The sequence below is a fragment of the Amycolatopsis sp. NPDC051371 genome (assembly GCF_040682155.1).
GTDB lineage: Bacteria > Actinomycetota > Actinomycetes > Mycobacteriales > Pseudonocardiaceae > Amycolatopsis.
In genome coordinates, this window is sequence record NZ_JBFBAG010000001.1 from 172,141 (window position 1) to 227,141 (window position 55,001).

Sequence of the window (55,001 nt, forward strand, 5' to 3'; positions counted from 1 at the left end):
TCGCCGGTCACGAACGCGACCTTCAGGTCCAGCCCCTGCGCGGTGACTTCGGCGCGGATCGCCTCGGCGAGACCCGCCGGGTGGTAGATCCCGGCGTTGGTGACGACCTTGATCCCCTTCTCGGCGATCGCGGGCAGCTGGGGACGCAGCTGGCGCAGGAAGAACTCCGAGAAGAACCGGCGACGGCCGTCGGGGTTGCCGTGGAAGCCGGCGACGACCATCGACATGGTGATCTCGGCCATCGAGTCGCCGATCACGACGTCCACCGGATCGCCTCGCACGGCTTCTTCGAACGCGGAGAACCGGTCGCCCATCGCGCCGGAGAAGTTCGCGATCCGGACCGGACGCGCCATACCGACCACTCCTCGTTTCGTTGACATCTGTCGCCGAAATCGACGCTACTGCTATCGTGGACAGGTGTCAACGAACGAGGCTTTGCGGGCGCCGGCCCGCACCGACAGCGCCGACCCCCGCGCCGCGCGGGTGCGCGACCAGCTGCGGCGAGCCGCGTTCGACCTGATCGAGGAACGGCGGGTCGAGCGGATCTCGGTCAGCGACATCACCCAGCGCGCCGGTGTCAGCCGTCAGGTGTTCTACCAGCACTTCCGCGACCGCGACGACGCCGTCGCCCAGGCCGTGGCGGCCTTCTTCCGGGAGCTGGTCCCCGATGACGACGAGGCGGAAGACCCGCGTGCGGTGATCCACCGGCTGTGCGACTTCGCCGCCCGGCACGCCGCGCTCTACCGCAACCTCTACCCCAGCGCGGCGTCCCAGCAGACGGCGAACGCCTACCGCGACCTGCTGCACCCGGCGTGCTTCCGGCTCGTCGAGCACCTGCCGGAGCCGGCGACGCTGGCCGACTTCGTCCTGGGCGGCATCATCGAAGTGCTCCGGCTGCCGGCCGAAGCGTCCGGCGTTCCGGTCACCGCCGAGTCCTTGCGCCGCCGCGTCGACGCCTGCTTGGACGTCATCAGCAGGCCGTGATCGCTCGTCGAGGCCGGCTTCAGCGGAGCCGGACGTCGCGTCGGTGGCACTGCCGGCCGGGCGGCGGAGCCTGGCGCGCGGCCGCCGCGAGCCAGACCTCCTGCACCACTTGCCGGCCGTGGGCCAGCACCGTCGAAGCGGCCGGGCGGTGCCGGGTCGCCGCGGTGATCAGGACGTACGAGCCGGCACGCGGAGCTTCCAGCGCGAAACCGCCGTCGGGCGCCGACGTCGCCCGTGCGGTCTGCCTGCCGTCCGCGTCGACCAAGGTCAGGGTGGCGCCGGGGAGGACCGAGCCGGTCGCGTCGTGGACCCGGCCGCGGATCGGCGTGACGCACGGCGCGGCCGGTCCGGCGAGCTGACCCGGCTCGTCGCCGGTCGCGATCTCGTGCAGCAACTGCCGCAGGTGGATCAGGTCGAGCAGGACGGACTCGTCCGCCCGGGAGCAGTTCCGGGTGAGGGTGGCTTCGGCCAGGCCGAGCGCGGAGATCACGTCCGGTTCGCTGGGCTCGGCCACGGCTGCCGCGACGGCGGCCAGTGCCCGGGCCGGCGCGGCCAGGGATCGGTCCGTGCCGCGGCGCAGGTGGGCGACCAGCCGGTGGGTGTGCTGCACCAGCGTCGCGGTCAGCGTCAGCCGGTGGCGGGTGGTGCGGGACCCGCCGCCCCACGGCACGGCGGCCACGAGCGGCGCGGCCACGAGCCGCAGCTGGCGCAGGTCGTTGTCCAGTACCCGGACCTGGGCGTCCGGGTCGGGGACGCCGGCGTGCCCCTCGATCCGGTGCGCCGCGGCGCCGAGCAGCTCGGCCAGCGTGCGCGCGAGGGCGCGCTCGGCGCTGCGGACGGTGTCGCGGGTGCTCAGCGGCGTCAGCACCAGACCGACCCCGACGCCGATGGCCGCGCCGATCGCCGTCTCCTCCAGCCGCAGCACGAGCAGGCCGGCGGAGAACTCGTTGAGCACGCTGTAGAGCTGGCTCACCATGATCGTGACGAAGAAGATCATGTACGCGTAGGACAGCCGTTGCAGGTAGAAGCCGCAGAACATGCTGCCCACGATCACCGCGAGCACCGCCGAGGTGTGCCCGGCGGTCAGGTGGGCGAGCGCGATGCCGGCGCCCAGCCCGACGAGGGTGCCCAGGACGCGGTTGACCGACTTGAGGAACACCTCCGACCGGGTCGCGGTGCCGGTGAACGCGACGAACGCGGCGATCACCGCCCAGTAGTAGCGCTGCTCGGACAGCAGCCGCCCGAGCACGATCGCCAGGCCGCCCGCCACGGCGACCTGCACTGCCTGACGGGTCGTGAAATCCAAGCGCCGCAAGGGGTTCCACGCGCGGCCGCGGGGTTCGACGTCGCCGGCCGCGGCGGCCGAGCCCGGCAGCGCGCCCAGCGCGATCGTCACCGCCGGCTCGAAGTCGCCGGTGCCGCCGAGACCGTCCCGGTCGGCGCGGCGGACGACGCCGAGGTAGTCGGTGACCGCCACGGCCACCAGCCGGGCGGGGGAGGTACCCGCGCGCGCCAGGAGCGCTTCGGCAGCTTGCCCGGCGGCGGCGTAGTCGTTGCGGGCGAACAGGTCGAGCACGCGCGCCGCGCGGGCGACGAGGTCCCGGTCCGGCTCGGCGCTCAGCTGCGTGCAGGCGGTGACGAGCAGGTCGATCGCGAGCTGCGCGTCGATGGTCGTGCGCCGGATCGCCGCCGCCGGGATGGCATCCGGCAGCACGGGCACCTCGGCCGACCACGCCTCGATCATCAGCGCGGACTCGGCGAGCCGGGCCTGCGCCGCGTGGATCCGCCGCGAGGACTGGCCGTCTGCCAGCAGGGTGGCGCACCGCCGGACGACCGTACGAGCCCGGGCGCCGAACGCGCGGCGCGTGCGGGCGAGGGTGCGGGCCGGGTTGCCGCGCAACACGGTCAGCGAAAGCAGCAGCACCCAGACGCTCGCGATGACGACGGCGACGAGCATGGCGGGCAGGCCGTCGAGGGTGGCGTGCAGGAACGCGGCGAAGAAGTAGCCCATCCAGACCATGAAGCCGTAGAAGAAGAACGGGACGCCGAACCGCCGGACGAACACGGCGGCGAACATCACGACGACGAACACCGCGAGCATCAGGTCGGTGTGCGGTGAGACCAGGACGCCGAGCACCATCCCGAGCCCCATCGCCACCGGGAACAGCGCGGCGGTGCGCACCTTCGGCCACACCCCGGTGCCGGACAGCGCCATCGACCCCATCATCGCGGTGATGGCGCCGAGCAGGACCGCGATCAGGGTGGCCTGCGGCCCGGCCCCGGTCAGCGTCGCGTAGCCGTACTCGACGGCCAGCCCGGTGGTCATGGCGACGGCGGCCGAGACCGCGCTCCACAGCCTGGTCAGGCCCGGATCGGAGCCCATCGCCTTGTCCCTGATCCGGTGAACCGTCGCCGCCGCGTGTCCCATCCGAGTGACTTCGCCTTCCCCTCGCCGAAGATGTCGGTATCATGCCGACATTTATCGGTATGATACCGATATCACCTGCGGCCGGGCAATCGGCCGGAAGGTAGGTTCACGGGATGGACGCGCTCGACCTCATCGAGGCCCACACCGCGGTCATGGTGCGCAACTTCGAGCTGCTCAGCCGCCGCACCGACGTCTACGACGAGGTCGACCGCGCGGGTTACCTCCTGCTGCGCACGCTGGAGGTGACCGGGCCGGCGGACATCACCACGCTGGCGGCCAAGCTCGGCCTGGACCCGTCCACGGCCGGCCGCCAGGTGTCGGCGATGACGTCGGCCGGCCTGGTCGAACGGACGCCGGCCGCGGACGACCGCCGCCGGAGCATCGTCGTGGCCACCGAGGAGGGCCGGGCGCGGGCCCGCCGGGTCCACGAACGCCGCCGCGCCAACCTGGCCGCGATGTTCACCGGCGTCCCCGAGGACGAGCTGCGGGTGATCGGGGAGTCGTTCGCCCGCTACAACCGGGCTGTCGCCCGCGAATACGACGTGAGTCTCCTGCCCGAGTGAGTCGCGCGGGTCGGTGACGAGCTTGCGGGCTTCGCCTCGCCGAGGTCATCGACCGGCTCAGCCTCGGGAGCTGACGTGCGGAGTGATCCACCGCGCGCCGGCGGTGTCCACGACGAAGACTTCGTGGTCCTCCAGTCCTTGGGCCCAGTCGAAGGCGCGGTGTCCCATCGCGACCGCGGCGGTGGCGTAGGCGTCGGCGCGGATGAGGGAGGGGCCGGTGACCGTGACCGCCGCCAGGTCGCGGGCCGGGGTGGCGGTCAGCGGGTCGACGATGTGCGCCCCGCGTTCGGCGGTGCCGGACGTCGCGACCGCGAGGTCGCGGCCCGTGACGACCGTGAGGATCCGGCGGCTGTCGGCCGGGTCGCTGATACCGATCCGCCACGGCCGGCCGGGTGCGGCCTCGCCCGAGAGGTGGACGTCGCCGCCGCCGTTGATCGCGTGGTTCTCGCTGCCGTGGCGGTCCAGCAGCTCGCTCGCCCGCTCGATCGCCCAGCCCTTCACCAGGCCGGTCGGGTCGGGCGTGCCGCGCCAGCGGGCGGTGAAGTAGCCGCCGGTTTCGGCCTCGAACTGTTCGCACCGGCCGAACACCTCCGCGACGAGCGGGTCGGCGTCGGCGATCGTGAGCTCACCGCGGCCGATACGGCTGATGTCGCTGTCCGGCCGGAAGGTGCTGAACAGCGCGTCGACCCGGTGCAGCCAGGCGACGACGTCGGCGATCGGCGAGCCCCAGTCGCCGGGGTCGCGGACGTCGATGCTGAAGACCGTTCCCATGCAGTGCTCGACGTGGACAGTCACGACAGGCCGGCCTTGTCGAGGGCGCTCTGCAGAGACTTCACGTAGCCGTCGGAGGTGTAGGTGGCGCCGGAGACCGTGTCGATGTCGGCGCTGGCCGCCTGTGCGGCTTCCTGGTTGAGCACCGGGACGGCGTACTCGTTGATCTCCTGGTCCCGCCGGCTTTCGGTCGGGTATTCGACCGCGGTGACCGACGCGAGCTTGCCGTTCGCGACGGTGATCCGGACCTGGACCGGGCCGAACCGGGTGTCGGCGGCGTCGCCGTCCACGGTGCCGGCCGAGGTGCTCGCCGCGGTGCCGCCGCTGCCGCTGACGGCCGCCGGTGGGGTGGCCGCCGCCGTCGTGCCCGGCTGGGTCTTGAACGACAGCAGCAGCACCAGCCCGGTGACCGTGCCGGCGAAGGCGAAGAGGACCCGTTTCATGGGGGAGGCCTTTCTCAGAACTCGAAGCTCTCGTGGTGGATCTGCCGGCGGGGCACGCGCGCGGCGCGCAGTTCGGCGTGCACGGCGTCGGCCATGCCGGGTGGCCCGCAGACGTAGACGTCGTGCCGCGCGATATCCGGGATGTGCCGCCGCAGCAGGGTCAGCGGGTCGCCGCCGTGCTCGGCGCGGGTGCCGGTGAGGATCCACAGGCGGGCGCCGCGGTCGGCGGCGAGCTGCTCGAGCTCTTCACGGAACACGACGTCGGCTTCGCGGCGGGCGCGGTAGACGAGGGTGAGGTCGCCGGGCGCTGCGGGCAGGGCCTGGAACAGCGCGCGGATCGGGGTGATTCCGGAGCCGCCGGCGACGAGCAGGACCTTGCGTTCGCGGCGGGCGGAGGGGGTCATCGCGCCGTAGGGCCCTTCGGTGACCACGCGGGTCCCCGGCTTCAGCGCGGCGAGGGCGGCGCTGTGGTCGCCGAGCGCCTTGACGGTGATCCGCAGCCGGCTGCCGGACGCGGGTGCGGAAAGGGAGTAGGGCGCGGAGACCCACCACAGGTCGCGGGTCAGGAAGCGCCAGCGGAAGAACTGCCCGGCCTCGGCGCGCAGCTCGTCGAGGTGCCGGCCGGTGACGACGACGCTGACGACGCCGGCGGCTTCCGGAGACACCGATTCGACACGCAGCCGGTGGCGGAACGCCTGCCGCACCGGCGTGACGAACCGGTACCAGAGGATCGCCGCGCCGGCCAGGACGTACAGCGTGGACCAGGCGGTGCGGGCGGTGCGGTCGTCCATGAACTGGGCGCCGGTGGCGAACTGGTGGCTGAACGCCAGCGCCATCGCGAGGTAGGTGTAGAAGTGCAGGAAGTACCAGGTTTCGTAGCGCAGCCGGCGGCGGGCGGCGCGGGCGGAGCTGATGCCGACGCCGACGAGCAGCAGCCCGGCGACGGTCGCGGCGAGCACGTCCGGGTAGGTCAGCAGCAGCGTCGCGGACTGGTCGAGGACGCCGGTGTGCGCGGAGACGGCGTAGCCCCAGGTGATGAGCAGCCCGTGCGCGACGATCAGCGAGACGACGTACCGGCCGCCCATGGCGTGCCAGCGGGCGAGCTTGTCGGCGCCGATGCCGCGTTCCAGCGGCGGGATGCGCGCCATCAGCGCGACGAGCACGACGAACCCGTACCCGGCGAGCAGGCCGGTGATCCGCCCGGCGTCGGTCAGCCAGCCCCCGAACCCGGTCACGGATGGTGTCCCGGCCCACCACAGGCCGAGGGCACCGAGTGCCCCCGCCGCGATCACGCCCAGGACGGCACCAGGGTTCACCCGGACCGGCGGGGGCGCCGCGGGCGGCGGCGCGACCTGCTGGACGGGGACGGGGTGAACGGTTGTCATGCCCTCTTTGTCCGTCACGCAGCTGTAGCGGAGGTGGGTGGTTCCTGTGAGCAGCCTTTGAAGTTCGGGCGGTTCCGGACACACCGTGAAGCGGGGTCGTGGACAACCGACAGTCCATTGTGGACGCCGATGTCGGCGCGTGGCCGAGGTGCGGCCGTAGTGCCGTGGTCAGTCACTCCAGGCGCGCGGCGCGGGTCAGGAGGTGGCGCTTCTCGGGTTCGCTGGTGGTGCGCCGGGCCGCCTCTCGGTAGCCGGCGCGCGCCGCGCCGAGGTCGCCGGCCATCTCCAGCAGGTGGGCCCGCACGGACACGAGGTGGTGGGAGGCGGAGAGGCGCTGGTCGGCCGAGAGCGCGTCGAGCAGGGCCAGCCCCGCCGCGGGTCCATGTACCTCGGCCACGGCCACCGCCCGGTTGAGCGTCACCGTCGGGTTGGGTGCCACGCGCTCCAGAACCGTGTAGAGGGCCAGGATCTGCGGCCAGTCGGTGACTTCGGCGGTGGGTGCCTCGTCGTGGACGGCGGCGATGGCGGCCTGGAGCTGGTACGGGCCGATCAGGCCCTTCGCCAGCGTGTCGGTCACGAGGGCCACGCCCTCGGCGATGGCCTCGGCATTCCACAACGTCCGGTCCTGCTCGCTCAGCGGCACCAGCGACCCGTCCGGGGCCGTCCGGGCCCGGTGGCGGGCGTCGGTCAGCAACAGCAGGCCCAGGAGCCCGGCCACCTCGCCGTCGCCGGGGACCAGCCGGTGGAGCTCGCGGGCCAGCCGGATGGCCTCGGCCGTCAGCTCGGCGCGCACCAGCTGCGCCCCCGACGTGGCCGTGTAGCCCTCGTTGAAGACGAGGTACACCACGTGGAGCACGACCGCGAGCCGTTCTGCTTGCTCAGCCGGCGGCGGCAGGGCGAAGCCGGCTCCGGCCGCCTTGATGCGTTGCTTCGCCCGGCTGATGCGCTGCGCCATGGTCGCCTCGGGCACGAGGAAGGCCCGGGCGATCTCGGCGGTCGACAGGCCGCCGACGGCGCGCAGGGTCAGCGCGATCTGGGACGGGGGCGTCAGGGCCGGGTGGCAGCACAGGAACAGCAGCGTGAGGGTGTCGTCGCCGGCGGGTCCAGGGTCCACCTCGCCGCCGGCGGGCGGAGTGCGGAGGGCGTCGGCCTCCTCCCGCCGGCGGCGAGCGACGTCGCTGCGCACCTGGTCGGCGAGGCGACGCGTCGCCACCGTCACCAACCACGCCCGGGGGTTCTCCGGCCACCCCTGCACCGGCCACTGGGCCGCGGCCGCCACCAGCGCCTCCTGGACGGCGTCCTCGCAGGCGTCGAAAAGGCCGTAGCGGCGCACCAGCGCCCCGAGCACCTCCGGGACCAGCCGCCGGACGGCCTGCCAGTCGGTCACGGCTCGACGTTGGCCTCGTGCATGAGCGGCCGGACCTCGACACCCCAGTAGCGCGCCGACGGGTTGCGGGCCGCGATCTCGAGGGCCCGTTCCAGGTTGTCGCAGTCGAGGATCGTGAAGCTGCCCAGGTACTCCTTGGCCTCGGCGTAGGGGCCGTCGGTCACCACCGGCGTCCCGTCGGCGACCCGGACCATCTTGGAGTTCATCTGGTCGGCCATCCCGTAGGCGCCGACCAGCTCACCCGACTCGAACAGCTCCTGGTTGAGGGCGTCGGTCTCCCGGATCAGCTCGGCGAGGGTCTCCGCGCCGATCGAGGTGAAGGCTTCCTCGTTGCCGTAGATCAGCAGCATGTACTTCACAGCGCGCTCCTCCGCTCCGCCTGGGCCGGTCCGACCAGGTCGCCGCCGGCTCCACGATCGTCCAGCACCAGCTTCGACCGCCCGGTGACGGTATAGCGGATGTGGGTGACCCCGGGCGACTCGACGACCCGCGTCGGGACCAGCTCGATGCCGTCGTCCGCGCCGAGGCCGAGACTGGGGTCGAACAGGCGCTGGCCGTCGCCCAGCAGCACCGGGGCGATGTGCAGCTCGAACTGGTCGAGCAGCCCGGCGGTCAGCACCTGGCGCAGGAGCTCCCCGCCGCCGGCTACGGCCACGTCCTTGCCGCCGGCGGCGTCGCGGGCCAGCTCGACGGCCCGCTCGGGTCCTTCGGTGACGAAGGTGAAGGAGGTGCCACCCCGGCGTTCGAGCACGTCCCGCGGACGGTGGGTGACGACGAACACCGGCGCGCGGAACGGCGGCTCCTCGCCCCAGGGGAACTCCCCGGCGTCGAACATGCGCCGGCCCATGACGTAGGCACCGGCCGCCGCGAAGGTCTCCTCGACGATCTCCGAGTCGATCGACTGCTCGCCGCCGGCGAAGCCCTGCCGCTCGCGCCAGGCCATGGCGTCGACGGCCCAGCGGGTGACCCGGAAGAAACCGGGCGCTTCGGGCCCCCGCATCCAGCCGCTCATGTCCGTGGGGTTCTGCGCGTCCCGCGGCCCGGTGTAGCAGCCGTCGAGGGACACCGACATCTGGGCGGTCACCTTGGTCATCGTTCGTGCTCCACTCGTGCTGACGGCCCTTTTGGCCGCCGATGACCCTCAGTCGGAGCCGACCGGCCGTTCTCGACACGCGCCGATGAGAAAAATCCGAGGAGCGCTACTGAGGGGTGAGCCGCCGCGTGAGCGGCCCACCCCGTCAGGTCAGCCGCAGGCGACCGGTCCGGCCGAGGCGCGGAACTGGTTGACGCTGCCGGTACCCAGCGAGAGGCTGCCGGACACGTAGATGCAGTGACCGTTGGTGCCGGTGACCACCACGCCGCCCGCGAAGGTGGAGAACGAGCCGGAGTCGGTCACCGGCGTGGGCATCGTCTCGGTCCGGATGCTGACCGACATGGAGTGCGACCCGGAAGCGTTGTCGTAGACCTTCGCGCAGTTGGTGCCGCCGTTCGCGCTCGAGTACCACAGGCGGAGCGTGCCCGTGGCCTCCCCGAGCTGGTTGGTCAACGACTTCGGCAACCCTTCCTTGTGGAGCTCGGTGCCCGGACAGGTCGTCACCGTCTTGGCCGCCGCGGCGCCGGCCTGCGCGGCGGGCGCCGCGACGGAGGCCATCGCCACCACCCCGGCGACGACGGCGAACTTCTTCACGAGTGACCGCATGCTGTCTCCCTCGGATCAGCGGTGCCCGGGTTTTCCGGATCACCGCCGACCTCACGCCTGGGAGGGCGGAAGCGTTTAGCCGATCTTGTCGGCGGACGGTCAGTCGACGATCGTGACGACGCCCGTGGGCGCGTCGAGGGCCTCGATCGTCAGCTCGGCCGCCCGGTCGATGTGCACCCGGGGCTCGGCGGGCTTCTCCCGCTCGTTGTACGTGCCGGGGCCGTAGAACTGGCCGTAGCTCAGCACCACGCCGCCCTCGGCCAGGACCGAGCGTTCGAGGTCCGCTACGGCCGCCGCGTCGGGGCCGTCGGGCAGCTGCCAGGCGACGCTCTGGGCGAGGATCTTCGGCGAACCGCTCCGGCGGGCGGCCTCGATCAGGTTGTGGTTGCCCTCGGTGCGGATGCGGGCGTTGCGTTCGGCGTGGTCGCCGATCTTCGTCACGTCGTCGGGCAGGTCGGTGAGCTCGTTGAGGACGACGTCCGGCTTGAAGTCGCGGACCGCCTGGACGAGTTCGTCGCGGTCGAAGACGTCGCAGAGGATCGCCACCGCCCCGAGGTGGATCAGCGGCTCCATCTTGGCGGCCGAGCGCGTCAGGGCGCCGACCTCGTGCCCGGCTTCGACCAGTCGCGGGATCAGCCGCTGCCCGAGCACGCCCGAAGCGCCGGCGAGGAACACCTTCATCACTTTCTCCTTTGTTCGGATACCAGGTCTGTCCGGTCAGGACACTCCATTGAGGACTTCATCGGTCGCCGTCCGTGCTGCGGAGATCCGGTCGACGGCCCAGACGAGCAGGGCCACCACGCTGAACCCGGCGCCGAGGACGCACACCGCGCCCCAGCCCCACGTGCTGTAGACGGTGGTCGCCGAGACCGCGCCACCACCGAACCCGACGGAGTAGTACGCCATGTTGCTGCCGATGAGCCGGCTGCTCGAGTTCGGGTCGATGCCCACGATCAGGTGCTGGTTGGTGACGTGGACGGCCTGGCCGGCGAAGTCGATGACCACGATGCCGGCCAGCAGCGGGACCAGCGAGTGCGGCAGCCACGCGATCGGCAGCCAGGACACCGCGAACAGCGCCAGCGTGATGCCGGTGACCCACTGCGCGCGGCCGCGGTCCGCCAGCGCGCCGGCCCGCGCGGCCCCGATCGCGCCCGCGGCGCCGACGAGACCGAAGAGTCCCACCGCCGACGTCGAGAGGTGCCACGGTGCCGCGCTCAGCGGCAGCGCCATCGAACCCCAGAGGGCGCCGAAACCGGCGAACATGAACAGCGTGATCAGGCTCCGGACGCGGAACACCCGCTCGTGCGCCGTCAGCGTGAACACGGACGTGATCAGCCTGCGGTAGGAGACGCGCGGCCGGTCCGGGAGCTCCGGCGGCAGCCGGAGGCCGAGGACGAGCGCGACGCCGAGCATCAGCAGGGCCGAGACGACGTAGACCGAGCGCCAGCCGAACGCGTCGGAGAGCAGGCCGGACACCGTGCGGGCCAGCAGGATGCCGATCACGACGCCGCTGGTCACGATGCCGAGGATCCGGCCACGGGAGCGGGGGTCGCTCACCACGGCCGAGTAGGCGATGATCACCTGCTGCACCACGGTCGCCAGCCCGACGACGCCGCTGGCGACGAAGAACGTCACCGGTCCCGGCGACACGGCCACGGCGACCAGCGCCACGGCGGCGATCACGGAGCCCGCCGGGATGAGGATCCGCCGGTTGAGCAGGTCGCCGAGCGGCACGATCAGGAGCAGGCCGAGGAAGTAGCCGACCTGGGTCACGGTGGTCACGAAGCCCAGGCCGGCGGGCCCGATCCCGAGGTCGCGCCCGATCTCCTCCAGCAACGGCTGGGCGTAGTAGATGTCGGCGACCGCGATCCCGCAGGCCACGGCCAGCAGGACGGCGAACCCGGTGGTGATGCCGGGTGGTCCGGGGGTTTCCCGGACGTCGAGTGAAGTCATGGTTCTCCCTCGGGGAGTGGTTGCGACGGGGGTTCGAGCGGATCGGCGCCGACGGGCTCAAGTCCCACGTTAGGCCGGAGTGGAGCAGGAGTATGGTCCATTTTCATGGTGGAAACACGGGCCAATTCCCCGGCGGAAAGGCCCTCCGCCGAAGGGCTCGGCGCCGATCTGCACCTCGATCACCTGGGCTTGCGCGGCCGTCACGGCCTGCGCACGTCGCTCACGAACGCCCTGCGCGAGGCCGTGCGGACGGGCCGGCTCCAGCCCGGGGCGCGGTTGCCGTCGTCGCGCACCCTGGCAGCCGATCTGTCGATCGCGCGCAACACCGTCGCCGACGCGTACGCCGAGCTCGTGGCGGAAGGCTGGCTCACCGCGCGGCAGGGTTCGGGCACCCGCGTCGCCCGCCGCGCCGAACCCGGCCGGGCGCCGAAGGCCGGCTCCGACCGCGTGGCGCTCCGGCGGCCGACGCCGATCCGCGCGCCCGGCGCCCGGTTCAGCCTGCTGCCCGGCAACCCGGACCTGGCGAGCTTCCCGCGGGCGCAGTGGCTCGCGGCGGCTCGGCGCGCGCTCACGGCCGCGCCGCACGAAGCACTCGGCTACGGCGACGCGCGGGGCCGCGTCGAACTCCGCACGGCCCTCGCCGGCTACCTCGCCCGCGCCCGCGGCGTGCACGCGACCCCGGACCGCATCGTGATCTGCGCCGGTTTCGTCCACGGGCTGCGCCTGATCGGCAGCGTGCTGCGCGGGCGCGGCGTGCGGACGGTCGCCGTCGAGGCCTACGGCGTGCCGCAGTACTACGACCTGCTGACCGACGCGGGCCTGCGGACTCCGGCCCTCCCGCTCGACGAAGGCGGCACGCGCACGGCGGAGCTCGGCTCCCTCGACGCGGGTGCGGTCCTGCTGACACCGGCGCACCAGTACCCGACCGGGGGCGCGCTGAGCGCGGACCGGCGAGCCGCCGCGGTCGACTGGGCGCGGGCCACCGGCGGGCTGGTGCTCGAAGACGACTACGACGGCGAATTCCGCTACGACCGTCAGCCCGTCGGCGCGCTGCAGGGCCTGGACCCCGATCGGGTCGGGTACTTCGGCACCGCGAGCAAGTCGCTCGCCCCGGGGCTGCGTCTCGGCTGGATGGTGCTGCCCCGGCCGGTGGCGCAGGAGGTGATCGCGGCCAAGGGCCACGTCGACTGGGCACCCGGCTCGTTCGACCAGCTGACCCTCGCGGAGTTCCTCACCTCCGGCGACTACGACCGGCACGTGCGCGCGATGCGGCTGCGCTACCGGCGCCGCCGTGACCAGCTGGTCGCGGCGGTGGCGGAGCACGCGCCCGGCATCCGCGTGTCGGGGATCGCGGCGGGCCTGCACGCGGTGCTCGACCTCCCGCCGGGCACCGAGCGGCCGGTGATCGCCGCGGGCGCCAAGCTCGGCCTGGCCCTCGACGGCCTCGGCGACTTCGTCCACCCGTCGGCTCGAGAGCTGCCCGCCGGGTCGCGCGGTGACGGCCTCGTCGTCGGTTACGCGACGCCGCCGGACAGTGCCTGGCCGGGAGCGCTGGCCGCGTTGTGCGAGGTGCTGCCGCGCTGAGAACGACCGGCGGATCAGGGGGAAGCGGTCAGAGCCCGCAGTTGGTCGAACGACTGGCGAATGGCGTCGCGCAGGTCGAGGTCGGCGTCGGCGTCGACCCATCGTTCGAAGGCGACCCGGTACACCGCTGAGCCGGCCTCGGCGGCCAGGCTGGCCTCGGTGTCGTCGATGCCTCGCTGTCGAAGCCCGTCGGCAAGTGCGGCCGACATGTGGGCGAGCTTGATCAGTTCACGTTCGCGGAGATCGGCGTTGGCCATGATCACCGCGTGCCGCTGCCGGGCGAGCTCACGGTCGTGTCCGATGAGGTCGGCCGCGGCGTCGAGCGCGGCCGCGACGACCTCCAACGTCGACATCGTGGCGGGCGCCGCCTCCAGCGCTGCCAAGGATTTCTCCGCCATCTCGGCCGCTCGGTCGAACAGGACCTCGCGCTTGTCGGCGAAGTAGCGGAAGAAGGTGCGGGCGGTCACGCCGGCCCGGTCGGCGATGTCGGCGACCATGGTCTGGTCGAAGCCGTGTTCGAGGTACAGGGCCAGTGCGGCCTCGCGCAGCCGGTCACCGGCTCCAGGCTCCCATCGTCCCATGGCGCGATTGTAGGTCCGGCGCGCACTGATGTCATCTGATGACATCGGCGTGCTAGAGTGATGTCAGTAGATGACATCAGGCTCGATCAACCCCCTCGAAGGGACAGATCATGTCGACGAACCCGGATCCCGCCTCGGCACAGACGTTCATGGTGGTCGCGACCCTCCGCGACGACACGGACATGGCGGAGTTCGCCGCGCTGAGAGACGACGAGCACAAGCAGCTGGAGGTGCTGCGCTCGGACCGGAAGATCGGCGCCCACTACGTTTCCCCCGCCCGGCGGGCGACGTTCATCGAGGTCATCGCGGCCGATGAGAAGCAAGTCACGGAGACGCTGGCGACGCTGCCCTTCGCTCGGTTCTTCGATGCCGACGTCTACCCGACGACGCCCCCGGACGCGGCGGAGGTCGCCCACCGCACGCGATCGTGAGCCGGGACGTCGTGAGCCGGTGACGTCAATCCGGCTGCGCCGGCTTCCGGCGCAGCCGGGCTCGGACGACGCGGTAGCCCGCGCCGCCGGCGCCGATCACCACCAGCACGCCGCCGAACGCCGTGAGGAAACGCGCGCCGTCCGTGGCCCGTTCGACGCGGTGCTCGGCCGGCCAGTACCTGACGTTCATCCGGCTGCCGACCTGGTATCGGTCTCGGGCTCCCAGCTTGATGTCCACGCGGACGACACCGTCGGGCCCGGCGAAGGCCACCTCGTATTCCGGCGCTTTCTGCGCCACCAGCACCTGGGCGGGGAACACTCCCGCCGACCGGTTCTCCACGGCGACCGCGCGGAGGCCGGCCACCAGGAACATCGCGCCGAAGATCGCCACGATCACCAGCAGCCAGGTGCCCACGTAGCCGAAGACCCGTCTGTCCGCCTCGGATTCCCCCGTCTCCATACCCCACGATATCCGCGAACCTGCTCGGCGGCAGGCCTCGCCGGTGGCGCCGTCACGGTGCGATCACCAGCTCGGCGATGCGGTCCCCGGCGAGGGTGAACCGGAATCGCAGGTCGACGACGCCGCCGGGGAAGTCGCCCTCGAGGTGGTGCACCGCCACGTAGTGCTCGTCGTCGACGCGGTGGGCCGCGACGAGCGTCGTGGTGTACGTGTACTGGCTCGCGGCGCGGGACAGCCAGTCGCGGATCTCCGGCTTGCCGCGGTGGTTGTGGCCCTCGTCGGTGACGACGGCGTCCTCGGTGTAGCAGGCCAGCGCCGCGTTCAGGTCGCGGGTCTGGTGGGCGGTCAGGTAACCGGTGATCACGGCGGGCAGTTCGCGGGTGTCGATCGCTTCACTCATGCCGACCACCGTGAAGGCTCCCGCGGGGAGAGGGTCAAGCGACGTGGGTGCACAGTGGGAGGGTGTTCCGTGGATTGACGATCGGGGAGTTCGCTCAGGTGACGCATCTGAGCGTCCGGACCCTGCGCCGCTATCACGAGTCCGGGCTGCTGGAGCCCGCCTCGGTCGACCCCGCCAGCGGCTATCGGTACTACTCCGCCGACCAGATTCCCACCGCGCAGGTCATCCACCGGTTGCGGGAGCTGGACGTGCCGCTGGCCGACGTGGGCAAGATCCTCGCCGCCGAGGGTGCGGCGGAGCGCGCGGACCTGGTCGGCGAGCACCTCCGGCGGCTGGAGGCGGAACTGGACCGCACCCGGGCCGCGGTGGTTTCGCTGCGGCGGCTGCTGCGTCCCGACGAGGGCGCGCCGCACGTCGAACTCCGCTCGGTGGCGGCGAGGACGGTCGCCGCGGTCGAGGCCGTCGTCGACCACGACGAGGTGCTGTCCTGGTACGGCGAGGCGATGGCCGAACTCGACGCCGCGGTCGTCGGCCTGCCGCCGCTCGGGGCGCCGGGTGGCCGCTACGCCAACGAGTTGTTCACCGGCGGCCGGGGCGCGGTGCTGGTTTACCGGCCCGTCGCGGACCCACCGGCCCGCGGGCGGGTGCGGCCGGTGGACCTGCCGCCCGCCGAACTCGCCGTCGTCGTCCATTCCGGACCCCACGACGACATCGACGTCACCTACGGGCGGCTCGGCGCCTGGGTGGTCGACCACGCCCTCACCGTGGACGGTCCCGTCCACGAGACCTATCTCGTCGGCCCCCGCGACGATCCGGACCCGGCGGCCTGGCGGACCGAGATCGGCTGGCCCGTGTTCCGGCTCGCGCCCGGGCGCGAGGGAACCGGGGCCGCGGACTGACCGTGCCGAGCGCGTGACACGCCGACGGCGTGTCCGCCCCGGTCTGCTCCGACCGGGTGTGCGGCCGTGTCAGACTTCCCGGCGATGCACACCCCAGCCGATCTCGCCGACCTGCTCGAATGCGAACACCGGAGCGTCCTGAACCAGGCCGCGGGCCTGCCGGGCGCACCGCGGCCCGTTCCCGATCCGGCCGCCGGCCGGCGTGGGCGCGCGGCGGCGCAGGCGATGCTCGCCCGCCTGCGCGGTGAAGGTCACGACGTCTTCGAGATCGACACCCGGGACCGCGTCGCCGCCGCCGAGACCACCGCGGCGGCGTTGTGGTCGGGCGCGGCGGTGATCCACCAGGCCGTCCTCCACGACGAGGACTTCTCCGGCGTGGCGGACTTCCTGATCCAAGACGGCGAAGGCCGCTACGAGGTCTACGACTCGGAGCCGGCCCGGCAGGCGAAGCCCGCCGCGGTGGTCCGGCTGACCGCGTTCGCGGACGCGCTGCGCCGGGCCGGCTGGCCGACCGGCCCGCACGTGCACCTGCGCCTGGGCGACGGCGGCACCCGGACGTTGCGGGTCGAGGACTTCCGGCCCCTCGTGGACCGGCTGCGAGCCCGGCTGCGCGACCGTACGCCGATGCTGCCGACGCGGCTGTGGGCCGACGAACGCCCGGCCTGCGCCGGCTGCGGGTACGCCCGCCACTGCGCGTCGGCCCGGGAAGCCGACCGCGACCTCCTGCTCGTGGCCGGGATGCGCGGCGACCAGCGCCGCAAGCTGGTCGCCGCCGGGCTGGGCTCCATCGAGGCGCTCGCGGCGGCGACGCCGGGCGACCGGCCGCGGGACCTGTCCGTCACCGCGTTCACCACCCTGCGGGCGCAGGCCGCGCTCCAGCTGCGGCAAGACACCACCGGTCAGGTCAGCTACGAGGTCGTCGACCCCGACGCGCTGGCGGCGCTGCCGGCACCCGCGCCGGGCGACGTCTTCGCCGATCTCGCGGGTGATCCGCACGCGCTGGCGGGCGAAGGGCTGGAGTTCCTCTTCGGTGCGCTCACCCCGGACGGCGACCGGCGGTTCACCCCGTTCTGGGCGCACAGCCGCGCCCAGGAGAAACGGGCCTTCGAGGAGTTCGTGGACTTCGCGGCCGCGCGGGTCGCCGAGCACCCCGGCGCGCACGTCTACCACTACGGGCCGTACGAGGTCACCGCGATCAAGCGGCTCGCCGCCGTGCACGGGACCCGCGAGGAGACCGTCGACCAGCTGCTGCGCGGGGGCGCGCTGGTGGACCTGCACACGGTGGTCCGCAAGGCTTTGCGGGTCTCGCAGCGGTCCTATGCGATCCGGCACCTCGAACCGCTGTACCGGCCCGGCACCCGCGAGGGTGACGGGAAGACCGCGCTGTCGGACGTCGAGGCGTACGAGGAGTACCTCCTGCTCGCGCGGTCCGCCGAGCCGGGCCGCGCGGACGAGGTCCTGCGCGGCATCGCCGGGGACAGCGAGGAGGACTGCGTCTCGGCGCTGCGGTTGCTCGAGTTCCTCCACCAGGTCCGGGCCGACGGGGGCATCGAGCTCGCGGCCCCGGCGGAGGAGTCCCCCGAGGACGCGCTGCTGCGCGCGGCGGAGGAGGACGTCGCCGCGGAGCGCCGGGCCGAACGCGCCGCGCGGCTGGCCGCGCTGGTCGACCCGCTGCTCGACGGGCTGCCGGACGACCCGGGCGAGTTCACCGGCGACGAGCGGGCCCGCGCGCTGGTTGCGGCGGCCGTCGGCTACCACCGCCGCGAGACGAACCCCGCGTGGTGGGAGTACTTCCGCCAGCTGGCCGCCCCGCTCGGCGACCTCGAGGTCGACACCTCGTGCACCGTGCCGGTGTCGCTGGAGGCGGGGGAGTGGGTCCCACCGGCCGGGCGGGTCCGCACCGCGAAGCGGACCCTGGTCCTGGCGTGCGACCCGGACCGGCCGCACCCGTTCGCGCCGGGCGACGAGGTGCGGCTGCGCTACGCCGGAACCACCCGCGACGCCAAGGTCGCGGCCGCGTCGGCGGTGGAGCTGACCCTGGAGGAGAGCTGCCCGCCCGACGCGACCACCGCCGACCGGCCGGTCGCGGTGCTGCCCGGCAGCCCGGTGCGGCCCTCGCCCAAGGACGAGGCGGTCGCCGACCTCGCGCAGCTGGTCGTCGACGCCCTCCCGGTGCTGCCGCGCCATCCCGGTGTCGACCTGCTCCGGCGGACCCCGCCGCGGCTGCGCGGGGGAACGCCCCTGCCGGAGCCGGGGACGGACCTGATCGCCGCGGTGATCGACGCGGTCGAAGCCCTCGACGGCTCGACGCTCGCGGTGCAGGGACCGCCGGGGGCGGGCAAGACGTTTCTGGCCGGCAAGCTGATCGCCCGCCTCGTGCGGGCCGGGCGCACCGTCGCCGTGACCTCCACCAGCCACAAGGCCGTGGAGAACGTGCTGAGCGCGGCGAAGAAGAGCGCACCGGACCTGCCGTGCGCCAAGCGCGCGAAGCGGACCCCGGACCCGGCCGCGCCGTGGGAACAGCCGAAGAGCAACCCGGCGCTGGTGAAGTGGCGGGAGGAGCACGACACCGGGCACCTGGTCGGCGGCACGGCGTGGACGTTCGCCAACGCCGCGGTCCGCGAGGAACCTTTCGACCTGCTGATCATCGACGAGGCCGGCCAGTTCGCCCTGGCCGACGCGCTGGCGGTGTCGATGTGCGCCAAGAACCTGCTGCTGCTGGGCGACCCGCAGCAGCTCCCGCAGGTGGTGCAGGGGACGCACCCGGCGGGCGCGGAGGCGTCCGCGCTGGGCCACCTGATCGGCGAGGCCGACATCATGCCGGCGGCGCTGGGCTACTTCCTCGACGAGACGCGGCGCATGCACCCCGCGGTGTGCGAGCCGGTGTCGGACCTGTCCTACGCCGGCCGCCTGCGCGCCCACCCGTCGGCCGCCGAGCGCGCCCTCGAGGACATCCCCGCCGGGCTCTACCTGGCCGAGGTCGACCACCACGGCAACACGACCCGCTCGGTCGAGGAAGCCGCGGCGGTCGTCGACATCGTGGCGGCGTTGAACGGTCGCCTGTGGACGGACCACGGCCGCACCCGCCCGCTGGCCGACACCGACATCGTCGTCGTGGCCCCGTACAACCTGCAGGCGCGGACGGTGACGCGGGCGTTGGCGGACGCCGGTTTCCCGGGCGTGCGGGTGGGCACGGTCGACCGCTTCCAGGGCCAGGAAGCCCCGGTGGTGATCACGACCATGACGTCGTCCTCGGCGCTCGACCTGCCCCGCGGCCTCGACTTCCTGTTGTCCCGCAACCGCTCGAACGTCGCGCTCTCGCGGGCCCAGGTCCTGGCGGTCCTGGTGTGCTCGGCCAAGCTGGTGGAAGCGGACATCCGCACGGTGGAGCAGATGCGGCTGGTGGCGGGCATGATCGGCTTGATGAGCGGGGCCCGGCGCTGGCCCGCCGGCCTCCCGCCCGCCGGACGGTGACCGGCGAGCGGGCGGCTGTGCTCAGCCGAGCTGTTCGTAGATCTTGACCGAGTAGAACAGCCAGTGGTCGTTGCTCGCGTTGCGCAGAGCCCAGTTGTGCCAGCCCTGAGCCTGGACGACGTCGGTGAACTCCACGTCGGCGTCGCCGCCCGCGACGGTGACCGGCGGGCGGTCGTTGAGCCGGTAGGTCGTGGTCGTGGTGACGTCGGTGGTGAGGTGGAAGACCACCTTGTAGGTGTGCGGCCCGGCATCCGGAACCGCGTACATCGGCACCGCGCTCTGGTTGACGGTCGTGCCCAGCACACGCGGATTGAAGTTCACCAGGATCGGGGTGAACGCGTAGACGCCGTAGAGCACCAGTTCGCTTCGGGGCGCCTCCACGTGGGCCGGGTCGAGCGTGGCGAGCAGCGACCACGTGACGGCCGGCGTGGTCCCTCCTTGGGTGTAACGGTTGTCGGGCGTCAGGCCACTTGGAAGACCCGCCCTTCGCTTTCCCACGTGGACCGGCTCGCCGGGTGGTCGAGATCCACGGTGTCCCCTTTGAGGAAACCGATGGGCGGCGGCGTGAAAGGCCCGTGCGACAAGACCCCCGTGTACTTCCCCTTCGTGCCGTTGTTCCACGTGATGACGATTTCGAAGTTCGGTCCCCGGACGAATCCGGTCGCCTCCAGGCTCTGCACGGAACCGCTGGAGTGCGAAGCGAACGCCTTCAGCCGGTCCTGGTCCTGGTCGATGTCCACCAGCACCCGGAACCCGTTGCGCTGCACCATTTCCCAGCGGCCACCGACTTGCAGGAACGGTCCCATGACTGCCTTCTTCCCTGGTTGGGCGAACAGGTCACCGGACGATCCGGACCTGGCCTTTCGTGCCGTCCACGGTGACGACCTGGCCGTCGTGCAGCCGCGTGGTGGCGTCGCCGGTGGCCACGACGGCCGGTACGGCGTATTCCCTCGCGATGATCGCCGGGTGGGACAGGGTTCCGCCGGCGTCGGTGACCAGCGCGCCGACGCTCGGGAACACCACCGACCAGACGGGCGAGGTCATCGGGCACACCAGGACCTCGCCGGCGCACAACCGGCCGAGCCCGGTTTCGTCGTGGATCACGCGGATCACGCCGGTGTAGCTGCCGGGTGACGCGGCGATCCCGCGCACCACCCGCTCGTCGGTGCCCTGTTCCGGCACGGGGGCGAGGATCCGGTCGAGGGTCCAGAGGAACCCTTCGTTGGCGAACCGCGCTTCCGCGGGCAGGGAGGTCATCGACGGCGGTGGTGGCGGTGGGGTGCCGTAAGCGGCGGGACCGGGGTGGGCCATGGCCCAGATCCGCTCGCCGGCCCGCCGCGCGGCCAGTGCGTGCAGGTCGTCGCCGAGCCGCAACGCTGCCAGCAGTTCGGGTGGGCGCAAGTGGAAGGCGGCCATGGGGCCGGGGAGCAGGCCGCGGCGCGTCAGCCGCCTGCCGAGCTCCAGCACCCCGCGGCGCACCAGCGCGCCCGGGGCGCTGACGGTGTGGAACTCGTTGTCCTCGCGCACCGGGTAGGCCGCGAGGGCGCGGGTCAAGGCGGTTTCGAACCGCTCCCGGTCGGCCACGTCGTGGCCGGCGAGGACGGCCCGCGCTTCGGTGGCGGCAGCGGCCCGCCGCCCGGCCAGCTCCTGGTCCCGCGCCCGGGGGTCGTAGCCGGCGGCCAGCTGGTGGCGCAGCAGCGCGAGAACCAGGTCGGGCCGCTCGTCGATGGCGGGCTCGGCGAGTTCGTAGCTCAACGTGCGGCAGCAGTACCGGCGCAGGTAGCCGGTGAACCGCGCGGCGAAGTCGGCGTCCTCGGCGAGGACGTCCGACGCCGGGTCCTCGACGAGCCGGCGCAGCCGGGGGCGGGCGGCGACGTGGGCGGCGAGCTCCGCCAGTGCGCGGGCCGGCTCGGTGGAGCGCACCGAGGTGCCGGCGACGAGCCGCAACCACGACTGGTCGTCCCAGCCGAGCAGCTCCCGGCAGGCGAGCGCGAGCTCACGGAGCACCATCGCCAGCGCCAGGTGGAGCCGGAAGTGGAGTGACAAGCCGAGGCCGAACAGCCTCAGCGCCGACTCGACGTGCCGCACGAGCGCGTCGTCGTCGAGCAGGCCGAGATCGATGTCCCGCAGGGTGGCGGCGCAGGTTTCGAGGCGCGGCCGCCACTGGCCGGTCCACAGGTCGATGTGGTGCATCGGGAGGTCGGCCCGGATCGCCGCGACGCACGTGCGCACCCGCCGCCGCAGCACCGGAACCAGCCGGAAGGCGAGCGGCACGGCCCAGTCCGGCAACCGGACCGGGTCCCGGCCGCCGAGCGGGACGACCCGCAGGTACTCCAGGCCACCGATGTCGCGCAGGTCCACCCCGTCGATGAGCAAGCCCAGCTCGGCGACCGCGGTCCGGATCGCCGTCATCCGCGGCTGGTAGGCCGCGTGGGTCAGCCTCGTCCACGGCAGTGGCGCGTGGCTGCTCTCCCGGGTCCAGTAGCCGGGCGGTACTTCGACCGGCAGCGGCACCGGGGCGACGGGCAGCGCGGTCACCGGTCGTGCCTGCAGGAGCACCACTTCGCCGTCCGCGATGGCCCACTCGACGTCCTGGGGCGAGCCGCGCAACCGTGCTGTGGTGCGGGCGAGTTCCGCGACGGCGAGCGCCGAGCCGGGATCGAGCGCGGCCTCGGCGCCCGGCTCGCGGTCGGCCCGGCCGGCGCGGACCGTCCACCGCTCCGGCGTCACCTCGCCCGAGACCATCCGCTCGGCCAGGCCGGGCACGGCGTCGATCACCACGACGTCCCGCTCGCCGGTGACCGGGTCCGCGGTGAACGCCACGCCCGCGGCGGCCGCGGGCACCATCGGCTGCACCAGCACCGCCATCGCCGGGTCTTCGCCCGCACCCCCCGAGTAGGCGACGACCCGGTCACCGAAAGCGGACGTCCAGCACCGCAGCACGGCCGCCCGCAGCGCGTCCGCGCCCCGCACGCGGAGCACCGTGGAGTACTGCCCCGCGTAGGAGGCGCCGGGCAGGTCTTCGGCGACCGCGGAGGAGCGGACGGCGAGCGCGACGTCACCCCACGGCCGGACCGCCTCGACGAGCGTGGCGAGCACGTCGCCGGGCAGTTCGAGCGGCGCGGCCGGCGGCTCACGGGCGGCGGCCACCGACCGCGCGAACACCCCGGCCGGGATCACCACGCCCGGGGGCACCGGCAACCCGTGCGCCGCCAGCGCCGCGAGCGTGGCGGCCTTGGTGCCGGCGAGGTGCCTGTCGGTGGCCTGCGCCAAGGGGAGCAGGACGGCCTGGGACGTCGTCATCGTGGACTCCTCGCGAATCGGGTGAGTCCACCGTCGCCGACTACGCCGGGAGCGCGGCATCGGCCGGACTACGTATTTCCGGGCAGCCGCTCGAGTACGTAGCGGGTGAGCGCCGTGCGGGAGCCGAAACCGAGCCGGCCGTAGATGTTCTGCAGGTGGGTGGTGACCGTCCGCTTGCTGATGAACAGCCGTCCGGCGACTTCGGCGTTGGACAGGCCCTGCGCGACGAGCCGGGCGACTTCTTCTTCGCGTTCGCTCAGCTCGCTCGGCCTGGCCCGGGTGGGGCGGGACACCGGGTGCTGCCCCAGCCGGCGCAGCAGCTGCCTCGCCCGGTCCGCCTGCGGCCGCGCGCCCAGCTCGTCGAGCACCTCGACGCACCGGGTGAGGCCGGCCGCCGGTTCGCGCCGGTCCGCTCGCAGCTCCACTCGGTCCAGCCGGGCGACCGCCTCGTCGTAGATCATCCCCGCGGTGGCGAGGCGCTCGACGGCCGCGTCGAGCGACGCCGGGTCGCGGGTGATCCGGCCCCGCAGCCACAGCGCGAGCGCGGCCGGGTACCGCACCTCGTCGCCCAGCGCCTCGAGCCGGTCCGCCGCCTTGCGCGCGGTCACGACGTCGTCGACGTCCAGCGCCGCGTGCCCGAGCATGGCCAGCGCGACCGGCAGGAGAACGGGCCGGCCGGCGACGAGGGCGGCGGCCGGGCCCAGCGCGGCCGCCGCGCCGTCGCGGCCGAGGACGACCTCCACGCTCACGTGGTCCAGGACGGTGGAGACCCGCCGGTCGACGTCCGGCCAGTCCCCGTAGCCCGCCCGGGCCTCCGCGACCCGGCTTTCGGCGTCGTCGAACCGGCCGCGCCGGGCGAGCAGCAGGCCCTGCAGCGCGAGCCCGAACGCCGCGCCGCGGGCCATGCCGACCCGTTGGGCCAGCTCCAGGACGTCGAAGGAGCGGGCCATCGCGTCGTCCCAGTGGCCGCGGAACAGGTCCGCGAAGCCGAGCAGCAGCAGCGGGACGACCTCCAGCGTCGGCACCCCGGCCCGCCGGGCCCCGCCCAGCGCCCGGGTCGCGTGGGCCCGGGCCAGCGCGAGGTCACCGCCGTTGAGCAGGAGCATGAAGACCGACCGGGTGGCCAGCTCCGTCAGCACCGGATCCTGGAGCTCGTCGGTCTTGCGCACCAAGGTATCCACCCCGGCGAGGCCGGTGCGGAAATCGCCGCCGGTGAACGCCGCCGCGATCCGGTGGACGTCCGCGCTCACCCGGTCACGCCTCGACCCCGTCGCTTCGACGAGGTGATCCAGCTCGGCGATCAGCCGCCGCTCGGCGGCGGTGTCGCCGCGGCGGCCGGCGGCCCGCACGCGGGCCTCGGTGACGGTCAGGTGGTCCGGGCCGGGCGGCACGCCGACGAGGGCTCCGGCGGCCAGCGCCAGGTGCGCCTCGGCGGCGTCGACGTGGCCGAGTTCCCACTCCGCCATGGCGGCGTCGGCCACGCACCGCGCCCGGGTCCGGACGTCGTCGCCGGCCAGGTCCGCCGCGGCCAGCCAGGCGTTCCGGGCGTCCTCCGGCCGGCCGGCGAGCCGGCTGGCCTCGGCCAGCAGCCGCGTCAGTTCGCCGACGACCACCTCGGTGCGGCCGAGCCGGGTCGCCGCGGCGATGGCGGCGCGCGCGTTCGCCGCCGCCTCGTCGCCCCGTCTCGCCGCGATCGCTTCGCGGACCGCGCGATCCAGGATGTCGAAGGCCTGCGCCGCCGCCAGTTCTTCGCCGGCGGCACGGACGTGGAACGCCAGAGCGCGCAGGTCGCCGGGAGCGGTGTGCAGCACGGCACGGGCGGCCGCCGCGTGCCGCTCGCCGCGGGCGGCCGCGGGGAGCAGGTCGTAGGCCACCTCACTGAGCAACGCGTGCGTGACCCGGTACACCACCGCGCCCTCGAGCACCCTGCTCGTCGACCAGGTGCGCGGCCCGCAGCCGGGCGATCCCGTCGAGCAGCAGGGCGTCGTCGGCCACGACCTCGCGCAGCAACGCGTGGGTGACGCGGCCGCCGAAGACGGCCAGGACCTCCAGCACCGGGCGCGCGGGGGCCGGCAGGGTTTCGATGCGGCCGCGCAGCAGATCCCCGACCACGCGGGGCATCGGGGCCAGGTCCCCGGCACCGAGCACCCACCGGTCGCCGGAGCGCGCCAGCGTGCCGCTGTCGACCAGCGCGCCGACCAGTTCCTTGACGAACAGCGGCACTCCGCCGGCCCGGCCGGTCAGTGCCCGCAACAGCGCGGCGGGCGGCTCGCCGCCCAGCAGCGCCCGCGCCAGCGAGCCGACCGCGTCCTGCCCCAGCGGCCGCAGGGTGAGCTCGGTCAGCACGTCGCTGCGCCGCAACGCGGTCAACAGCTCCCGGACCTCCCGCCGCGACTCGCCGGGACGGCAGGTGAAGACGAACAGGATCGGACGGTCGGCCAGCCCCCGGATCAGGTAGTGGAAGACGGCGAGGGATTCGGAGTCGGCCCACTGCAGGTCGTCGACCAGCACGGCCAGCGGCCCCCGCCGGCTCGCCCGGCGCACCAGGCCGCACACCGCTTCGAACAGCCGGGTGCGCTCCAACCCCGCGTCGCCGAGCGCCGCGGGGCGGGCGACGGGGAGACCGTCGAACAGCCGGGCCAGATCGCCCAGCCCGTCGACGAGCGCGGCGACGTCGGCGGCGGGCCCGTGCACCAGCGGCCGCAAGGCTTCGACCACCACGGCGTAGGACAGGTCGCGCTGCAGCGGTGCCCCGCCGGCGCGCAGTCCGGTGAAGCCGTCCGCCCGCGCCCGCCGCAACGCGGCCGCGGCCAGCCGCGACTTCCCGATCCCGGCCTCACCTTCGACGACCACCACGGCGGCCCCACCGGTCCGGACCCGGCCGGCGCACTCGACCAGCCGTCGTAGTTCCCGATCCCGGCCGACCAGCGGAACATCCGCGTGCACGGTGACGGCCACGGCGATTCGCCTCCTCAGACCCCGGAACCGCGCTCCCGTCGAAATTCCGGGGGTAACACGATCACACATCGGTGCGGCGATTCCGGTGAATCGCCGACGCGATTCCCCTGGTCGGACGAGCGATCCGGCGATTCCCGGGCGGTGCCGCTTTCCCGGGGCGTCCCAGCGACGTCCCACGGGGGTGGCGTTCCCGCTGGTCCGGCGGGGTGGGACTGTCCCGGCATCCCGAGTCGGTCGCCGACCGGCGACCGGCGGGGCGAGCACTGCCAGCCTCCTCGTCATGCAAAAACTCGCTCTGGCCGTCGCGGTGCTGCTGGTGGTCCCCGCCGCGGCCGCAACCGCGGTCGCGGCCGAACCCGTCGCGGTGTGCGGGCACACCAGTGCCCAGCCCACCTTGAAACAAGGGGCGACCGGCACCGAGGTCGCCGAGGCGCAGTGCGAACTGAACCTGGCGACCAAGGCGAGCAGGTACACGCCCATCGGCGCGGACGGTTCCTTCGGCGCGGCGACCGACGCCCGGGTGCGCGTGTTCCAGCGGTGCGCCGCCCTGAGCGTGGACGGGCAGATCGGGCCGAACACGTGGGCCGCGCTGAACTCGTGGTCCGCGAAGCCGAAGAAGTGCGCCACCCAGGGCACGGCGGACACCGCGCAAAGCGTGGTGTGCGGGCTTTCCACGGCCCGGCCGACCCTGCAGAGCGGTTCCACCGGCACGGACGTCAAGGAACTGCAGTGCCGGCTGAACCTCGCCATGGAGCCGGGCCACTACCCGCCGCTGACGGTGGACGGCAACTTCGGTGACGGCACCCGCAACCGGGTGATCCAGTTCCAGCACTGCGTCAACGCCAGTGCCGACGGCGTTGCCGGGCCCACCACCTGGGCGAAGGTCGCCGACTGGTCGAGCCGCAACACCTACTGCACGCCACCGAAGCCCGCCGGGCGCCCGATCGACGGCGTGGACACCGCGAAGTACCAGCACCCCGGTGGCGCGCCGATCAACTGGGGCGCGGTGAAGGCGTCCGGGGTCGAGTTCGCGACCGTCAAGGCGACCCGCGGCCTGAACACCACCGACGAGTACCTGGCCACGGACCTGCCCGCCGCCCGCAACGCCGGCCTGGCCGTGGGGCCGTACCACTTCTACACGGGCACGGCGGCCGGCACCGGCGGCGCGCAGGCGGACCGGTTCATCGCCGCGGTGCGGGCCACCGGGTACACCGGCAAACGCGCCGGCGACCTGCCGCCCGTGTTCGACCTGGAGTGGAAGGACGACGGGTCCGGCGGCTGCCCGCCGTTCGTCACCGTCGCCGACGCCAAGGCGTGGCTGGACAAGGTCCAGGCGGCGTTCGGCCGGACCCCGATCATCTACACCCAGAAGTCGTTCCTGGACGCGTGCCTGGGCGGCACCACGGCGCTCGCCGCGTATCCGATGCAGCTCGCCGACTACCGCCAGTCCGTCACGCAGCCGGCGCTGCCCGCCGGGTCGAAGACCTGGCTGATGTGGCAGTACACCGACGCGGCCATCCCCGACGGCATCCCCGCGCCGGCGACCGGGGACGTCTTCAACGGCACCCAGGCCGATCTCGACCAGCTCGCGAACCGCTGAATCCCCGCTAGGAAAGGACGAGAATGAGTCTCCCCATGAGTCGCCGCACGGCGCTGCGCGGCGCGGCGGTCATCGGCACGGCCGCGGTGATCAGCCCGCTGCTGCTGTCCGGCACCGCCCAGGCATACACGTGGTCTCGCACCCTCGTGCAGGGCAACACGGGCGCCGACGTCACCGAACTCCAGATCCGCGTCGCGGGCTGGGCGGCCGACTCGCCCAGCCACAGCCGGGTCTCGATCGACGGCGAGTTCGGTGCGGGAACGGCGGCGGCGGTCCGCCGGTTCCAGGCGGCCTACGGCCTGGGCGCGGACGGCCAGGTCGGCCCGGCCACCCAGGCCGCGCTCAACGCGCTGGAGCAGAGTGACGGGTCCACCGCGCACTTCAACTTCAGCGAGTTCACCGACCGGGTGAGCGGCACCTTCAACGGCGGCAAGGTCAGCGCGGCCACCGCCAAGGAGAACGCCCGCCGCTGCATGTACAAGCTGGAGGCGGTGCGCAAGAAGCTCGGGAACAAGGCGATCACGGTGAACTCCGGGTTCCGCAGCATCGCGCACAACGCGGAGATCGGCGGGGCCAGCGACAGCATGCACATGTACGGCACCGCGGCCGACCTGGACGTGCCGGGCGTGGCCAACAAGACCGTCTACCAGAAGGCCGAGACCAGCGGGTTCTCCGGCCTGGAGACCTACAACACCGACCACCAGCACGTGGACAGCCGGGCCGACCTCGGCCGCGCGTGGTGGTGGGAGAACGGGACCGTCTGACCGGCGACTGGGGGTCTGACGCCGGAAACCCGCCGAACTCCGCGGGTTTCCGGCGTCGGCGATCCCCGGACGTGCCGCGAAGCCCGCGTCCTCGGCCCGCTCCCCGGGCCGCCTCCTTGGAGGGCGCGGGCTTCGCCCTGTGCGCTCAGTGCGACTGGGGGTTCTGCAGGGCCGCAGAGCAGGACGGCCAGTCGTGGAAGTCGTGGTGCGCGCTCCACAGGCGGTGCGCCGCGTCGATGTTCCAGACCGGGTCGAACGCCTGTCGCGGCGTGCCGCCCAGGTCCAGCAGGCGGGCGTCGGAGATCTGGAAGACGCCCCAGTTGCGGCTGCCGTTCGTGTTCGGCAGCACCCACAGCGGATCGAGGAACGAGGCGCAGCGGGCGATCGCGACCGCGGTGTCCGGCGCTTCGGTGAACACGGCCCGGACCCGCTGTTCCACCATGGCCGCCGACCAGCCCGCGAGGCTCGTCCGGCGGTCGTACAGCGCGTTCTTGGTGGCCTCGTCGACCACGCCGCGCGCGGGCAGGCCGGCCAGCACCTGGAACGCGGTGACCCGGCGCAGCGTCTCCGGGCCGAACGAGCCGTCGACCGCCAGCCGCCCCTGGGCCGCCACCAGCAGGTTCTGCACCTCGGTGACGCACTCGTCGTGCTGGCCCATGCTCACCGGCGGCTGGCAGGCGGCGGAGAACAGCATCCGGTCGGCGTACCGGCCGGCGGCCGGCCCGGGACGGTCGGCGGTGGCCCAGGCCAGGCCGCCGGCCAGCAGGGCCACGATCGCGATGGCCGCCGCCGCGGACCAGCGTCTGCGAGGCGGCCGCGCGAGGTCGTCGCCGGGTGCGGCCGACGGCGAGGTCTCGACCTGCTCCGGCGATACCTCGTCGACCCGGCCGGCGTCGGCCAGGGCCCACAGCTGGTGCAGTTCGCGCAGCTCCTCCGCGGACGCGCCGCAGACCTTGGCGAACGAGTGGACCACGCGGTAGTCGGCCGGCACGCTCTTGCCCGAGCAGTACCTGTGCAGGCTGGAGCCGCTGGCCCCGGCCTGCCTGCCGAGACGTTCGTAACCCTGCCCGCTGCGGTCCTTCAACATGCGCAGGTAGGCGGCGAACTTGTCCGTGTGCACTGTCACGGTGACTGGAACACCTCGCTCGGGCAGCGGATGACGGACGGAAGTTAACACCGTCCCGTCTTACACCGGGCGGAAACCGACGGATTGGGCCACTCGGCTGATCACGCCCGGCCGTGTGGTCGTCCGGCTCCCTCGGTCGTAGTGTCGCAGGGACGGCCAGAGCTGTGCCCAGTCAGTCAAGATTGCCCGGCCGCGCGGACGATCGAGCGCGCGAGCAGGCCGAACACGAAGTCGTGTCCGGGTTTCTGGACACGCCAATACATTTCGCCGAACAGGCCGGTCGGCGTGAAGCGGACCCGTTGCCGCAGCCGCGTTCCCTCGCCGGCGGGTTCGGCGCGCAGGGTCAGCTCCGCGTCGCCGGGCAGCCGCATTTCGGCGCCCAGGACCAGTTCGCGGCGGGTGTCGTCGCGGTGGCGGACGGTCCAGAAGTCCAGCACGTCGCCGGGGACGGGCCGCGGCGAGCGGCCGCGGTAGAGCCCCACGCCGCCGAGCGCGTGGTCCAGCACGCCGCGCAGCGCCCACGCGGGCCCGGGCGGGAACCGGCCGTCGGCGCCGCCCAGGTGGGTGATCACGTCCCACACCGCGTCGGGGCCGGCGGACGTGTAGCGGGTGTGCTCGCCGACGTGCGCGCGCCCTTCCGGAGTGGCGGCGGCCGGGGCGCCGAGTGCGGCGCGCAGGGCGTTGTCGAGGCTCGTCGGGCCGCCCGGCGGGGGCGGCAGGACCGCCTCCGCCGGCGTGTCGGCGGGCAGCAGGTCGTGGTCGAGGGAGCTGAACAGCGGTCCGGCCACCGACGCGGGGACCGGCGAGGTCAGGCCGGCCACCAGCGCGGCCTGGTGCGACCACAGCGGGGCGGGCACCGCGAGCGCCGCCGGCCGGCGCAGGACGCGCCCGCACCGCCGCACCAGGTCGTGGTAGCTGATCCGCTCCGGACCGCTCACGTCGAACCGGCCGCTCACGGGCGCGACGCCGACCGCTGCCCGCAGGTAGTGCCGGACGTCGGCGAGGGCGACCGGCCGGCTGTGGCGGGCGGTCCACCGCGGCCGCGGCCGGATCGGGAGCCGGGCCGTGCGCGCCAGCAGTTCGAGCCCGGCGGAGCCGCGCCCGAGGATCATCGACGCCTGCAGCACGAGGGCCGGGACCGGGCCGGCGAGGAGGATGCCGGCGACCTCGGACCGCGAGGCCAGGTGCGCCGACGTCGCCGCGGCCGGCCGCGGGCCGCCGAGGTAGACGAGCTGCCGGACACCGGCCTCGGCGGCCGCCGCGACGACGCGTTCGGCGATGACGCGGTCGCGGCCGGCGAAGTCCGGTTCACGCAGGGAGTGCACCAGGTGAAAGACCACGTCCGCGCCGGCCATGACGGCCTTCAGCGCGGCGGGATCGGCGGCGTCCCCGCGCGTCACCTCGACGGGTCCGGGGAAGCGGTGCCGCGGCGAGCGGGCCAGCACCCGCACCGGGTGGCCGGCGGCGGTGAGATCGTCGACGAGCGCCGTGCCCACGAACCCGGTGGCGCCCAGCACCGCGCATCGCCGCTCGTTCACCACTCGTGAGCCACCTTCCGCACCGACGCAGGGTCGATGCAAACGTAGGCCGGTCGGCCGCCTGCCGCCGACCGCGCAGTGGCCCGCCCGGCCCGGAAGCCGGGGAGGATGACTTCCTGAGCGGAAAAAGCGCAGCTAGACTGCGTGCCTGCCCCGGAGAACGCCCGTCCGGGTCTGCATCGCATCTGGAGCGCGTATGGCGACGATTTCACCACCGGGGATGTCCGCGGTGCGCGCCCAGGTCCGTGACGCGCTCTTCGCGCGGGTCGCGGGTCCGGACGGCCCCCGCAACCGGGCGCGCATCCACGACAGCCCCGGGCCGCGCTGGTTCGAACCGGACAGCCCGATCCGCCGCGTGCACGGGGACACCTCGATGTTCGTCGGCGGCCTGCGGGCGCTGCTCCTGCAGTCGCTGCACCCCCTCGCCATGGCCGCCGTGGCCGCGCACTCCGGGTACCGCGGCGACCCGTGGGGGCGGCTGCAGCGCACCAGCACGTTCCTCGCCGTGACGACGTTCGGCACGGCCGGCGACGCCGAGGAAGCCGTCCGGGTGGTGCGGGGCGTGCACGGCCGCGTGGCCGGGACCTCCCCGGACGGGCAGCCGTACCGGGCCGCCGATCCGCACCTGCTGACCTGGGTGCACATCGCCGAGATCGACAGTTTCCTGCGCGCCCACCAGCGTTACGGCGCGCACCCCCTCGACGACGAGGGCTGCGACCGGTACATCGCCGAGACCGCGGTGATCGCCCGCAAGCTCGGGGTGCCCGAGCCGCCCCGGACGCGGTCGGAGCTCGACGACGCGCTCGCCGCGTACCGGCCGGAACTGCGCGGGACCACGGAGGCGCGTCAGGCGGCGCGGTTCTTGCTCCTGACCCCGCCGATCCCGTGGGCCGCGCGGGTGCCGTACGCCGTGCTGGCCGCTTCGGCGGTCGGGATGCTGCCGGCGTGGACGCGGCCGCAGCTGCGGGTGCCGTACGCGCCCTTGGCGGAGGCGACGGCGGTGCGCTTGGCCGGGCGTGCGCTGGTCAAGGCCGTGCGGTGGGCGATGACCGCGCCGCTGGCCGCCGACCGGGCCGCGTGAACACGGCGGGGACGCGATCGCTCGGCTCGAGCGAGGTCGCGCGGGCGCTGGGCGTCTCGCAGGTGACCCTGCGCACCTGGGAGCAGCGGTACGGGATCGGCGCCACGCTGCGCGAGGAGAACGGCCGCCGCCGGTACACGCCCGGGGACGTCGAGCAGCTGCGGCGCATGCGGGCGTTGCAGGCCCAGGGGACCGGCGCGCGCGAAGCCGCCCGGCTGGTGCTGTCCCGCTCCGCGGCGGCCACGACCGCGCACCAACGCCGGGAAGGGCTCGCCGAGGCCGCCGAGCTCCTCGACCTGCCGGCGATGGGCGGCCTGGTCGACGACGCGCTCGGCAGCCTCGGCGTCGCGAAGACGTGGACCGACGTCGTCGCACCGGTTCTGCGCGCGATCGGCGAACGCTGGGCCCGCCGCGGCGACCGCAACGCGATGGCCGCGGAATGGGCGCTGGCCACCGCGGCGTCCGGCGCGCTGGACCGGTATCCGGCCCCCGCGCCCGCCCGGACGGGGCAGGCGCCGGTGCTGTTCGTGTGCGGGCCCGCGGAGCGCCACGAACTGCCGGTCAAGATGCTCAGCGCGGCGTTGAGCGACAACGGCGCGCCCGCGATGTTCCTGGGCGGACTGGTCTCGCTCGACGTCCTGCGCGTGCTGTCCGCGCGGTTCGTCCCGAGGGACGTCGTGCTGTGGTCGATGACTTCGCAGTCCGCGGACGTGCGGATCCTGCACGCGCTGAGTGCCGAGGGGGTGCCGGTCCGGCCGGCCGGACCGGGCTGGCGGGGGCTGCCGACGGCGGGCGAACCCCTGCCGCCGTCCTTCGCCGGGTCTCTGGCGGCCTTCGGCGGCTGAGCGCGGTCCTGCGGTGTTCTCCAGCGCCGAGATGCTCGCGCCTGCATCGAAGATGCATCGATGATTGCGGACTGATTCGGCGACTTTCGGCCGGACTGGCTACCGTGGAGCTGGCCTGAGTCGAATGTGCATCGGAGGAGCGGATGAGCGTGGAGTTCGCCGGCGTCGTGCCCGCCCCGCTGGACGAGGTGTTCGCCTGGCACGGCCTGCCCGGCGCGATCACCCGGCTCACGCCGCCGTGGCAACCCCTGCGCGTCGGCGCGGAGGCGGACTCGCTGCGGGACGGCACGGCCCGGCTCGTCCTCCCCGGCGGGCTGCGCTGGACGGCGGCGCACGAGGCCGCCGGCTACCGGCCGCCGCACCAGTTCGTCGACCGGCTCGCCACTCCGCTGCTCGGGAAGGCGTTGCCGTGGCGGCACACCCACCGGTTCGAAGCCGACGGCCCCGACCGCACGGTGATCACCGACCGGGTCGAGACGCCGCTGCCGGAGTCGTTCCTGCGCGCGATGTTCGCCTACCGGCACCGGCAGCTGGCCGACGACCTGACGGCGCAACGGCGGTACTGGCACGAGCCGCTGACCGTCGCCGTGACCGGCGCGAGCGGTCTCGTCGGCTCGGCACTGACCGCGCTGCTGACGACCGGCGGTCATCGCGTGGTCCGCCTGGTGCGCCGGGACGCCCGCACCGCCGACGAACGGACGTGGCGGCCCGAAAAGCCGGACGAGAAGCTGCTCACCGGGATCGATGCGGTGGTGCACCTGGCCGGCGCCTCGGTGGCCGGCCGGTTCGACGACGGCCACCGGCGCGCCGTGCGCGACAGCCGCCTCGGCCCGACCCGCGCGCTCGCCGAGCTGGCCGCCCGCACGCCCGACGGCCCCGGCGTGTTCGTCTCGGCGTCCGCGGTCGGCTACTACGGCCCGGAACGCGGCGACGAGCTTCTCGGCGAAGACGCGCCCCGTGGCGACGGCTTCCTCGCCGACGTCGTCGACGCGTGGGAGGCGGCCACCGCGCCCCCGGCCGAGGCGGGGATCCGCGTGGTCCGGGTGCGCACCGGGCTGGTGCTCAGCCCGCGCGGCGGCCTGCTGCGGCTGCAGTACCCGCTGTTCGCGGCCGGACTGGGCGGGCCGCTCGGCGCCGGCCGGCAGTGGACGCCGTGGATCGGCATCGACGACCTGACCGACATCTTCCTGCGCGCCCTGACCGATCGCGCGCTCGCCGGCGCGATCAACGCGGTGAGCCCCATCCGGTGCGCAACGCCGACTACACGCGAGCGCTGGCGCGGGTCCTCGCGCGTCCGGCGGTGCTGAAGGTGCCCCGCTTCGGCCCGAACCTGATCCTGGGCCGCGACGGCGCGCGGGAACTGGCCTTCGCCGACCAGCGCGTCCGGCCGGACCGGCTGATCGAGGCCGGGCACGTGTTCCGGCATCCCCGTCTGGACGACGCGCTCGCCCACCTCCTCGGCCGGGCTCCTTTCCCAGCCGCCCGCCCGACCGTAGGAGAACCGGTATGACGACCGTGCACCGTTCCGCTCCCGCGCCGATCGTGCTGGCGGGGTTCGTGGCCGCCGTGGCCGTGGTCGCCGCGGTCGGCAGTCTCGCCGCCACGCGGTCGCGCTCTGTCTACGAAGGGCTGAACCAGCCCCCGTGGGCGCCGCCCGGCTGGCTGTTCGGTCCGGTGTGGACGGTGCTCTACCTCCTGATCGCCGTGTCCGGCTGGCTGTTCTGGCGTGCGGGCGGTACCCGGCGCGAGTTCGCCTGGTACGCGGCCGGCTTGGTGCTGAACGCGGCGTGGACGCCGTTGTTCTTCGCGGCCGGCGCCTACACCTCGGCGCTGGTGGAGATCGTGGTGCTGGACCTCGTGATCGTCGGGACGGCGCTGGTGTTCCGCCGCCGCTCGACGGCCGCCGCGGCGCTCCAGTTGCCCTACCTGGCCTGGACGTTGTTCGCGACGTCGCTCAACGCCGCGATCGTCGTGCTGAACTGAGGGGCGCTTGATTGCTCGACTGTTCCGTCGTCCTCGGCTACTCGCGCGTGGGTCACCTGCTGCGCCGGCGGACCTGGCCGGCCGTCGCACCGGACGCCCTGCGCGGCCGGGTCGCGCTCGTGACCGGGGCGAGCTCCGGACTCGGCGAGGCCACCGCGGCCGGGCTGGCCCGGCTCGGCGCCGCGGTCGTGCTGGTCGTCCGTGACCTCGGCCGTGGCGAGGCCGCGCTCGCCCGCGTCCGGGCGGCGGTGCCGGCGGCTTCCCTCCGGACGGCTCGGTGCGACCTGGCCGACTTCGCGTCGGTCCGGGAGTTCGCCGCGGGGGAGTCGCGGGTGGACATCGTCGTGCACAACGCCGGGGTGCTGCCGCCGGAACGCGCGGAAAGCGTGGACGGGCACGAAACCACGTTGGCCACGCACGTGCTCGGACCGCTGCTGATGACCGAACTGCTCCTCCCGGCGTTGCGCGCTTCCGCCGACGCGCGCGTGATCCTGATGTCGTCCGGCGGGATGTACACGCAGTCCCTGGCCGCCGCCGACCCGGAGTACCGCACCGGCCGCTACCGCGGCGCGACGGCCTACGCGCGGACCAAACGCATGCAGGTCGAGCTGACGCCGTTGCTCGCCGAGCGTTGGCGCGCGGACGGCGTCGCGGTGCACAGCCTGCATCCCGGCTGGGCTGACACGCCGGGGCTTTCGGCTTCGTTGCCGGCTTTCCGGCGGCTCGCCGGGCCGTTGTTGCGGACGCCGGCCGAAGGCGCGGACACGGCGGTGTGGCTCGCCTCGACCCGGCCGGGTCCGGAGCCGGGACGGTTCTGGCACGACCGGCGGGAGCGCCCTCGGCACCTCCTGCCGGGTACCCGGCCTGAGCCGGACGAGGTGAAGAGCTTGCTCCGGTACTGCTTGGCTGCGACGGGTTTGTCCGTCACCGCCGAGTAGCCGCGGCCCGCGCTCACCGGCGCACGAGTTCACGCCCCAGGTCGTCGCGCAGGTGGACTTCGACGAACACCCGCAGGTAGCGGTCGTTCGCCAGCTCGTCGAAGGCGTCCACCAGGGACTGGTCCGGTTCGCCGGTGAGGTGCACGATGCGCCACAGGTTGAGCGGGGCGTCCTCCGGGCCGGCGACGGAGTGCTCGACGTGGAAGAGCGGCTGTCCGGCGCCCGCGGTGAAGACGCGGCCGTCCGGGGCCTCGAAGCGTTCGGCGCCGATGAAGAACGCGCGCCGGTGCTCGTGGTCGAGGCGCACGTGCTCGATGATCGTCGCGAACCGATCCGGGTGGGCCCACAGGCGCTGGTCGGACACGCGCGTGAAGTCCTCGAAGCGGCCGTGGCGCACGCTCGGGAACTTCTCGGCGCTGCCCGCTTTCACGACCGTCGGGATGTACTTGTCCGGCGCCGCGGCCTTGCGCACCTCCATGTCCCACAGCTGCGCGCCGGTGTAGGCGAACGGCGGCCGCACGTCGTAGCGCTCGCGCAGGACGTCGTTCACCGGGATCGCCGGCAGCTCGACCGACGTCGTTCCCGGCGCGGTCCACGCCTGCTCGAAGATCTCTTCGTGGTTCACGCCTGCCCCGCAACGATTTCGTGGATGAAGCCGGTGACTTCCGCCCACACCGGGTGACCCGGCCGGACGACGTCGAAGTGGGTGCCGCCCTCGACCTCGACGTAACGGGCGCGGCCGCCCTCGGCGGTGACCTTCTCGGTGTAGCGACGGCTCCAGTCGGCGGGCACGGCCTCGTCGGCGGTGCCGTGCACGGCCAGCACCGGGACACCCGCGCCGGCCAGCTCCAGCGGGGACGTCCACGCGAAGTGCCCGTCCACCAGCAGTGGCACGATCCCGTCGCCGACGGCGGCCGCGACGCCCGCCCACGCTTCGGGCCGGGCGGGCTCGGGCGCGTCCTTCGGCGGCTCGGCGCCGGGGTCGGCGAGAATCTTGCCGAAGCCCGCCGCGTCGGCCGCCTTCAGGTCGAGCGCGCCGGCCAGCTCGACCAGGCCGATCGGCGTGATCTTGGGCAGGGCGCCGGGAGCCTCGGGCGGGAGCACGCCGCGGTGGGCGGCCCACGTGGCCAGGTGCCCGCCGGCGGAGTGGCCGAGGAGGACGACGCGGCCGGTGTCGAGCGCCGGGTCCATGCCGTCGAGGGCGTCGATCGCCGCGGCGACGTCGAGGAAGGTGCCGGGCCAGCCGCCGCCCGGCTCGCCGATCCGGCGGTACTCGACGTTCCACACCGCGTAGCCCCGGGCGACGAGGTCGTCGGCGACGTCGGTGATCTGGCGGCGGTCCCACATGGCCGTCCAGTAGCCGCCGTGGACGACGGCCACGACGGGGAACGGGGCGTCACCTTCGGGCAGGTACAGCTCGCCGACCTGCGACGGCTCGGGGCCGTAGGCGACGGTGCGGACCCGGCGGGCGCCGTCTTCGGCGTCGTCGTAGCGCACGCCGCGCTCGGCGCCGACGAGCGTGCCGATCGTGGCGAAGAACGCCGCGATCGCGGGCCGGTTGGCGCCCTTGGCCTTCGACTCGTCCCACGCGGCGTCGTCGGTCCACTCGACGAAGTCCAGCCACGTCCGCGCGTCGAGGCGGACCAGGCGGGCGGCGAGGAAGCCGCGCCGGTCCTCCCGGAACGCCGCCACCATCCCCGGGCGTGCGGCCAGCATCGCCCGGGCGTTCTCCGGGTCCACGGTGAAGGTGGTCATCTCGATGACCGACATCGTCAGCTCCTCGGTCTGCGGTCCGACAAGTAGTCCAGATCTATGATAGTAACAAATTATGACTAAATCTGACGCTGTGGCGCGCGACACGCTACGGTTCGGCGTGTCGCTGATCCCGGCCCTCGACGTCGCGGCCGTGCGCGCTCGCGCGGTGGTCGCCGAAGAAGGTGGCCTCGACCTGGTCGGGGTCCAGGACCACCCGTACGTGCCCTCCTCCCTGGACACCTTCGTGGTGCTGGGCCACCTGCTGGCGGCCACGCGCCGGATCAGCGTCTTCCCGGACGTCGCCAACCTGCCCCTGCGCCCGCCCGCCCTGCTGGCGAAGACCGCGGCGGCGCTCGACGTGGTGTCCGGCGGCCGGTTCGAGCTGGCGCTCGGCGCCGGCGGGTACTGGGACGCCATCACGCGGATGGGCGTGCCCCGGCGCAGCTCGCGCGAGGCGAACGTCGCGCTGCGGGAGGCGATCACGGTCCTGCGCGCCCTGTGGTCGGACGACGCGGCGCCGGTCGAGACGGCGGGGGAGTACTACTCGCTCGCCGGCGTGCCCGCGGGACCGGCGCCCGCGCACCCGATCGAGATCTGGACCGGCGCCCAGGGACCGGAAGCGCTGGCTCTCACCGGCGAGATCGCCGACGGGTGGGCCGCGCCGATCGCCGCCTACCTGCCGTACGAGAAATGGGGCGAAGCCCACCGGCTGATCGACGAGGCGGCCGTCGCCGCGGGCCGTGACCCGGCGTCCGTGCGCCGGATCGCCCAGGTCGTCGGCACGATCACCACGGCGAAGGGCCGGCCGCGCCTCGACGACGGCGCCGCACCCGTGCGGGGAACCGCCGGGCAGTGGGCGGAAGTGCTGGCGCGGCTGGGCACCGAGCAGCCGTTCACCTCGTTCGTGTTCTGGCCGGAGCAGGAGACGACCGGCCAGATCGCCGCGTTCGCCGGCGAGGTGGTCCCCGAGGCCCGCCGGCTGCTGGAGTCATGGACAGCGTGAGCCGCCTCGTCCGGCTGGCGCGGCTGGACGGCGAGGTGGACGTCCGGTGCCTGCTGGCCGGACGCTTCGTCCTGGACAACCCGCCGGCCGGGCCGGGCATCGTGCCCTTCCACCTCGTCCTCGACGGCCGGTGCACCGTGACCTCCGGTGCCTCGGCCGTCCACCTGGGACCCGGTGACATGGTGCTGCTCCCGCACGGCGACGCGCACCGCGTGACGGCGACCGGGGGACCCCGGCTTCCCGTCGCCGAGGAGCCCGGAGCGGCGTTCCCGACGCGCCGGACGCCGGGCGCCGAACCGGTGGTGGACCTGTTCTGCGGCCACTACGGCTTCGACCCGGGCGCCGGCGCGTTGCTGTTCCGGTTGATGCCGCCACTGGTGCACGTCTCGCTCGACCCGCCCGCGCTCACGCTGGCCGAGGTCCTGCGCGGCGAAGCGCGCTGCGCCGGACCCGGGACGTCGGCGATCGTCGCGGCGCTGCTCGACGCACTGCTGGCGATGGCGCTGCGCAGCCGTCCCGAGCAGCGGCCGGCGACGCCCGGCCTCTGGACGGCGATGGGCGACGACGTGCTGGGCCGGGTGCTGGCGGACGTCGTCGAGCGGCCCGGCGAAACGTGGACGATCGACCGGCTGGCCGCCGAGGCGGCGATGGCCCGGGCCACGTTCCTGCGCCGGTTCACCGCCCGGACCGGGACGACGGTGGCCGCGATGGTGACGGCGATCCGGATGATGGTGGCCGCGGACCTGCTGACCCGCTCGGAGTACTCGGTGACGCGGGTCGCGAAGGAGGTCGGCTACCGGTCGGAGTCGGCGTTCGGCCAGGCGTTCCGGGCGGCGCTGGGCACGACTCCGGCCCAGTACCGCCGGGAAGCCGTGCGGCGCTGAGCCGATTCCGACGGAAAACGAGCCGGTGGCACGTGGCCGGATCGGGCGGGCCGCCGAATGATGGGACGCATGGAGGACACGCACTTCGATCTGCTCGTCATCGGGTTCGGCAAGGGCGGCAAGACGCTTGCCGCCACGATGGGCCGCCTCGGCAAGCGGGTGGCCATGGTCGAGCAGTCCGCCGAGATGTACGGCGGGACCTGCATCAACATCGGCTGCGTGCCGACGAAGGCGCTCGTCCACCACGCCGAGCACTCCGGTGCCGGCAGCCCCGGTGAGCGTCACCGCCAGGCGGTCGCGGACACGCGCGCGCTCACCAGCACCCTGCGCGGCAAGAACTTCGCCATGCTCGACACGATCGACTCCGTCGTGGTGATCACCGGCCGGGCGGAGTTCCTCGATGCCAAGACGGTCCGCGTCACCGCCGGCGACGACGTGCTCGAGCTCGGCGCCGACACGATCGTGATCAACACCGGCGCCGTGCCGGTGGTCCCGCCGATCCCGGGCCTGCGCGCGAGCGCGCACGTGCTCACCAGCACCGATCTCATCGACCTCGACCACCTGCCCAAGCGCCTGGCCATCCTCGGCGGCGGGTACGTCGGCGTGGAGTTCGCGTCGATCTACGCCCAGTTCGGCAGCGCCGTCACCGTGCTCGACGCCGGCCCGCGGATCATGCCGCGCGAGGACGACGACGTCGCGGCGGTGGCCACCGGGATCCTGCGCGGCGCCGGCGTCGAGTTCGGCCCCGGCGCCCACGTGACGAACGTGCGCGACATCGACAACGGCGTCGAGATCACCTACGAAGCCGGCGGCCGGACGCACACGCTGGCGGCCGACGAGGTGCTCGCGGCGACCGGCCGCGTCCCGGCGACCGGCGACCTCGGCCTCGGCCGCGCGGGGGTGCGCACCACGGCGTCCGGTGCGGTCGAGGTGGACGAGTTCCTGCGCACGAGCCAGCCGCACGTCTACGCGGTCGGCGACGTCAACGGCGGCCCGCAGTTCACCTACATCTCGCTCGACGACAGCCGGATCGTCACCGACCAGCTGACCGGCGACGGCCGGCGTTCTACCCTGGACCGGAAGTTCGTGCCGTACACGGTGTTCATGAGCCCGGCGCTTTCCCGCGTCGGCCTCACCGAACGCGAAGCCGTCGAACGGGGGCTGCCGGTGAAGGTCGTCGAGAAGGCCGTCGCGGACATCGCCGGGATGCCCCGGGCGAAGATCGTCGGCGACACCCGCGGGCTGATGAAGTTCGTGGTCGACCGCGTGACGGACGAGGTCCTGGGCGCGGCGCTGCTGAGCGTCGACTCCCAGGAGCTGATCAACGCGGTGACGCTGGCGATGCGCCACGGCGTGACCGCGAGCGAGCTGCGGGACGCCATCTACACGCACCCGTCGTCGACGGAGGCGTTCAACGAGGTCCTGGCGGCACCGCCGGTCCGCCAGGCGTGACCCGAACGGAGACCCTGCGATGCCTGCCATCACGACCCCTGACGGCGTGGAGATCTTCTACAAGGACTGGGGGACCGGACAGCCGATCGTCTTCAGCCACGGCTGGCCGCTGTCCTCGGACGACTGGGACACCCAGATGCTGTTCTTCGCCGGGCAGGGCTACCGCGTGATCGCCCACGACCGGCGCGGCCACGGCCGCTCGTCCGACGTCGCCGACGGTCACGACATGGACCACTACGCGGACGACCTGGCCGCCGTGACCGCCCACCTCGACCTGCGCGACGCGGTCCACGTCGGACACTCCACCGGCGGCGGCGAGGTCGTGCGCTACCTCGCCCGGCACGGCGAGGACCGCGTCGCCAAGGCGGCCATCATCGCGGCGGTCCCGCCGCTGATGGTGCAGACCGAGGCGAACCCCGGCGGCCTGCCCCGGAGCGTCTTCGACGACCTGCAGGCCCAGCTGCTGGCGAACCGGTCGTCGTTCTACCTGTCGCTGGCGTCCGGGCCGTTCTACGGCTACAACCGGCCCGGCGCCGAGCCGTCCGAGGCGATCATCCGCAACTGGTGGCGCCAGGGCATGATGGGCGGCGCGAAGGCGCACTACGACGGCGTCGTCGCGTTCTCCCAGACCGACTTCACGGCCGACCTCGAGAAGATCACGGTGCCGGTATTGGTGATGCACGGCGACGACGACCAGATCGTCCCGTACGCCGACTCGGCGCCGCTGTCGTCGAAGCTCCTGCGCAACGGCACGCTCAAGACGTACCCGGGCTTCCCGCACGGCATGCCGACCACCCAGGCCGACACCGTCAACGCCGACCTGCTGGAGTTCATCCGCTCCTGACCGCGGGCGCGAGAAGCGCGGTCAGCGTCGCGCGCCGTCGGCCACCTTCTCCTCGCCCACCGTGCCGAGGTGGTCGCGCATCCGCTCGGCCGCGTCGGCGCTGCGGCCGGCGAGGAGCAGGTCGGCGATCTCGACGTGCTCGCGGCAGCGGATGATCGCGCGGTCGCGTTCGAGGGAGCGGCGGTACTCGATGAGCCGCCGGAGGTTGTCGATGCGGCGGAGGGCGTCGATGAGGAACGTGTTGCCGCTGCACTCCATGATCGCCTCGTGGAAGGTGCGGTTGAGGGCGAACAGCTCCGCGTTGCCCACTTCGAAGATGGCGCCGTCGGCCAGCTTCCGCTGCTGGGCGCGGACCTCCTCGATCGCCCTGCGGTCCAGGGCGAAGGTGGGTTCGAGGATGGCGGCGGGCTCGATGATGAGCCGGTACCGGTAGCTGTCCGCGTAGGCCCGCTCGGAGGTCAGCGCCGGCTGGAACTCCCAGCCGTAGCCCGGAAGGCGCTCGATCCAGCCCTCGGTGGAGATCCGGCGCAGCGTGCGGTTGAGGTCCGCCGGGGACAGGTCGTACCGGCGGGCCAGCGCGCTTTCGGTGACGCGGTCGGGCAGCTCGCCGTCGAGCCGGTCGGCGGCGATGCGCAGGTAGATCGCCTCGTCGTCGCTCGTGTCCTCGACGGCGACGTCGTCGAGCTGCTCGCCGGTGCGCACGACCGTGTAGCCGCCGCGCTCGGCCGGGGCGACCACGCCGGTGTCCTCGAGCAGCCGGAGTGCGCTGCGCACGGGGGAGCGGGAGACGCGCAGGTGCTCGGCGAGGGTGCGTTCGACCAGCCGCGTGCCCGGGTCCGCCTGTCCGTCGCGGATGTAGTCGACGATGCGGGCCGCGACCTGCCGGGTGAGCGGGGTCGGTGCCATGCGCCTCCGTCCGTCCGTGACCTGCGGGCAGCAGCTTACCGACCGCGTGCGGGCCGTCAGGTCAGCTTCACGTCGTGGACGTGGTCCACCTGCGGTGGGGTCGCGAAGTACCCCCCGGCCAGCTCCCGCCAGCGGGCGAACCCGGCCGAGTTCCGGAACCGGACCGTGTGGTCCTCGACGGTCTCCCACTCGACGACCAGCCAGTACCGCTGCGGCTGTTCGACGCCGTGGCGCAGCCGCACACCGTGGCATCCCGGGGCGCCTTCGAACAGCGGGACCGCTTCGGCGACGGCCTTCTCGAACGCGGCCTCGTCGCCCGGCCGCACGTCGATCCGCGCGATTTCCCAGACCATGGCAGTCCTCCTTGTGGGGTTTTCACCAGAGCATAGTACCAAGGGTTGGTACAATAGGCTTGAGAAAAACCAATTGCTTCCGTACGCTCCGGGAAGTCCGAGCCGGAAGGAAGTTCAGTGAAGATCCTCGTTCTGCCAGGTGACGGCATCGGCCCCGAGATCACCGACGCCACGTGCCAGGTGCTCCGCGCCGCCGAGGCCGCGCTCGGCGTCGGCATGGAATTCGAGACGCGCGACATCGGGCACGCCGGCCTGGCCTCATCGGGGACGACGCTGCCGGGCGACGTGCTCGACCGCGTCCCCGAAGTCGACGGCGTGCTGCTGGGCCCGGTCAGCCACTACGACTACCCGCCGCGGGCCGAAGGCGGCATCAACCCCTCCGCGGAACTGCGCACCGTCTTCAGCCTCTACGCCAACATCCGGCCGTGCCGCTCGCGGCCCGACCTCAGCATCCTGCGCAAGCCGATGGACCTCGTCCTCGTCCGCGAGAACACCGAAGGCTTCTACTCCGACCGCAACATGTACGCCGGGACGGGCGAATTCATGCCGGATCCCGACCTCGCGCTGTCGATCCGCAAGGTCAGCGCGAAGGCCTGCGAACGGGTGGCGCGCACGGCGTTCGAGCTGGCCCGGGGCCGGCGCCGGAAGGTCACCGCGGTGCACAAGGCGAACGTCGTGAAGCTCTCGGACGGCCTGTTCCTGCGCGAGGTCCGCAAGGTCGCCGCCGGCTTCCCCGACGTCGAGCTGGAGGAGCTGATCGTCGACGCCGCCGCCGCGCTGCTCATCCGCGACCCCGAGCGGTTCGACGTCGTCGTGACCACCAACATGTTCGGCGACATCCTTTCCGACGAGGCGTCCGAACTGTCCGGCAGTCTCGGGCTCGGCGGCTCCATCAACGCCGGCGACACCATCTGCGTCGCCCAGGCCCAGCACGGTTCCGCCCCCGACATCGCGGGCCGGGGCGTCGCCAACCCGACGTCGCTGATCCTCTCCGCCGCGATGCTGCTCGACTGGCGCGGTCACCGCGACGGCAACCCGGCGCTGGTCGAGGCCGGTGCGCTGATCTCCGGCGCCGTCGACGCCACCCTGGACGACCCGGCCACCCGCACCCGCGACATCGGCGGCGCCCTCGGCACCGCCGCGTTCGCCGACGCCGTCATCGCCCACCTCGCCAAGATCCGGGAGAACGCCGCGTGATCGTCTCCGTCGACCCCGCGACCGGCACCGAACTGGCCCGCTTCGCCCCCATGACCGACCAGGACGTCGAGGCCGCCTTGGACGCCGCTGTCGACGCGCAGCGGCACTGGCGGCGGCGCCCCCTGGCCGAGCGCACCGCGTCGCTGCGGGAAATCGCCGCCCTGCTGCGGGCGCGCAAGGACCGCTACGCCCGGCTCATCGTCGGCGAGATGGGCAAGCCGCTCGCCGAGGCCGAAGCCGAGATCGAAAAGTGCGCCGTCACGTGTGAGCACTACGCGGACCATGCGGCCGGCTACCTCGAAGGCCGCAGCGTGACGCCCGAGGCCGGCGTCGTCTACGACCCGCTCGGCGTGGTCCTGGCCGTCATGCCGTGGAACTACCCGTTCTGGCAGTTCTTCCGCTTCGCCGCACCCGCCTTCGCCGCCGGCAACGGCGCACTTCTCAAGCACGCCAACAACGTCCCGCAGTGCGCCCTCGCGGTGGAGGAGGTCGTGCGCGAAGCCGGGTTGCCGGAGGGTCTGTTCCGCACCCTGCTGGTCGACGTCGGGCAGATCGCCCCGCTGATCGCCGACGACCGGATCGCGGCCGTCACGCTCACCGGGTCCACCGAGGTCGGCGCGATCGTCGCCGCCCAGGCCGGTGCCGCGCTGAAGAAGCAGGTTCTGGAGCTCGGCGGCTCCGACCCGTTCCTGGTGCTCGCCGACGCCGACGTCGAGGCCGCCGCCCGGGCCGCGGTGAAGGCGCGGTTCCTCAACGTCGGCCAGAGCTGCGTCAACGCCAAGCGGTTCATCGTCGAAGACGCGGTCGCCGACGAGTTCGTCGCGGCCTTCCTGCGCCACGCCGCCGAGCTGAAGGTCGGCGACCCGACCGACCCGGCGACCGCCATCGGGCCGATGGCGCGCGCGAACCTGCGCGACACCCTGCACGACCAGGTCGAGCGCAGCGTCGCGGCCGGCGCGAAGGTCCTGCTCGGCGGCGAGCCCGTCGACGGTCCCGGGTTCTTCTACCCGCCGACCGTCCTCGACCAGGTCCGTCCGGGCATGGCCGCCTTCGACGAGGAGACCTTCGGTCCGCTCGCCGCGATCATCCGCGTCGCCGACGCCGACGAAGCGGTCGAACTCGCCAACCGCACCGAATTCGGTCTCGGCGCGGCCGTCTGGACGTCCGATGTGGACCGCGCACGCACCCTCGCGCGCGAGATCGAGGCCGGTGCCGTGTTCGTCAACGGCGTGGTCGCCTCCGACCCCCGCCTGCCTTTCGGTGGCATCAAGAAGTCCGGCTACGGCCGCGAGCTCGGCGCCGAAGGCATCCGCGAGTTCTGCAACACCAAGACCCTCTGGATCGGAGCCTGACCTTGACCGACCCCTTTCCCGCTGCCGTGCTGCGCTCCGCCGAGCTGACCGCGTTCTCCCGCGGCGGCGGGGCCAGCACCATCCCGTTGGTGACCAAGGCCCGCGGTGCCGAGGTCTTCCTCAACGGCATGACGCAGTTCGAGGCGGGCGCCGGGATTCCGCTGCACACGCACAATTGCCCCGAGAGCGTCGTGATCCTGCAGGGATCGGCGATCGTGGAGATCGACGGCGAAGAACACCGGCTGTCCACCTGGGACACGACGTACGTCGACGCCGGTGTCCCGCACCGGTTCCGCAACGCCTCCGGCACCGAGCCGATGCGCATCCTCTGGACCTACGCCTCGGTCGACGCCACCCGGACCATCGTGGCCACCGGCGCGACAGCTCGGGTCGATGCCGAACACCAGAGCCGCTAGACCTTGGGCCACCAGATGGGGTTCTGAGCTCAGCGGCTTCCTCGATCGCGGTTCATCGTATATCGTCGATGGGCGATGGAAGGGGCCGCCGTGCTGGATCGGGACACTGCCAAGACCTATGCCGGGTGGTTTCGGGCGCTCGCCGATCCGACGCGGGTGCAGATCCTCAACCTGCTCGCCGAGACGGCCGGGCCGATGACGGTCGGAGAGGTCGTCGAGCAGGTCAGCGTCGGGCAGTCGACCGTCTCCGCGCACCTGAAGGTCCTCGCCGACACCGGGTTCGTGCTCGTCGAGCCACGGGGGACCGCTCGGCTTTACCGGGTCAACGAAGCGTGCGTGTCCTGCTTCCCGAGTGCCGCGGACGTCGTCATGGGCCGCGGGGTCCGGGCGTTCGCCGGAGCGATCGACGAGGTGACGTGTGAAACCCGACCGTGATGCCGTCCGCGACCGCTACGCCACCGTCGCCCGGCGAGCCCTGGCCGGCGAGGGAACCGGGATGCTGACCGGCGACGCCGACCGGCTCGGCGCCGTCCACTACGCCGGAGCGGACCTGCCCGCCGAGGTGGCCGCGACCAGCCTCGGCTGCGGCAACCCCTTGGCCGTCGCCGAGCTGAAACCCGGCGAGACCGTGCTCGACCTCGGCTCCGGCGGCGGGCTGGACGTCCTGCTCTCCGCCCGCCGCGTCGGGCCGGGCGGTCGGGCGATCGGCCTGGACATGACCGACGACATGCTCACCCTCGCCCGCCGGTACGCCGAGCAGGCGGGCGTCGGCAACGTCGAGTTCGTCAAGGGCACGATCGAGCGGATCCCGCTGCCGGACGCCACGGTCGACGTCGTCATCTCCAACTGCGTCATCGCGCTTTCGCCCGACAAGCCCGCGGTGTTCGGCGAGATCGCCCGCGTCCTGCGGCCCGGCGGGCGCCTCGGTGTCACCGACATCCTGGCCGACGACTCGCTCACCGACGCCGAGCGCGCGACCCGCGCCGGCGCGGTCGAGTGCCTCGGCGGCGCGCTCACCGCCGAGCGCTATCGGGCGCTGCTCGGCAATGCCGGCCTCGGAGGCATCGACGTCCAGCTCACCCACGAAGTCGGCGACAAGCTCCACTCCGCGATCATCCGCGCCACCAAACCGGTCCAGGTCGCGGCGATGACGTCCGAGCACGCGGACCAGGTCCTGGCGATCTACCAAGCCGGGCTGGACACCGGGCACGCGAGCTTCGAGACCGCCGCGCCCGGCTGGGCGACCTGGGAGGCCGCCCACCTGCCGGAACACCGGCTGGTGGCCCTCGGCCCGGACGGGCGGGTCGTCGGCTGGGCGGCGGTCACCGCGGTGTCCTCGCGATGCGTGTACGCCGGGGTTGTCGAGCACAGCGTCTACGTCGATCCCGACGCTCGGGGTCGTGGCGTCGGGGAAGTCCTGCTGGCCGCGCTGATCGCCTCGACCGAGGATGCCGGGATCTGGACGATCCAGAGCGGCGTGTTCCCCGAGAACACCGCGAGCCGGGAGCTGCACCGCCGAGCGGGATTCCGGGAGGTCGGGGTCCGCGAACGCGTCGGCCGGCACCACGGCGTCTGGCGCGACGTCGTCCTGATCGAACGCCGCAGCACGCGCGTCGGCACCTAGCGGAGGGGGAGCCGGTGCGCCCCTCGATCGCGCACCGGCTCGGCCGCTCAGCTGCAGCAGCCCTCCGGCTTGGCCGCCACGCCGGTTTCGGCGTCCGTCGTGCAGCACGTCGCCGGGGTGACCAGCGCGGCGCTGTCGCTTCCGTACGTCGCCGAGTCGCCCTTCACCGTGTAGACCTCCCACGGCTCCTTGCCCGGGCCGTGGACCCACACCTTGTCCTGCACCGCGTAGCAGCACGTGGTGTCGTCCTCGGTCAACGTTTCGAAACCTTCGCCGGTCAGCCGCTTCGTCGCCGCGTCGACCTGGCCGGTGGACTCGACCTCCACGCCGAGGTGGTCCATCACCGTCGCCTGCCCGGGCTCGCCCTCGAGCAGCACCAGCTTCAGCGCCGGCTCCTCGATCGCGAAGTTCGCGTAGCCCGGCCGGAGCTTGGCCGGCTCGGTGCCGAACAGCTTCGAGTAGAAGTCGATGGAGCCCGCCAGATCGCCGACCCGCAGTGCCAGTTGCACTCTGGACATCGCCGCACTCTCCTTGGATAGATGTTCGTCTAAGCAAGACTTAGATTGCTCTCTATATACAAGTCTGTCAATATAGAGGCATGTCGAAGCAACTGCCGCTCGTCGCGATGGACGCCTGCTGTGCGCCCTTGGCGCGGGAGCCGCTGACACAGGACCAGGCGGTCGAGCTGTCGCACCTGTTCAAGGCGATGGCCGACCCGGTGCGGCTGCGGCTGCTGTCGTTGATCGCCTCGCACGCCGGCGGTGAGGCGTGCGTGTGCGACCTGACCGACGCCTTCGACCTGACCGGACCGACCATCTCCCACCACCTGAAGGTGCTGCGGGAGTCGGGCCTGATCACCGGGGACCGGCGCGGCACCTGGATCTACTACCGCGTGCACCGCGAAGTGCTGACGCGGCTCTCGGCGGTGCTCACCACCGCGGGCGAACCGGTCACCGCGTGACCGCCGTCGACGCGCGGGCGGAGGCGCCGCCGCGGCTGTCCACCCTGGACAAGCTGCTGCCGGTGTGGATCGCGGCCGCGATGGTCGCCGGGCTGCTGGCCGGGCGCTGGGTGCCCGGGCTGAACACGGCGCTGTCCGCGGTGCAGGTGGACGGGATCTCGCTGCCGATCGCGCTCGGGTTGCTGGTGATGATGTACCCGGTGCTGGCGAAGGTCCGCTACGACCGGCTCGGCACCGTCACCCGCGACCGGCGCCTGCTGTGGCCGTCGCTGGCGCTGAACTGGCTCATCGGCCCGGCGCTGATGTTCGCCCTGGCCTGGCTGCTGCTGCCGGACCTGCCGGAATACCGCACCGGGCTGATCATCGTCGGCCTCGCCCGCTGCATCGCCATGGTCATCATCTGGAACGACCTCGCCTGCGGCGACCGGGAAGCCGCCGCCGTGCTCGTCGCGCTGAACTCGGTCTTCCAGGTGGTCGCATTCGGGCTGCTCGGCTGGTTCTACCTCTCGGTGCTCCCCGGCTGGCTCGGCCTTCCGCAGGCCGATCTCGCGGTGTCCGGGTGGCAGATCGCCAAGAGCGTGCTCATCTTCTTGGGCATCCCGCTGGTCGCCGGTTACCTGAGCCGCCGCCTGGGCGAACGAGCCAAGGGGCGCACCTGGTACGAGGCGCGGTTCCTGCCGAAGGTCGGACCCGTCGCGCTCTACGGGCTGCTGTTCACCATCGTCATCCTCTTCGCGCTGCAGGGCGACCAGATCACCGGCCGCCCGCTGGACGTCGCCCGCATCGCGGTGCCGTTGCTGGTCTACTTCGGACTGATGTGGGCGGGCTCCTACGCGCTCGGCAAGGCCATGGGCCTGAGCTACGAGCGGACCACCACGCTTGCGTTCACCGCCGCGGGCAACAACTTCGAGCTCGCCATCGCCGTCGCCATCGCCACCTTCGGGGCCACCAGCGGGCAAGCGCTGGCCGGGGTCGTCGGACCGCTGATCGAAGTCCCCGTGCTCGTCGGCCTCGTGTACGTCTCCCTCGCCCTCAAGCGCCGGTCCCTCAGGAGCTCTCGATGACGCCTGAAGTCCTGTTCGTCTGCGTCCACAACGCCGGTCGGTCGCAGATGGCCGCCGCCCTGCTCGCCCACCACGCCCGCGGCGCGGTCGACGTCCGCTCGGCCGGCTCCGCTCCCGCGGACAGCATCAACCCCGCCGTCCGCGAGGCGATGGCCGAAATCGGGCTCGACCTGTCCCGCGAGATCCCGAAGAAGCTGACGACCGACGCGGTCGAAGCCGCCGACGTCGTGATCACCATGGGCTGCGGCGACGCCTGCCCGGTGTTCCCCGGCAAGCGGTACCTGGACTGGCAGCTCGAAGACCCCGCGGGCAAGAGCGTCGAAGACGTCCGGCCGATCCGCGACGAGATCGATCGCCGGGTGCGGGAACTGCTCGCCGAGCTCTGACGCCCGGATCAGCGGACGTCCTTGATCGGAAGCACGGCGAGAGCGCCGAACACCGCGGCGGCCACCGAGCCGAGGAACAGCGCGAAGTAGTTCGGCCCGGCGTCGCCGATGGCCAGCAACGGGGTGGCCAGGACCGGGACGAGCAGCTGCGGAAGCTGGTACGACAAGGCGATGACGACCAGGCCGAACCGCTGATCCAGGCGCAGCGGGACTACGTCGGCGAGTGGGTCCGGCTCTGCGTCGCCGCCCGCTCCGACCTGGACGAGCCGCGAGCGCAGTTCGTGGTCCAGGCCGTGCTCATGGCGGTGAACGAGATCGCCCGCGAGCGCACGCTCGGCCGGGTGCCCGGCATCGACGTCGCACTGGCCGAGCTGGCGACCGCGGCGTTGCTCACGCCGGCCGGCCACCCGAAGAGCTGAAGTCCGGCACGCCGGTGTCGTCCGCTTGACGCGGCCGCCGAGAACCCGGTGCCGCTTTCGTCACGGGAACTTCGGCGGCCGCTTCTCCAGGAAGGCCGCGACGCCTTCGCGGCCGTCCGGGGAAGCGGCCCGCGCCCGGATGGACACGGCTTCCCGCCGCAGCGCGACTTCGGCCGCGGGCATGGCCGTCTCGCGAAGCAGTCGTTTCGTCGCCACCTGAGCGGCTCGCGAGCCGGATGCCAGGCGCCGCACGACTTCCTCGGCCGCGGCTTCGAGTTCGTCGTCCGGGTGGACCTCGGCGACCAGCCCGAGTTCGCGGGCCTCTTCCGCGGTGACGACCGGGTTCAGCAGCGCGATGCGCAGGGCCCGGTGCAGACCGAGGGAGGCGGGCAGCAGCGAACTGCCGCCGTCGGGGGAGAAGCCGAGCTTCGTGTAGGCCAAGGTGAACCGCGCGGACGCGCCGGCGAGCACCAGGTCGGCCGCCGCGACGAGCGAGAGCCCGGCGCCGGCCGCGATGCCCTGGACGACCGCGACGACGACGGCGTCCATGCGGTGCAGGTCGCTGATCGTGCGGTGGAGGGCGTCGGCCAGGTTGTCGACGAGGACGCCGACGTCATCGGCCGCGGCGAACGCCGAGACGTCGCCTCCGACGCTGAAGGCGCGTCCTTCGGCGGACAACACGACAACGTGCGCGTCGTCGGTCCGGGCCTGCCGCACGGCCAGCCCCAGTGCGTCCACAGTGGACAACGTTGTCCAGGCGGTAGTCGCCGTGCACGATCGACGCCGCTCCGGTCTCCGGTATCCGCCGGCCCAGGCGCCCGCCCAGCGCGGTGAGCTCGGGCAGGTCCCGGCTGTGGGAGTCGTGCAGCTGGCGGGCCCAGCGCCGCAGCTGACGCTCGAGGTAGCCGTCCGGGCGGCCCAGGTCGCTCAACCCGACCGCGGCGGGATCCGTGCGGTGCAGCCGGACGAGGGTTTCCACGAGCGTTTCGGCCAGGCCGGCGGCCTCCGCGCTGCCGAAAGCCTCCAGCTGGTGCTGGTCGCGCAGGACAGTGCCCTCGGCGAACTCCATGACGTAGAAGGGCGCGCCGAGCACGTCCGGGCCCGCGCTCACGATCGGTTCGGGAACGGGCACCGCGCTCGGGTGCAGGGCACGCAGGACGCGGAACTCGCGGTCCATGTCGTGCGCCGTGGCCAGGACGTGTCCCAGCGGCGGGCGGCGCAGCACCCGGCGGCCGGACCCGTCGCTCAGCAGGTAGGTCAGGTTGGACCGGCCGCCCGCCAGCAGTTCCACCCGCAGGGGACCGGAGAGCAGTCCCCGCTCGCGGAGGAACGCCTCGAGAGCGGGCACGGACACCCCGGGCGGGCTGACTTCCGTCGGCATGGCCACGACCCTTTCGCTACCGAGCGATCGAACGGTAAATCTGAACAAGATGTCGAGTACCATCCCCGAGGCGGTCGGAACTGTCAAGCGCCGAGAGGACGGACCGGTGGGGGCACGTGGGATAGCGCCGGAGGAGCTCGACTCCCGGAAAGAGGTGGGCGCCCGGCTGCGCGCCGCCCGCCGGAGCGCCGGGCTGACCCTGCGTCAGGTGGCGCAGGCCCTCGACGTAAGCGCCGGCACGTGGAGCGCCGTGGAGAACGGCGGGACGAAGATCGACGACGCCCGGCTCGCGCAGGTCGCGGACGTCCTGGGGGCCGACCTCGCGGTGCTGCGCGGAGCGCCGATGGCCGGGAACTGGCGCGACTTCGGGCCCCTGCGGCTCGAACCGCCGCTGGCCGGCGCCCTCGAGGCCTTCGTCGAACTCGGCTACCACGGCGCGACCATCCGCGACATCGCCCAGCGCGCCCGGCTGTCCGTCCCCGGCGTCTACCACCACTGGCCGGCCAAGCAGGACCTGCTGGTCGCGTTGCTGGACCTGACGATGGAGGACCTGCTGACCCGCGCCCGCGCGGCGCGGGCCGAGGCGGACGGCCCGGTCGAGCGGTTCACCCGCCTGGTCGAGTGCCTGGCGCTCTTCCACACCCACCGGCGCGAGCTCGGGTTCATCGGGGCGAGTGAGATGCGCAGCGTCGAAGAGCCCGACCGGGTCCGGATCGCCGCCACCCGGCAGGAGATGCAGCACATGGTCGACGACGAGGTGGTCGAGGGCTGCCGCCGCGGGGTGCTGACCACGCCGCTGCCGAAGGAGGCCGCGCGGGCCGTGGTCACGATGTGCACCGCGCTGCCGCAGTGGTGGTCGCCGTCCGGGCCGTCGTCGCCGGAGACGGTCGCGCGCCAATACGTCGGGTTCGCCCTGGACGTGGTGCGGCTCGCTCGTTGACACCCCGCGCGGCCGATCGTACGGTCAGTCCGACCAATCGCTCGGTTGCGTTCAGGAGTATCTCGTGTCGGATTACGCTCTCCCCGCCCCTTCGGACCATGCCCGCGAACTCCACGACCGGATGCTGGCGTTCGTGCGGGACCGCGTGCTCCCGGCCGAGGCCGAGTACCTGGCGCACCGCCGCGCCGCGGGGCCGGCCGACCACGGCGTCCCCCCGGTCGTCGAGCGGCTGAAGACGGCGGCCCGGGCCGAAGGGCTGTGGAACCTGTTCCTGCCCGCCGAGTCGGGGCTGACGCAGCTGGAGTACGCGCCGATCGCGGAGCTTTCGGGCTGGAGCCTCGACCTGGCGCCCGAAGCCATCAACGGCCAGGCGCCCGACACCGGCAACATGGAGCTGCTGCACCTGCTCGGCAGCGAAGCGCAGAAGCGGGATTGGCTCGCACCGTTGCTGGCGGGGGAGATCCGGTCGGCGTTCGCGATGACCGAGCCGGACGTCGCCAGCAGCGACGCCACGAACATCGCCACGCGCATCGTGCGCGACGGCGACACCTACGTCATCACCGGCCGCAAGTGGTGGACCAGCGGCGCGATGGACCCGCGCTGCGCGTTCTTCATCGTGATGGGCAAGACCGATCCCGAAGCGGCGACGCACCGGCAGCAGACCATGGTGCTGGTGCCCCGGGACACTCCCGGCGTCACGATCGTGCGGGACTTGCCGGTGTTCGGCCACCACGACCAGCACGGCCACGCCGAAGTCCGCTTCGACGACGTCCGCGTGCCGGTCGAGAACGTGATCGGCGAGGAGGGCGGCGGGTTCGCGGCCGCGCAGGCCCGGCTCGGCCCGGGGCGGATCCACCACTGCATGCGCGCTCTCGGGGCCGCCGAACGAGCCCTCGCTTTGCTGGTCCAGCGTTCACGCGATCGAGTCGCCTTCGGCGGTCCGCTGGCCGACCAAGGCGTGGTGCAGCAGCAGATCGCCGAGTCGCGGCTGGAGATCGACCAGGCGCGGATGCTGTGCCAGCGGGCCAGTCACGTCATCGACGTCGCGGGCAACAAGGCCGCTCGCGATCTGGTCGCGATGGCGAAGGTCGCCGTGCCCCGGGCGGCCACCCGCGTGATCGACCGGGCGATCCAGGTCCACGGCGGCGCGGGGGTCACCGACGTGACCCCGCTGGCCGCGATGTACGCCTGGCACCGCGCGATGCGGCTGTTCGACGGGCCGGACGAGGTGCACCTGCGGTCCATCGCGAAGGCCGAACTGCGGCGGACTCCGGTGCTGCCCCCGGCGTAGTCCGGGTCGCGACGGCTCGAACGACCCCGTTCAGGGCCGGGTGTAACCGACGTCGTCGACGAACCAGTCGTCGCCGACCGGCGCGGTACCCGTCGAGGACAGCTGGTTGCCCGTCAAGCTGCTGAACGGCTGGGACGGCGCGACGGTGGCGACCGGCTGACCGTTGACGGTCAAGGTCGCCGACGAAGGTCCGGCGGTGACGCTCACCGAGTTCCAGGTCCACGACCCGACGGCCACGGTGCCCAGCGGCGCGCCCCAGGTCGCGTTCGCGAAGTCGTACCGGGAGAACTTCCCGCTGACCGCGTCCAGCAGGAAGTGGTACGGCGTCACCGGGTTGCCCGCCGAATCCGTACCCAGGACGCTGAACAGCAAGCCGTGTGTACCGGTGCCGCTCGCCCGCACCTTGAACTCGTAGTCCGCGGCGGCGGAAGCGCCGTGGTTCCAGGCGATGCGGGACACGGAGGTGGCGCTGGTGTCGGTGATCCGCAGGAACCGCGAGGAGATCGGTTCGACTGCCGGGGCTCCGGCGACGACGACCGCGCCCGTCGCCGTGGTCAGGCCGTTTCCGGCGGGGGCGGCTCCCGGCACGTTGGCTTCGAAGCCGTCCAGCGTGCTGTAGAGCTGGAGTTCGTTCAGGAACGACGACCCGTCGTTCACCGGCGGATTGGGGTCGGTGAGCCGCACGTACCGGGCGGCGGTCGGCGTGCTCAGCGGGTACAGGATGCCGGACCGGCTGCCTTGCGCGGGCGTGGACCAGCTCACCCCGTCGAGCGAGGTTTCGACGGCCAGGCCGGCGGGCCCGGTGAGGTGCGCGTGCACCCCGAGGCCGGTCAGCGCGTAGGCGCGGTCAAGCCGGAGCGTGACGCTGCGGTTCGCCGTCACCACGGACGAGTCGGTGCGGACGTCACCGTCGAAGGCGTAGGCGCCGATCGACGTCCGGCCGTCGCCGTAGCTGGTGAACGCCGGATCGACGAAGGCGATCTCCCCGCGCCGGAACTTGGTCTGCAGGTCGATCGTGCCCCACTGGCCGGTGTTCACCTCGAGCACGGACTTCCACAGCGACTGCGAGGTTCCGTGCGGGTATCCCGACGCGCTGGCCGGGCAGCCCCAGCTGGCGCAGTTGTCGCCCACCGCGAGCACGGTGTTCGCGGTGAGGGGTGCCAGCGCGAGCGTGTTGCTGGAGCCGGAAGCCGCG

General features: G+C 73.1%; 58 protein-coding genes (2 of these 58 only partly in view). 28 read left to right on the top strand and 30 right to left on the bottom strand.

From position 1 onward, the window contains the following. Positions 1 to 353, bottom strand: the start of a protein-coding gene (locus tag AB0M59_RS00725) for an acyclic terpene utilization AtuA family protein (RefSeq protein WP_364606289.1). 1,414 nt of this gene lie to the left of the window's left edge; only the first 353 of its 1,767 coding nucleotides appear in the window; its start codon is at positions 351 to 353; its stop codon lies beyond the left edge, outside the window. 64 nt (positions 354 to 417) lie between these two features. Between AB0M59_RS00725 and AB0M59_RS00730 the strand changes: the two genes are divergently transcribed. Next, the gene (locus AB0M59_RS00730) at positions 418 to 984 is read left to right on the top strand and encodes a helix-turn-helix domain-containing protein (protein WP_364606292.1); all 567 of its coding nucleotides are present in this window, start codon (positions 418 to 420) and stop codon (positions 982 to 984) included. A 19-nt stretch (positions 985 to 1,003) separates the two neighbouring features. Here AB0M59_RS00730 and AB0M59_RS00735 read toward each other — a convergent pair whose 3' ends face one another. After that, a complete protein-coding gene (locus tag AB0M59_RS00735) occupies positions 1,004 to 3,367 on the bottom strand; it encodes an FUSC family protein (RefSeq protein ID WP_364606295.1) in 2,364 nt (787 codons plus the stop codon). 158 nt (positions 3,368 to 3,525) lie between these two features. Between AB0M59_RS00735 and AB0M59_RS00740 the strand changes: the two genes are divergently transcribed. Beyond that, positions 3,526 to 3,975 (top strand): MarR family winged helix-turn-helix transcriptional regulator, encoded by a 450-nt coding sequence (locus AB0M59_RS00740; protein ID WP_364606297.1) that lies wholly within the window; start codon positions 3,526 to 3,528, stop codon positions 3,973 to 3,975. Positions 3,976 to 4,032: 57 nt separating this feature from the next. On the opposite strand, the gene AB0M59_RS00745 is transcribed toward AB0M59_RS00740, so the two are convergent. From AB0M59_RS00745 to AB0M59_RS00785, 9 genes are all read right to left on the bottom strand, one after another. Beyond that, complete coding sequence (locus AB0M59_RS00745; RefSeq protein ID WP_364606300.1) at positions 4,033 to 4,770, bottom strand: FAD:protein FMN transferase; 738 nt, start codon at positions 4,768 to 4,770, stop codon at positions 4,033 to 4,035. Beyond that, entirely contained in the window at positions 4,767 to 5,189 is a 423-nt protein-coding gene (locus AB0M59_RS00750) for an FMN-binding protein (protein WP_364606303.1), read from the bottom strand. The genes AB0M59_RS00745 and AB0M59_RS00750 overlap by 4 nt, the downstream gene beginning before the upstream one ends. Positions 5,190 to 5,203: 14 nt before the next feature. After that, the gene (locus tag AB0M59_RS00755) at positions 5,204 to 6,574 is read right to left on the bottom strand and encodes a ferredoxin reductase family protein (protein WP_364606306.1); all 1,371 of its coding nucleotides are present in this window, start codon (positions 6,572 to 6,574) and stop codon (positions 5,204 to 5,206) included. A gap of 172 nt (positions 6,575 to 6,746) precedes the next feature. Then, entirely contained in the window at positions 6,747 to 7,961 is a 1,215-nt protein-coding gene (locus AB0M59_RS00760; protein WP_364606309.1) for a DUF6596 domain-containing protein, read from the bottom strand. After that, positions 7,958 to 8,320 (bottom strand): YciI family protein, encoded by a 363-nt coding sequence (locus tag AB0M59_RS00765; RefSeq protein WP_364606312.1) that lies wholly within the window; start codon positions 8,318 to 8,320, stop codon positions 7,958 to 7,960. Before AB0M59_RS00765 ends, AB0M59_RS00760 begins: the two co-directional genes overlap by 4 nt. Next, positions 8,317 to 9,054: a dihydrofolate reductase family protein gene (locus AB0M59_RS00770; RefSeq protein WP_364606315.1), complete on the bottom strand. Its 738-nt coding sequence runs from the start codon at positions 9,052 to 9,054 to the stop codon at positions 8,317 to 8,319. Before AB0M59_RS00770 ends, AB0M59_RS00765 begins: the two co-directional genes overlap by 4 nt. Positions 9,055 to 9,204: 150 nt before the next feature. Next, positions 9,205 to 9,660: a hypothetical protein gene (locus tag AB0M59_RS00775; RefSeq protein WP_364606318.1), complete on the bottom strand. Its 456-nt coding sequence runs from the start codon at positions 9,658 to 9,660 to the stop codon at positions 9,205 to 9,207. A gap of 99 nt (positions 9,661 to 9,759) precedes the next feature. Then, positions 9,760 to 10,341 carry an NAD-dependent epimerase/dehydratase family protein gene (locus AB0M59_RS00780; protein ID WP_364606321.1) on the bottom strand — a complete coding sequence of 194 codons (582 nt, stop codon included), beginning with the start codon at positions 10,339 to 10,341 and terminating at the stop codon, positions 9,760 to 9,762. 36 nt (positions 10,342 to 10,377) lie between these two features. Beyond that, entirely contained in the window at positions 10,378 to 11,613 is a 1,236-nt protein-coding gene (locus AB0M59_RS00785; protein ID WP_364606324.1) for an MFS transporter, read from the bottom strand. 105 nt (positions 11,614 to 11,718) lie between these two features. Here AB0M59_RS00785 and AB0M59_RS00790 point away from each other — a divergent pair, with 105 nt between their 5' ends. Beyond that, complete coding sequence (locus AB0M59_RS00790) at positions 11,719 to 13,197, top strand: PLP-dependent aminotransferase family protein (protein WP_364606327.1); 1,479 nt, start codon at positions 11,719 to 11,721, stop codon at positions 13,195 to 13,197. A 14-nt stretch (positions 13,198 to 13,211) separates the two neighbouring features. On the opposite strand, the gene AB0M59_RS00795 is transcribed toward AB0M59_RS00790, so the two are convergent. Then, a complete protein-coding gene (locus AB0M59_RS00795; RefSeq protein ID WP_364606330.1) occupies positions 13,212 to 13,778 on the bottom strand; it encodes a TetR family transcriptional regulator in 567 nt (188 codons plus the stop codon). A 110-nt stretch (positions 13,779 to 13,888) separates the two neighbouring features. On the opposite strand from AB0M59_RS00795, the gene AB0M59_RS00800 reads away from it, so the two are divergent. After that, a complete protein-coding gene (locus AB0M59_RS00800; RefSeq protein WP_364606333.1) occupies positions 13,889 to 14,209 on the top strand; it encodes a hypothetical protein in 321 nt (106 codons plus the stop codon). Positions 14,210 to 14,234: 25 nt separating this feature from the next. Here AB0M59_RS00800 and AB0M59_RS00805 read toward each other — a convergent pair whose 3' ends face one another. Next, a complete protein-coding gene (locus AB0M59_RS00805) occupies positions 14,235 to 14,669 on the bottom strand; it encodes a hypothetical protein (RefSeq protein WP_364606336.1) in 435 nt (144 codons plus the stop codon). A 52-nt stretch (positions 14,670 to 14,721) separates the two neighbouring features. After that, positions 14,722 to 15,069 (bottom strand): nuclear transport factor 2 family protein, encoded by a 348-nt coding sequence (locus AB0M59_RS00810; RefSeq protein WP_364606339.1) that lies wholly within the window; start codon positions 15,067 to 15,069, stop codon positions 14,722 to 14,724. A 62-nt stretch (positions 15,070 to 15,131) separates the two neighbouring features. Between AB0M59_RS00810 and AB0M59_RS00815 the strand changes: the two genes are divergently transcribed. Together AB0M59_RS00815 and AB0M59_RS00820 are read left to right on the top strand one after the other, a co-directional pair. Further along, on the top strand, positions 15,132 to 15,968 hold the full coding sequence (locus tag AB0M59_RS00815) for a MerR family transcriptional regulator (protein ID WP_364606342.1): 837 nt from the start codon (positions 15,132 to 15,134) through the stop codon (positions 15,966 to 15,968). A gap of 84 nt (positions 15,969 to 16,052) precedes the next feature. Continuing rightward, positions 16,053 to 19,442: a TM0106 family RecB-like putative nuclease gene (locus tag AB0M59_RS00820; RefSeq protein WP_364606345.1), complete on the top strand. Its 3,390-nt coding sequence runs from the start codon at positions 16,053 to 16,055 to the stop codon at positions 19,440 to 19,442. 21 nt (positions 19,443 to 19,463) lie between these two features. Here the strand turns inward: AB0M59_RS00820 and AB0M59_RS00825 are convergent, their stop codons facing one another. From AB0M59_RS00825 to AB0M59_RS00845, 5 genes are all read right to left on the bottom strand, one after another. Next, complete coding sequence (locus AB0M59_RS00825) at positions 19,464 to 19,823, bottom strand: hypothetical protein (RefSeq protein ID WP_364606348.1); 360 nt, start codon at positions 19,821 to 19,823, stop codon at positions 19,464 to 19,466. An 80-nt stretch (positions 19,824 to 19,903) separates the two neighbouring features. Beyond that, positions 19,904 to 20,248: a hypothetical protein gene (locus AB0M59_RS00830; protein WP_364606350.1), complete on the bottom strand. Its 345-nt coding sequence runs from the start codon at positions 20,246 to 20,248 to the stop codon at positions 19,904 to 19,906. 31 nt (positions 20,249 to 20,279) lie between these two features. Continuing rightward, entirely contained in the window at positions 20,280 to 22,745 is a 2,466-nt protein-coding gene (locus AB0M59_RS00835; protein ID WP_364606352.1) for a PEP/pyruvate-binding domain-containing protein, read from the bottom strand. Positions 22,746 to 22,813: 68 nt separating this feature from the next. Then, positions 22,814 to 24,670, bottom strand: coding sequence for a LuxR C-terminal-related transcriptional regulator (locus AB0M59_RS00840; protein WP_364606355.1), 1,857 nt, complete (start codon positions 24,668 to 24,670; stop codon positions 22,814 to 22,816). Beyond that, positions 24,621 to 25,703: an AAA family ATPase gene (locus tag AB0M59_RS00845; protein WP_364606358.1), complete on the bottom strand. Its 1,083-nt coding sequence runs from the start codon at positions 25,701 to 25,703 to the stop codon at positions 24,621 to 24,623. Before AB0M59_RS00845 ends, AB0M59_RS00840 begins: the two co-directional genes overlap by 50 nt. Positions 25,704 to 25,983: 280 nt before the next feature. On the opposite strand from AB0M59_RS00845, the gene AB0M59_RS00850 reads away from it, so the two are divergent. Beyond that, positions 25,984 to 27,303, top strand: a complete 1,320-nt coding sequence (locus tag AB0M59_RS00850; protein ID WP_364606361.1) for a GH25 family lysozyme — start codon at positions 25,984 to 25,986, stop codon at positions 27,301 to 27,303. A 35-nt stretch (positions 27,304 to 27,338) separates the two neighbouring features. Beyond that, the gene (locus AB0M59_RS00855) at positions 27,339 to 28,067 is read left to right on the top strand and encodes a D-Ala-D-Ala carboxypeptidase family metallohydrolase (protein ID WP_364606364.1); all 729 of its coding nucleotides are present in this window, start codon (positions 27,339 to 27,341) and stop codon (positions 28,065 to 28,067) included. A gap of 145 nt (positions 28,068 to 28,212) precedes the next feature. Here the strand turns inward: AB0M59_RS00855 and AB0M59_RS00860 are convergent, their stop codons facing one another. Both AB0M59_RS00860 and AB0M59_RS00865 read right to left on the bottom strand, forming a co-directional pair. Then, positions 28,213 to 29,193 carry a helix-turn-helix domain-containing protein gene (locus AB0M59_RS00860; protein ID WP_364606367.1) on the bottom strand — a complete coding sequence of 327 codons (981 nt, stop codon included), beginning with the start codon at positions 29,191 to 29,193 and terminating at the stop codon, positions 28,213 to 28,215. 176 nt (positions 29,194 to 29,369) lie between these two features. Continuing rightward, on the bottom strand, positions 29,370 to 30,731 hold the full coding sequence (locus AB0M59_RS00865) for a DUF2867 domain-containing protein (RefSeq protein ID WP_364606370.1): 1,362 nt from the start codon (positions 30,729 to 30,731) through the stop codon (positions 29,370 to 29,372). Positions 30,732 to 30,927: 196 nt separating this feature from the next. Here AB0M59_RS00865 and AB0M59_RS00870 point away from each other — a divergent pair, with 196 nt between their 5' ends. The 6 genes from AB0M59_RS00870 (at position 30,928) to AB0M59_RS00895 (ending at position 35,578) form a co-directional block, all read left to right on the top strand. Next, on the top strand, positions 30,928 to 31,812 hold the full coding sequence (locus AB0M59_RS00870; protein WP_364606373.1) for an oxygenase MpaB family protein: 885 nt from the start codon (positions 30,928 to 30,930) through the stop codon (positions 31,810 to 31,812). Then, positions 31,809 to 32,657, top strand: a complete 849-nt coding sequence (locus tag AB0M59_RS00875) for a MerR family transcriptional regulator (RefSeq protein ID WP_364606376.1) — start codon at positions 31,809 to 31,811, stop codon at positions 32,655 to 32,657. Before AB0M59_RS00870 ends, AB0M59_RS00875 begins: the two co-directional genes overlap by 4 nt. Before the next feature lie 143 nt (positions 32,658 to 32,800). Beyond that, the gene (locus tag AB0M59_RS00880) at positions 32,801 to 33,964 is read left to right on the top strand and encodes a TIGR01777 family oxidoreductase (protein ID WP_364606379.1); all 1,164 of its coding nucleotides are present in this window, start codon (positions 32,801 to 32,803) and stop codon (positions 33,962 to 33,964) included. 2 nt (positions 33,965 to 33,966) lie between these two features. Then, positions 33,967 to 34,167 carry a DUF1731 domain-containing protein gene (locus AB0M59_RS00885; protein WP_364606382.1) on the top strand — a complete coding sequence of 67 codons (201 nt, stop codon included), beginning with the start codon at positions 33,967 to 33,969 and terminating at the stop codon, positions 34,165 to 34,167. Next, on the top strand, positions 34,164 to 34,640 hold the full coding sequence (locus AB0M59_RS00890) for a TspO/MBR family protein (protein WP_364606385.1): 477 nt from the start codon (positions 34,164 to 34,166) through the stop codon (positions 34,638 to 34,640). The genes AB0M59_RS00885 and AB0M59_RS00890 overlap by 4 nt, the downstream gene beginning before the upstream one ends. An 11-nt stretch (positions 34,641 to 34,651) precedes the next feature. Next, positions 34,652 to 35,578, top strand: a complete 927-nt coding sequence (locus AB0M59_RS00895) for an SDR family NAD(P)-dependent oxidoreductase (protein WP_364606388.1) — start codon at positions 34,652 to 34,654, stop codon at positions 35,576 to 35,578. Between the two features lie 13 nt (positions 35,579 to 35,591). On the opposite strand, the gene AB0M59_RS00900 is transcribed toward AB0M59_RS00895, so the two are convergent. Together AB0M59_RS00900 and AB0M59_RS00905 are read right to left on the bottom strand one after the other, a co-directional pair. Then, a complete protein-coding gene (locus AB0M59_RS00900) occupies positions 35,592 to 36,203 on the bottom strand; it encodes a hypothetical protein (protein ID WP_364606391.1) in 612 nt (203 codons plus the stop codon). After that, a complete protein-coding gene (locus AB0M59_RS00905) occupies positions 36,200 to 37,348 on the bottom strand; it encodes an alpha/beta hydrolase fold domain-containing protein (RefSeq protein WP_364606394.1) in 1,149 nt (382 codons plus the stop codon). Before AB0M59_RS00905 ends, AB0M59_RS00900 begins: the two co-directional genes overlap by 4 nt. A gap of 76 nt (positions 37,349 to 37,424) precedes the next feature. Between AB0M59_RS00905 and AB0M59_RS00910 the strand changes: the two genes are divergently transcribed. From AB0M59_RS00910 to AB0M59_RS00925, 4 genes are all read left to right on the top strand, one after another. Next, positions 37,425 to 38,336 (top strand): LLM class flavin-dependent oxidoreductase, encoded by a 912-nt coding sequence (locus AB0M59_RS00910; RefSeq protein WP_364606397.1) that lies wholly within the window; start codon positions 37,425 to 37,427, stop codon positions 38,334 to 38,336. Continuing rightward, on the top strand, positions 38,324 to 39,220 hold the full coding sequence (locus AB0M59_RS00915; protein ID WP_364606400.1) for an AraC family transcriptional regulator: 897 nt from the start codon (positions 38,324 to 38,326) through the stop codon (positions 39,218 to 39,220). Before AB0M59_RS00910 ends, AB0M59_RS00915 begins: the two co-directional genes overlap by 13 nt. A 69-nt stretch (positions 39,221 to 39,289) precedes the next feature. Continuing rightward, the gene (locus AB0M59_RS00920) at positions 39,290 to 40,672 is read left to right on the top strand and encodes an FAD-dependent oxidoreductase (protein ID WP_364606403.1); all 1,383 of its coding nucleotides are present in this window, start codon (positions 39,290 to 39,292) and stop codon (positions 40,670 to 40,672) included. A 19-nt stretch (positions 40,673 to 40,691) separates the two neighbouring features. Then, complete coding sequence (locus AB0M59_RS00925) at positions 40,692 to 41,516, top strand: alpha/beta hydrolase (protein ID WP_364606406.1); 825 nt, start codon at positions 40,692 to 40,694, stop codon at positions 41,514 to 41,516. A 21-nt stretch (positions 41,517 to 41,537) separates the two neighbouring features. On the opposite strand, the gene AB0M59_RS00930 is transcribed toward AB0M59_RS00925, so the two are convergent. Continuing rightward, a complete protein-coding gene (locus AB0M59_RS00930) occupies positions 41,538 to 42,422 on the bottom strand; it encodes a GntR family transcriptional regulator (RefSeq protein WP_364606409.1) in 885 nt (294 codons plus the stop codon). Positions 42,423 to 42,478: 56 nt separating this feature from the next. Beyond that, positions 42,479 to 42,775 carry an antibiotic biosynthesis monooxygenase family protein gene (locus tag AB0M59_RS00935; protein WP_364606411.1) on the bottom strand — a complete coding sequence of 99 codons (297 nt, stop codon included), beginning with the start codon at positions 42,773 to 42,775 and terminating at the stop codon, positions 42,479 to 42,481. A gap of 117 nt (positions 42,776 to 42,892) precedes the next feature. Between AB0M59_RS00935 and AB0M59_RS00940 the strand changes: the two genes are divergently transcribed. The 5 genes from AB0M59_RS00940 to AB0M59_RS00960 all read left to right on the top strand — a co-directional run bounded on the left by AB0M59_RS00940 (position 42,893) and on the right by AB0M59_RS00960 (position 47,364). Further along, positions 42,893 to 43,972, top strand: a complete 1,080-nt coding sequence (locus AB0M59_RS00940; RefSeq protein ID WP_364606414.1) for an isocitrate/isopropylmalate family dehydrogenase — start codon at positions 42,893 to 42,895, stop codon at positions 43,970 to 43,972. Then, on the top strand, positions 43,969 to 45,324 hold the full coding sequence (locus tag AB0M59_RS00945) for an NAD-dependent succinate-semialdehyde dehydrogenase (RefSeq protein WP_364606417.1): 1,356 nt from the start codon (positions 43,969 to 43,971) through the stop codon (positions 45,322 to 45,324). Before AB0M59_RS00940 ends, AB0M59_RS00945 begins: the two co-directional genes overlap by 4 nt. Positions 45,325 to 45,326: 2 nt before the next feature. Next, positions 45,327 to 45,740 (top strand): cupin domain-containing protein, encoded by a 414-nt coding sequence (locus AB0M59_RS00950; RefSeq protein WP_364606419.1) that lies wholly within the window; start codon positions 45,327 to 45,329, stop codon positions 45,738 to 45,740. Positions 45,741 to 45,830: 90 nt separating this feature from the next. Beyond that, complete coding sequence (locus AB0M59_RS00955) at positions 45,831 to 46,175, top strand: metalloregulator ArsR/SmtB family transcription factor (protein ID WP_364606422.1); 345 nt, start codon at positions 45,831 to 45,833, stop codon at positions 46,173 to 46,175. Next, positions 46,159 to 47,364 carry a GNAT family N-acetyltransferase gene (locus tag AB0M59_RS00960; protein ID WP_364606425.1) on the top strand — a complete coding sequence of 402 codons (1,206 nt, stop codon included), beginning with the start codon at positions 46,159 to 46,161 and terminating at the stop codon, positions 47,362 to 47,364. The genes AB0M59_RS00955 and AB0M59_RS00960 overlap by 17 nt, the downstream gene beginning before the upstream one ends. 47 nt (positions 47,365 to 47,411) lie before the next feature. On the opposite strand, the gene AB0M59_RS00965 is transcribed toward AB0M59_RS00960, so the two are convergent. Then, positions 47,412 to 47,882, bottom strand: coding sequence for an ArsI/CadI family heavy metal resistance metalloenzyme (locus AB0M59_RS00965; RefSeq protein WP_364606428.1), 471 nt, complete (start codon positions 47,880 to 47,882; stop codon positions 47,412 to 47,414). A gap of 80 nt (positions 47,883 to 47,962) precedes the next feature. Between AB0M59_RS00965 and AB0M59_RS00970 the strand changes: the two genes are divergently transcribed. The 3 genes from AB0M59_RS00970 to AB0M59_RS00980 are packed head-to-tail and all read left to right on the top strand — an operon-like array spanning position 47,963 to position 49,775. After that, the gene (locus AB0M59_RS00970; protein WP_364606431.1) at positions 47,963 to 48,325 is read left to right on the top strand and encodes a metalloregulator ArsR/SmtB family transcription factor; all 363 of its coding nucleotides are present in this window, start codon (positions 47,963 to 47,965) and stop codon (positions 48,323 to 48,325) included. After that, on the top strand, positions 48,322 to 49,389 hold the full coding sequence (gene arsB / locus AB0M59_RS00975; RefSeq protein ID WP_364606434.1) for an ACR3 family arsenite efflux transporter: 1,068 nt from the start codon (positions 48,322 to 48,324) through the stop codon (positions 49,387 to 49,389). Before AB0M59_RS00970 ends, arsB begins: the two co-directional genes overlap by 4 nt. Next, positions 49,386 to 49,775 (top strand): arsenate reductase ArsC, encoded by a 390-nt coding sequence (locus tag AB0M59_RS00980; RefSeq protein ID WP_364606437.1) that lies wholly within the window; start codon positions 49,386 to 49,388, stop codon positions 49,773 to 49,775. The genes arsB and AB0M59_RS00980 overlap by 4 nt, the downstream gene beginning before the upstream one ends. Before the next feature lie 8 nt (positions 49,776 to 49,783). Here AB0M59_RS00980 and AB0M59_RS00985 read toward each other — a convergent pair whose 3' ends face one another. The 3 genes from AB0M59_RS00985 to AB0M59_RS00995 form a co-directional block, all read right to left on the bottom strand. After that, positions 49,784 to 50,182 carry a hypothetical protein gene (locus AB0M59_RS00985; RefSeq protein ID WP_364606440.1) on the bottom strand — a complete coding sequence of 133 codons (399 nt, stop codon included), beginning with the start codon at positions 50,180 to 50,182 and terminating at the stop codon, positions 49,784 to 49,786. Positions 50,183 to 50,254: 72 nt separating this feature from the next. Further along, the gene (locus AB0M59_RS00990) at positions 50,255 to 50,911 is read right to left on the bottom strand and encodes an enoyl-CoA hydratase-related protein (protein WP_364607095.1); all 657 of its coding nucleotides are present in this window, start codon (positions 50,909 to 50,911) and stop codon (positions 50,255 to 50,257) included. Next, on the bottom strand, positions 50,808 to 51,575 hold the full coding sequence (locus tag AB0M59_RS00995; protein WP_364606443.1) for a phosphotransferase family protein: 768 nt from the start codon (positions 51,573 to 51,575) through the stop codon (positions 50,808 to 50,810). The genes AB0M59_RS00990 and AB0M59_RS00995 overlap by 104 nt, the downstream gene beginning before the upstream one ends. Positions 51,576 to 51,681: 106 nt before the next feature. Here AB0M59_RS00995 and AB0M59_RS01000 point away from each other — a divergent pair, with 106 nt between their 5' ends. Together AB0M59_RS01000 and AB0M59_RS01005 are read left to right on the top strand one after the other, a co-directional pair. Then, positions 51,682 to 52,515: a TetR family transcriptional regulator gene (locus AB0M59_RS01000; RefSeq protein WP_364606446.1), complete on the top strand. Its 834-nt coding sequence runs from the start codon at positions 51,682 to 51,684 to the stop codon at positions 52,513 to 52,515. A gap of 64 nt (positions 52,516 to 52,579) precedes the next feature. After that, complete coding sequence (locus AB0M59_RS01005) at positions 52,580 to 53,806, top strand: acyl-CoA dehydrogenase family protein (protein WP_364606449.1); 1,227 nt, start codon at positions 52,580 to 52,582, stop codon at positions 53,804 to 53,806. 30 nt (positions 53,807 to 53,836) lie between these two features. Here AB0M59_RS01005 and AB0M59_RS01010 read toward each other — a convergent pair whose 3' ends face one another. Further along, positions 53,837 to 55,001, bottom strand: the 3' portion of a protein-coding gene (locus AB0M59_RS01010; protein ID WP_364606452.1) for a sialidase family protein. Its footprint extends 1,085 nt past the window's final position; the window shows 1,165 of its 2,250 coding nt (coding positions 1,086–2,250); its start codon lies beyond the right edge, outside the window; its stop codon occupies positions 53,837 to 53,839.

What these genes read in the sequence shown, in the direction of transcription:
- AB0M59_RS00735 (WP_364606295.1), bottom strand. Translation starts at nt 3,367, where the DNA reads ATGGGCTCCGATCCGGGCCTGACCAGGCTGTGGAGCGCGGTCTCGGCC.
- AB0M59_RS00740 (WP_364606297.1), top strand. Translation starts at nt 3,526, where the DNA reads ATGGACGCGCTCGACCTCATCGAGGCCCACACCGCGGTCATGGTGCGC.
- AB0M59_RS00750 (WP_364606303.1), bottom strand. Translation starts at nt 5,189, where the DNA reads ATGAAACGGGTCCTCTTCGCCTTCGCCGGCACGGTCACCGGGCTGGTG.
- AB0M59_RS00755 (WP_364606306.1), bottom strand. Translation starts at nt 6,574, where the DNA reads ATGACAACCGTTCACCCCGTCCCCGTCCAGCAGGTCGCGCCGCCGCCC.
- AB0M59_RS00770 (WP_364606315.1), bottom strand. Translation starts at nt 9,054, where the DNA reads ATGACCAAGGTGACCGCCCAGATGTCGGTGTCCCTCGACGGCTGCTAC.
- AB0M59_RS00775 (WP_364606318.1), bottom strand. Translation starts at nt 9,660, where the DNA reads ATGCGGTCACTCGTGAAGAAGTTCGCCGTCGTCGCCGGGGTGGTGGCG.
- AB0M59_RS00780 (WP_364606321.1), bottom strand. Translation starts at nt 10,341, where the DNA reads ATGAAGGTGTTCCTCGCCGGCGCTTCGGGCGTGCTCGGGCAGCGGCTG.
- AB0M59_RS00785 (WP_364606324.1), bottom strand. Translation starts at nt 11,613, where the DNA reads ATGACTTCACTCGACGTCCGGGAAACCCCCGGACCACCCGGCATCACC.
- AB0M59_RS00790 (WP_364606327.1), top strand. Translation starts at nt 11,719, where the DNA reads ATGGTGGAAACACGGGCCAATTCCCCGGCGGAAAGGCCCTCCGCCGAA.
- AB0M59_RS00795 (WP_364606330.1), bottom strand. Translation starts at nt 13,778, where the DNA reads ATGGGACGATGGGAGCCTGGAGCCGGTGACCGGCTGCGCGAGGCCGCA.
- AB0M59_RS00800 (WP_364606333.1), top strand. Translation starts at nt 13,889, where the DNA reads ATGTCGACGAACCCGGATCCCGCCTCGGCACAGACGTTCATGGTGGTC.
- AB0M59_RS00805 (WP_364606336.1), bottom strand. Translation starts at nt 14,669, where the DNA reads ATGGAGACGGGGGAATCCGAGGCGGACAGACGGGTCTTCGGCTACGTG.
- AB0M59_RS00810 (WP_364606339.1), bottom strand. Translation starts at nt 15,069, where the DNA reads ATGAGTGAAGCGATCGACACCCGCGAACTGCCCGCCGTGATCACCGGT.
- AB0M59_RS00820 (WP_364606345.1), top strand. Translation starts at nt 16,053, where the DNA reads ATGCACACCCCAGCCGATCTCGCCGACCTGCTCGAATGCGAACACCGG.
- AB0M59_RS00830 (WP_364606350.1), bottom strand. Translation starts at nt 20,248, where the DNA reads ATGGGACCGTTCCTGCAAGTCGGTGGCCGCTGGGAAATGGTGCAGCGC.
- AB0M59_RS00835 (WP_364606352.1), bottom strand. Translation starts at nt 22,745, where the DNA reads ATGACGACGTCCCAGGCCGTCCTGCTCCCCTTGGCGCAGGCCACCGAC.
- AB0M59_RS00850 (WP_364606361.1), top strand. Translation starts at nt 25,984, where the DNA reads ATGCAAAAACTCGCTCTGGCCGTCGCGGTGCTGCTGGTGGTCCCCGCC.
- AB0M59_RS00855 (WP_364606364.1), top strand. Translation starts at nt 27,339, where the DNA reads ATGAGTCGCCGCACGGCGCTGCGCGGCGCGGCGGTCATCGGCACGGCC.
- AB0M59_RS00870 (WP_364606373.1), top strand. Translation starts at nt 30,928, where the DNA reads ATGGCGACGATTTCACCACCGGGGATGTCCGCGGTGCGCGCCCAGGTC.
- AB0M59_RS00880 (WP_364606379.1), top strand. Translation starts at nt 32,801, where the DNA reads ATGAGCGTGGAGTTCGCCGGCGTCGTGCCCGCCCCGCTGGACGAGGTG.
- AB0M59_RS00890 (WP_364606385.1), top strand. Translation starts at nt 34,164, where the DNA reads ATGACGACCGTGCACCGTTCCGCTCCCGCGCCGATCGTGCTGGCGGGG.
- AB0M59_RS00905 (WP_364606394.1), bottom strand. Translation starts at nt 37,348, where the DNA reads ATGTCGGTCATCGAGATGACCACCTTCACCGTGGACCCGGAGAACGCC.
- AB0M59_RS00915 (WP_364606400.1), top strand. Translation starts at nt 38,324, where the DNA reads ATGGACAGCGTGAGCCGCCTCGTCCGGCTGGCGCGGCTGGACGGCGAG.
- AB0M59_RS00920 (WP_364606403.1), top strand. Translation starts at nt 39,290, where the DNA reads ATGGAGGACACGCACTTCGATCTGCTCGTCATCGGGTTCGGCAAGGGC.
- AB0M59_RS00925 (WP_364606406.1), top strand. Translation starts at nt 40,692, where the DNA reads ATGCCTGCCATCACGACCCCTGACGGCGTGGAGATCTTCTACAAGGAC.
- AB0M59_RS00930 (WP_364606409.1), bottom strand. Translation starts at nt 42,422, where the DNA reads ATGGCACCGACCCCGCTCACCCGGCAGGTCGCGGCCCGCATCGTCGAC.
- AB0M59_RS00935 (WP_364606411.1), bottom strand. Translation starts at nt 42,775, where the DNA reads ATGGTCTGGGAAATCGCGCGGATCGACGTGCGGCCGGGCGACGAGGCC.
- AB0M59_RS00965 (WP_364606428.1), bottom strand. Translation starts at nt 47,882, where the DNA reads ATGTCCAGAGTGCAACTGGCACTGCGGGTCGGCGATCTGGCGGGCTCC.
- AB0M59_RS00970 (WP_364606431.1), top strand. Translation starts at nt 47,963, where the DNA reads ATGTCGAAGCAACTGCCGCTCGTCGCGATGGACGCCTGCTGTGCGCCC.
- AB0M59_RS00980 (WP_364606437.1), top strand. Translation starts at nt 49,386, where the DNA reads ATGACGCCTGAAGTCCTGTTCGTCTGCGTCCACAACGCCGGTCGGTCG.
- AB0M59_RS00995 (WP_364606443.1), bottom strand. Translation starts at nt 51,575, where the DNA reads ATGCCGACGGAAGTCAGCCCGCCCGGGGTGTCCGTGCCCGCTCTCGAG.